Source organism: Vibrio spartinae (assembly GCF_024347135.1).
GTDB lineage: Bacteria > Pseudomonadota > Gammaproteobacteria > Enterobacterales > Vibrionaceae > Vibrio > Vibrio spartinae.
On the sequence record NZ_AP024907.1, the window covers coordinates 1265732 to 1323402 of the forward strand.

Here is a 57671-nt window from a genome sequence, read left to right on the forward strand (position 1 = left end):
TCACCGGCGTAAATACCTGCATCAATTAAATCACTGCCTTTTTTCAGCAGCGCATACTTGATTCTTGGGAGGGAACCATCAGCTTGACGCGGGTACATCAACTCACGTTCATCAAGACGACGGAAATCTTTTGATGTGATCGTAACGGGTAAGTTGAAGTAGTTGTAGATCATATCGTTTTGGTTGCTGTTGCCCAGATTGATGACTTCGTTGTGACCATCAAATCCTAAGTTATTCCGCATGTAATGTCCGTAGCCTTTCACATCGGTTCTGTTGTCATCAAGCGTCGATAACATATTGTAGTTAGCGCTTTGGTTACGAATCGAAGTGTTGTTGATCCAGTTCTGACCACCGATATGGTGGTTGGCGTAAAACCCGGCAGAGCGGTTACGTACCGCTAAGTTGTAGCGAATGGTATGACGTGGAATCACACTTGGCGTGGCACTGCCGTTGCGACCATAACCGCCTGCTTTGAAACCATTACCATCACCCAATCTGGTAAAGTCTTGGCTGTAACCGTTGTAAAAAGCCCAGCTATATTCAATGGTGACAGCGGCATCAGCATTGATGAGATCAAAACCGTCGTCACTATTAAACCAAGCACGTGAATGGCTGATGACATTGCCGGTATAAGATGATGAGGTTGGGTGCACCCCGAAACCATCGACGTTACCATTTGAGTGATGGTTTAACCCACGGTTATTGTATGCATCGACATTGAGGACGTAGTTGTTACTGCCGGCAACCAAGTACCAGCCAATGGCCATGCCATCATGAATCGCTAAGTTCTCAAAGCGGTTACCATTGCCTTTGTTGATCATAAATGCTTCAGATTGAGTGTGATGATCATCAATCGTGACTTGCACACCAACCACATCAAAGCCTTTAAATACGCAGTTATCCGCACGGACCATAAAGGCCGTATTGCGATAATTAGCCGGTTTGACATGCGAAAAGTTGAAGACAGGTCGCTCGGAACCATAGTTAATATAGCGGATATTGTCTTTAGTGATGTTATTCACGATTGCGCGAACACTTTGGTGTTGGGTGATATTCGAATTGTTTAAATAATAAGTACCGCCGCGGATATAGACCGTATCACCACCCGAAGCCGCCGCTTGTGCTGCCATAATGGTTTTTAATGGGGAAGAGAGTGTGCCGGAATTATGGTCAGAACCGTAAGGGGCAATATATAGGTTTTTAGCAAAACCCAGATTGCTCACGGCCATGAGCATAAATAGAGAGATGATTTTGAATTTCATAATTGATCCATGTGTTATTTGTTTCATATATAAAATATACGGATTGATACATAAGATCGATCAATTAAGAAACGATGTTTCAAATTTCTGAATCATGGTCACTGTTGCGTCAAAGATAGAATCACTTTTGGCGATGATTGAATTTATATATTCTCACATATCAGCATCGGGATATGACTTTCTCTGATTTCAGTGACAGGCTCCCCGAGCCGAGGAGCACCGCCTATTGCAACAAACGAAAATCGTTCTCACGACGATTGAACTGAGTTCACATCGCTGCAAAGAAAACCTCACATCTCATCAATAGTTAAATGAGAAAGCATTGCAATAACATATGGCTGTTGATATGTTATAACATACCAATTAATGATAATTTACTCATTCCGTATGAAAAAAATATTGCTCATCGTCGTGATTTGCATCATCGCTATCGCGCTTTATCAACATCGTCAGTCTCAGGATACGACTCAACTCACAATTTCTGGCCCGTTTGAATTTAACGGGACCGACCTTTCCAGAGACGGATTTCTTTACAGTCGTCTCGGCGTGACCGAGTCTTTAACCCGCATTCTCCCCGATGGGACGGTGCAACCCTTATTGGCCTCCGGCTGGACGCCATCAGATGATGGCCTGACATGGCGTTTTCGTATCCGTTCAGATGTTCACTTTCATGATGGCGTACCGCTTGATGCTGAAGCAGTACGGCAGAATTTAGAGGGTGCGCGTGCCAAGCCGGGCGTGATTCGGCAAGTACCGATTGAGTCGATTGCTGTGAACAATAATGAGTTAGTCATGACGCTATCTCGTCCTTACAGCCCGTTATTGAGTGTGCTCGCACATTACAGTTTGGGAATGGTTTCTCCGGTGACGCTGGGTCAGGAAACGGATAGAACAGCCGTCATTGGCACCGGCGCTTATCAGGTTTCAATGGCTCATCCGCCGCATAAAATCGAAGTTACGCAAAACCCGGATTACTGGGGTGAGCCTGCCCATACTCATTCGGTCAGTTATCTGGCGGGTCACCGCAGCGAAAGTCGGGCATTGTTAGTACGCAGTGGTCAGGCGGATATCGCTTATTCGATTGATCCGATTAGCCAAGAGGGATTAAGTGAATCGAAAAAAGTTACCGTGCATTCATTCGCGTTACCCCGAACGGTGTTACTGAAGCTGAATCTTGCTCATCCGCAATTACGTCATCGGGCCGTTCGACAGGCGATCAGTCTGGCGCTGGACCGTGAAGGGATGGCATCCACGGTGCTGCGTTTACCGGGGTCAGCCGCTTATCAGCTTTTTTCGCCGTCACAGTCAAACTGGCATGTCGATACCCTCAAACGTGAGCGCAATCTTCAGCAAGCTAAAACGCTGATGATGCAACAGGGCTGGTCTTATGATAACAAGGGTTGGTTAGTGCGTGATGGTCAGCCGTTCACGTTGACGCTCGTGACTTATGCCAATCGGCCTGAATTACCTGTTTTGGCAACCAGTATCCAGAACCAGTTGGCACTGCTGGGGATTCGGGTTGAGGTCAGTATTGATAACGCCAGTGCGATTCCGGCAAAGTATCATGATAATACGCTCGATATTGCACTCATTGCGCGGAACTTCGGTATGATGGGGAGCCCGTTGCCGATTCTTTATGATGACTTCTCTTCTCCGCGTGGCAGTGACTGGGGCCACATGAACTGGGATTCACCAGAAATCCGCACTCTCCTGACCCAACTTCTGGAGGAGTCCGACCCGCAGGTTGCCCGGCAACTGTCTCAGCAGGTCGCTCAAATCATGGCTGATGAGCTGCCCGTAATTCCGATTGCCTACAGTCATCAATTGATCGCGGTCAGTAAACGTATTTCGGGATTCTCCTTTGACCCGTATGAGATTGATTATCGTCTTAAGGAGATGAAAATTCATGATTAACCTATTACTGAGACGTTTCTGTCAGTTGATATTTGTCGGCTGGTCAGTCGGCACAGTGACGTTTGTGATGATGAAATTTTTGCCCGGAGATATGGCGTTTCGTATTGCTGCCGCCCGGTATGGCCATGATTATGTGAATTTAGCATCTGCCCAGCGTGTGGCGGCAGATCTGGGTCTGAATCGTCCGGTGTGGGAACAGTACGTCAGCTGGATGTGGGATTTAGCCCATTTTAATTTGGGACAATCGATGGTCAGCGGTGAGTCGGTGACCGAGAAAATTATGCACCATTTGGGTTATTCATTGTGGCTGGCCGTGGTTGCGCTGGGATTGTCGCTGTTGATTGCGTTTCCTATCGGTATCTACTGCGCGCGTCATGCCGGACAGTGGCATGACCGGGTCACGTTACTGATTTCAAGTTTCATGCGGGCGCAGCCGGTATTTTTGATCGGGTTGGTGCTGATCTTATGCTTCGCGTTGAAACTTGATTTGTTACCTGTGGCAGGTTTTGGTCGTTTTGAACATGTGTTACTGCCTGCTTTGGCACTGGCTTTGTCTCTGGCTGCCATGTCGAACCGGATGATTCGCAATACAGCGAAGCGAATTTTTGACGCGCCGTTTTACCATTTTGCACGGTTAAAAGGCCTGAGTGAGTCGCAGACTTATGTACATCATGGTCAGCGTAATATTACGTTACCACTGCTGGCATTTATCGGTGTGCAGGCCGTCGGGCTGGTGGAAGGGATTGTGATGATTGAATCCCTGTTCTCTTGGCCGGGCATTGGTCATGCGCTGTCTCATGCCATCTTCGGCCGGGATATTCCGGTGATTCAGGGAGCGGCATTGATGATGGGATTACTTTTTGTCGTGATTAATACCGGGGTGGATCTGGTTCAGTATCACTTTGATCCGCGCTATCGTCGCTCCGTTGCCGGAGGGATGGCATGAAACTCTATCGGACACAATGGATCGGTCTGTCGATCCTGACCCTCTTGTTGGTGTTTGTTGTGATCGAAAAGCTCTGGTTTAAGGGCGATATTGCCCGTCAGCAGCTTGCACTGACCTTTGTTGAACCCAACTGGCAGGAAATTCTTGGCACGGATCATTATGGGCGCAGTAATGCCGCCCGCCTTGCCGATGCGATTATGAACTCGTTGCTGATGGCCGGATTATGTGTGACCACGGCGTCATTGCTCGGGACGATTTCCGGCGTCTGGGCCGGATGGCAGAAAGGTTGGGTCGATCGTATTTTTTCGCTGTTGGTGAATATTGTCATGGCACTGCCGGGATTGGTTCTGGTGTTGCTGTTCGGGGCGATTTTTCCGGGCTCATTTTTCTTACTGTTTATGGCTATCTCAATCACCATGTGGGCGGATTATTTCCGGGTGATTCGTAGCCAGACACAAGCGGTTGTGTTGTCGGATGCATTTGAGTCCTCGCGTCTGTTCGGATTCGGTCGCTGGTATCTGTTTTATCGTCACATCTGGCCTGAAATCCGCAATGACGTCTATACCTTGTCCTGTTTTGGGGCAGGCAATGCCATTCTATCGTTGGCTGCGCTTGGCTTTTTGTATGTCGGGTTGCGTCCGCCACACGCAGAATTAGGCATGATGATGGTAGAACTGTTTCGTTACTATGATCAGGGGTTTTGGGTGCTGCTTCAGCCAATTGTGGTTGTTTCGCTGCTGATTTTCTCTTTCCACTTACTTGCACAGCGAGGTGCCCGGACATGACACCATTACTTGAAGTGCGGCAACTGTCCGTCTGGTTGGGAGAGCACTGTGTCGTCGGGCCGGTCTCGCTGACGCTGGCGCATGGCGAGTCGTTGACCATTCTCGGCGAAACCGGAGCCGGTAAGAGTTTGCTGCTGAAAGCGATTATCGGGGCATTACCGGCGTCATTTACCAGCCGCGGGGAAATCTGGTGGTCAGGACAGGCACTGCATACCATGTCGGCTGATGAACGGGAAAACTTATGGGGGCGGGTCTTCTCAATTCTGCCTCAGGAGCCTTCACTAGCGCTCGATCCATTGATGCCGCTGTCTCGTCAGGCGGAGGAAGTGCCGACACTGTTACGCAACTATGGTGCGCAAGCAAGCCGGGCACAGACATCACGATTGTTTGATTCTGTCGGACTGCGCGGCCATGAGCCGAAATATCCGGTTCAGTTGTCCGGTGGGATGGCGCAGCGTGGCGCTTATGTTTGTGCTGTTAGCGGTGGTGGCGAAATCCTGATTGCTGACGAGCCGACCAAAGGGCTTGATGATCATAACCGTGAACGTCTGGTGACAATGCTACAGCAGTATCGTCAGCAAGGGGCGTTGCTGACCGTCACCCATGATATCGAAGTCGCGGAACAACTCGGTGGTACCATCATTGTGATTCAGCAGGGCGATGTAGTCGAACAGGGGGATGCCGGCGCAGTCCTTGCGCAGCCACAACATGCGTATACGCGCCAGTTGATTAAAGCACACCCGCGTCACTGGGCAATGCTTAATCATCATCAGCCCGGTGAGGTGTTATTGCGGGTCCATCAGCTAACCATGGCGGTTGAGAATCGGGTTCTGTTTGACAATTTGTCTTTTGAACTCCGCGCCGGAGAAGTGTTGGGGATCCGCGGACCAAGCGGATGCGGTAAATCGACCTTGTGTCAGGCGGTTCTTGGTTTACGGGCACCACTGGCGGGGGAGATTGAATATCTGCAACCGCTGGGCGTCGGGCAAAAGCTCAAACTCTATCAGGATCCACCGAGTGCATTTGCTTCACATGTCAGTTTAGGCACTTTGGTTGATGATATTTGCCGTCGCTATCAGATTGCTGATGATGTGCCGCAAGCGTTGATGAAGCGGCTCCATTTGGACCCGAAACTATTGCAGCAATCAGCCAGTCAGGTCTCCGGTGGGGAATTACAACGGTTTGCGATCTTGCGGGTATTGCTGTTGAAACCCAAATTACTCATCGCGGATGAACCGACCACTCGGTTAGATCCATCCACGGCTCAGGCAACCCTGACGCTGATCTTAGAAGCAACCCGGGAGATTCATTGCGCGCTGTTACTGGTCAGTCATGAACACAATTTATTGCATAAAGTGTGTCATCGGGTCATTGAGTTGTCGGCGGAAGCGGCGGTCACCGGTGAAGAGGATGTCATGGCCGATCAACGTCTCACTGCCTCTGGCTAAACACGGCGGATGGTAACGTGCTGATACGGGCTTATCTGGCTGGTCGTTCATATCAACAGGCCCGAACATTGTTCGGGCCTGTTGGCTTTTCAGGGGGCTGGTGTTTCAGGCAAGGGATAACACCATGCGCCGATGATCTGTCGGTCGCTTACTGTCGGTAAGTCGAAAGGAACAGCTCGAAACGACTGATAGCAATTTCCAGATCTTCAACATGCGGTAGTGTGACGATACGGAAATGGTCGGGTTTCGGCCAATTGAAGCCGCTTCCCTGAACCAGCAGAACTTTTTCCTGAATCAGAAAATCGAGCACCATTTTCTGGTCGTCATGAATGTTGTACATCTTGGTATCAATTTTCGGGAATAAATACATCGCCCCTTTGGGTTTGACGCAGGAGACCCCCGGAATCTGATTGATCATCTCCCACGCGCGATCACGCTGTTCTAATAATCGCCCACCGGGCAAAATGAGTTCATTGATACTCTGATAACCGCCCAGTGCGGTCTGAATCGCATGTTGCATCGGCACATTGGCACACAACCGCATCGACGCCAGTATATCCAGCCCGGAAACGTAACCCGCAGCGAGATGTTTCGGGCCGGTCAGGAACATCCAGCCCCCTCTGAATCCACACACCCGATAAGCTTTTGACAGCCCATTGAATGTGGCCATGAGTACATCATCGGCGAGCGTTGAGATTGGCGTATGGGTTGCACCGTCGTATAAAATCTTGTCGTAAATCTCATCTGCAAAGATAATCAATTTATGCTGGCGGGCGATTTCGATAAATTCCAACAGAAAATCACGACTGTAAACAGCGCCTGTCGGATTATTCGGGTTGATCAGTACAATACCGCGAGTGTTCGGGGTGATTTTCTTTTTGATGTCTTCCAGATCGGGATACCAGTCTGATTCTTCATCGCACAGATAATGCACTGCTTTCCCGCCGGAGAGTGAGATCGAGGCCGTCCAAAGCGGGTAATCCGGTGCCGGTACCAACATCTCATCGCCATTGTTCAACAGCGCTTGCATTGACATGACGATCAGCTCAGAAGCACCGTTACCGATATACACATCTTCGATATCGAGAGCGCGTAATCCTTTTTTCTGATAGTGCTGAACCACGGCTTTTCGGGCAGAATAGATCCCTTTGGAGTCACAATAACCTTGCGATGTTGGCAGGTTACGGATCACATCAACAAGGATTTCATCAGGGGCATCAAACCCAAAAGGTGCCGGATTGCCGATATTGAGTTTTAGGATTTTATGTCCCTCTTCCTCCATCCGTTTAGCATGTTTGAGTACCGGACCCCGAATGTCGTAGCAGACATTATCAAGTTTTGATGACATCCCAATATTTTGCATGGCAGCTCCCCCGAAAATAATTGAATTTTTTTATTAAGTTACACTAAATCATGTTTTAAAAGAATAAAAATCTAAAATTATCTGCTTTCTGGGCTAGAGCTTCGGGAGCATCTGACATAAAATGCTCTACATCCTTTGACAGGAACAGATAAATCAATCAATAGAGTCGTTATTGATTCTCTCAGTTGAGGTCGCTTTGTCTTATTTTTACCAAGCAGTAAACCAACTCATTCACCAAATTCATCAGGCTTCCCCACAGGTAAGCCGATGCCGACAGGAACTTGATTTTCCTCCTCATTTTACGCTGCCTGACTGGCTTGCCGCGCAAACTTTATTCCCCCAATTTTATTGGCAAGATCGGGATTGTCAGGAAGAAGTGGTTGCGTTGGGGGCGTGTGTTACGTTTGCAGATCCCGCACCTGCCTATCACGTGATCACCGACTCTCAGCGTATTTGGGGCGGACGTTCCTTTGATGGTGGGACAACTAAAAATCCGCACTGTAAAGAAGCATTTTTCTTTCTGCCGCAAATCGAGTTAATTCGCGAAGGGCATGCATGGTTTTTATGTGCCAATTTGACTCAAGCGCGTGACACGACAATTGAGGCGTTACGACAACTTCAGCATGAGATTCCGACTTTACCGCCAATGGCAACTGAAGTGCTTTCGGTTGATCACGCGCCTCAGCGTCCTCAATGGTGCCAGTTAGTTGAGCAGGCGCTGTCTGCGATGATGCAGCAGCAGTTTGATAAAGTCGTCTTAGCGCGTCAGTCTACGTTTCAACTGACGCAGTCGATTCAGGCGGCACAGTTGTTAAAAGAAAGCCGGCGTCACAATGATCAGAGCTTCCATTTCTTGCTGGCGATTGACCCGCGGCATAGTTTTGTCGGCTCGACACCGGAGCGTCTTTATCAACGCCACGGGGAAGCGCTATTTACTGAAGCGCTCGCTGGCACCATCGGCAGAAGCGATGATCTCCAACAGGATCAGGCGTTATCCGATTGGTTGCTCCATGATGATAAGAACATGACGGAAAACCAGTATGTCGTGGATGACATTGTGGACCGTTTAGCTCCTTTGGCACGCTCTGTTGAGGTCGGTGCTGAAACAGCATTGGTGAAACTGCGTCGCGTGCAACATCTGAAACGCCATATTGCGGCGGTGCTCAAGCCGACCATCAATGGCGTCCAGTTACTGGGTGCATTACAGCCGACCGCAGCCGTCGCGGGTCTGCCAAGACAAGCCGCGAAAACATTTATTGAACGTTATGAGCCTTTCCCCAGAGGGTGGTATGCCGGTTCGATCGGGTATATCAGCCATCAACGTGCTGAATTCTGTGTTGCCATCCGCAGTGCGCTGGTCATGGATAAACAGGTCAAACTCTTTGCCGGGGCGGGGATTGTGAGCGGTTCGGTTGCTGAACATGAATGGTTAGAGTTGGATCGCAAGATGTCAACTTTACTCAGCCTGATTACAGAGATCTCTCCGGAGGAAGTGGTATCGTGAAATCTCAACAAGCGGTGATGAATCGCGTCTGGAGTCGGTTGATTCTGGAAGAATTGTCGCGTCTGGGTGTGCGTGATGTGTGTGTTGCACCGGGATCCCGTTCGACACCGCTGACACTCGAAGCCGATGCGCATCGGGGCCTGCGGCTCCATCGTCATTTTGACGAAAGAGGGTTGGGCTATCTGGCACTGGGACTGGCAAAAGCCAGTCATCACCCGGTTGCCGTGATTGTGACATCGGGCACGGCTGTAGCGAATCTGCTCCCGTGTGTGGTTGAAGCTAATTTGACCGGTGAAAAACTGGTTTTGTTAACCGCAGACCGTCCGGTGGATCTGATTGACTGCGGTGCGAATCAGGCTATTGAACAGCCGGGAATTTTTGCCGCGCATGTGGTTCAGGCGGTCAACTTACCCAGTCCGACAACGGCCATCGCGCCCAATTGGCTGCTCACCACGCTTGATCAGGCACTTTCTGTGCAAGCGCGCCGCGGTGGTCCGGTGCACATCAATTGTCCGTTTCCCGAACCCTTGTATATACCGGAGCAAGATGAAGTTATCGACGATGCGGTTTATCTGGCTGGGGTTCTGCCGTGGTTGGCGACGCGAGAGCCTTATATTATCAAGCAAAGCGAACCACCGTTATCGCTGCAGTCTGAACCGTCACTGTACCGTCAGCGCGGTGTGGTGATTATCGGCTCTCTGACGCTGGTTGAGGCGGAGCAGGCGAAAGCGTTCGCGCAGCAGTTGGGCTGGCCGGTGTTCTGTGATCCTCAGTCCGGTGTATCAAGCGACTGGGCATATTTCGATATCTGGCTTCACCATTCATCTGCCCGGCAGATCTTGTCTGAATGTGACGTGATCATTCAGTTTGGGGGGCAGCTGGTTTCCAAACGGCTGAATCAATGGTTGCAACAGCACGTCATGCAACACGGGAGCCGTTATCTGTTGGTTTCTCCGGATGAGAAACGCAACAACCCGTCACATCTGCCACAACAGCAGATTGTGACTCAGATTGAGACTTGGGTTGATGCTCAAGTCGCGCAGGCTCAAACCGTCGGGTCATCAGCGGGATGGGCGGATGAATTACTGCCGTTGATTGGCCGAATCCCGGCTGTGATACAGCAAGTGGCAGAGAGCACGGCATTCATTTCAGAGTTGGATGTCGGTCAGTCGGTGGCAACGCTTGCCCCCGCAGCCGATTTATTCTTCGGTAACAGTTTGATGGTGCGCTTGGTGGATATGTTCGGCAAGGTGGCGCATCAGAACGTTTATTCTAATCGGGGCGCGTCGGGGATTGATGGGCTGGTGGCAACGGCTGCTGGTGTTCAGCGAGCGCGGCAGCAACCGATGTTGTTACTGCTTGGCGATACATCACTCTTGTATGACCTCAATTCGCTCGCCTTGCTGACCAATACGCCTCAGCCTTTTGTGATTGTGGTGACCAATAACGACGGTGGGGCGATTTTTGACTTACTGCCCGTCCCACAACGACAGAAAACTGACTTGTATCAGATGCCACATGGTTATGATTTTCAACATGCAGCCGCCCAATTTGGGTTGCACTATGCCAACCCTGATCGTGTGAGCACATTGACGGACTGTGTCGCGCAGCATTTCGAGCACGGCAAGCACGGCTTGATTGTCGAACTCACTGTCCCTGCCGGTCAGGCGGCACAACACATTCAGCAGGTCATCCAGCATGTCTGTACTTTATAGTGTTTATAGCCCAGAGAGTGTTTATACCCCAAAGAGTGTTTATACCCCAGCGGAGACGGCTCTTCATCAGGATCGACCAGTGCTGGTTTTTTTACATGGTTTACTGGGCAGCCGTGACGACTGGTCGGAAACGCTGACTCATTTACGCGACTTCCCTTGTTTAACCATCGATTTGTGTGGGCATGGACACAGCCGTGAGCAACACTGTACCGATTTTGACGACTGCTGTGCGCAGATCGCCCGGACGATTGCGAGCCGTTTGCCACCAGCGCAGCCGCTGGTGCTGATTGGCTATTCGCTGGGAGGGCGATTAGCCATGTATGGTGCCGTTTACGGGGCTTGGTCGGCCTTGAATGTGACCACGTTGGTGATTGAAGGGGGCAACTTCGGACTGCATGATGAGTCCGCCCGTCAGGCTCGCTGGCAACAGGATCAGGTCTGGGCGAATCGCTTTGCATCTGAGCCGATTGCTGATGTTTTAATCAGTTGGTATCAGCAGCCGGTATTTTCTTCACTCAACGATGAGCAAAGACAAGATTTGATTACCCGACGGAGTGATAATCTTGGTACTAGCATCGCCGCGATGATGCGTGCGACCTCGTTGGCTTTGCAGCCGGATTTGCTACCGGCATTGAAAACACAGCCGATCCCCGTTCAGTATATCTGTGGGGAGCGCGATCAAAAATTCCGCCAACTCGCTCAATCCAGCGGGTTGCCAATACAGATTGTTTTGCAGGCAGGACATAATGTCCATCAGGAGCGACCCGAGGCGTTTGCCCAGTGTCTTCGAAAACAACTCGCTCATCAGAGATGACAGCTCAAACAAGATAGGTAGATTATGACAATTACTGTAGGTATCAGTGAAGAAGAACTTTATGCACCGGTAAACTGGACCGATTGCAGCGGTGAGTATCAAGATATTCACTATCATAAATCGGATGATGGGATTGCGAGAATTACCATTGCCCGACCACAGGTTCGCAATGCTTTCCGCCCCCAGACGGTTAAAGAGATGATGCAGGCGCTGGCTGATGCCCGCTATGATTCCGGTGTGGGTGTCATTGTGCTGACCGGACTGGGAGAAGATGCGTTCTGTTCTGGTGGTGATCAGAAAATCCGTGGTGATTATGGCGGCTATCGCGATGACGAAGGCACACACCATCTCAATGTACTAGACTTTCAACGTCAAATCCGGACTTGTCCGAAGCCGGTGATCGCTGCCGTGGCGGGTTGGGCTGTTGGCGGGGGGCATGTGCTGCATATGATGTGTGATTTAACCATTGCGGCTGATAATGCCAAGTTCGGTCAGACCGGTCCGAAAGTCGGATCTTTTGACGGCGGTTGGGGTGCCTCTTACATGTCACGGATTGTCGGCCAGAAAAAAGCCCGCGAAATCTGGTTCTTGTGCCGCTTTTATGATGCGCAGGAAGCTGTGGATATGGGGCTGGTGAATACCGTTGTGCCATTGGCGGATCTGGAAAAAGAAACCGTACGCTGGTGTCGGGAAGTGTTACAACACAGTCCGATGGCGCTGCGCTGTTTGAAAGCCGCCCTGAATGCCGACTGTGATGGTCAGGCCGGGTTACAAGAGCTGGCAGGCAATGCGACGATGATGTTTTACATGACTGAAGAAGGTCAGGAAGGTCGCAATGCATTTAACGAAAAACGGCGTCCTGATTTTCACAAGTTCCCTCGTAACCCGTAAGCTCGTAACCCGCAAGCTAAAAGCTTGGCAACGATGGAAATACAATGATTGAAATAAGATGTCTGGTGGGTTGAACCCTCAGGCATCGGGTCAAGAGGATCAGTGACAATGCGTAGTGCAAAACTGTACCGCTATCGATTACCGATGGATAGCGGTGTGATTCTTCGTAACGAGAAGCTTCTGGAACGAGAAGGCTTCATCGTCGAAATTCATGAGCAGAATCAGGTAGGCCGGGGGGAAATCGCGCCATTAATTGGATTCAGCCGGGAATCTTCCACGGAAGCGGGGGTTCAGCTTCAAGAACAATTGGCTCGCTGGTGTCGCGGTGAGGTGATTGATTATTCGTCGTTATATCCATCCGTGGCGTTTGGTTTGTCTGCCGCAGAGGCTGAGTTATCCGGTGAACTGCCACAAGCCGGTCATTATTTTGCGGCGCCCTTATGTATCGGTGACCCGGATGAATTGATCGAGCGTCTTCAGGAATTGCCCAAAAAAGTCGCCAAAGTTAAAGTGGGTTGGTATGAGCCGATCCGTGACGGACTGGTTGTGAATCTGTTGCTGGAAAGCATTCCTGATTTATCACTGCGCTTGGATGTCAACCGCGGCTGGACACCGGAGAAGGCGGCCAAGTTCGCCAGTAAAATTTCACATTCTTATCGGCAGCGAATTGCCTATATCGAAGAACCCTGTGCTGCGCCGAGCGATAGCATTGCGTTTGCGATTAATACCGGTATTGCGATTGCGTGGGATGAAACCTTACAGGAATCATTACATGCTCCCGATTTCAATCTGGAAGATTTGACCGGTGTCAAAGCACTGATCATCAAACCGACACTGATCGGTTCGATTGAACGCTGTCGTCACTTGGTCGAAAAAGCCAGAACTCTGGGAATGCAACCGGTAATCAGTTCCAGCATTGAGTCGAGCTTCGGTTTGTGTCAATTGGCACGACTGTCACGCTGGTTGATACCGGATGAGGTGCCGGGACTGGATACCATCGGTCTGTTTCAGCAACAGTTGGCCGTTGCGTGGCCGGGATGTGACTTACCCGTTGTTGCGTTAGAAAATCAGGAACTGATCTGGACGTCTTGATGATCAATCATGCCCCTGCCCAGCAAGCCCCGTGGCTGCGCTGGGCCGTTGAACGGCCGACCGCCATTGCGCTGAAAGTCGCGCAGCACACCTATACGTGGCAAGCGGTGGCGGAGAAGGTGGCGGCTATTGCTGCGGCGCTACAGTTGCAGGGCATTGCTGACGATGATGTCGTGACATTGGTCGGCAAGAATCATCCCGATGCGGTCTGGTTGTTTCTGGCGAGGTTACATGTCGGGGCGCTGAGCGCTTTGTTGCCGCCACAACCGATTGCCATGTTGCAGCGTAAACTGGAGACGATCTATCGTCCGGAGCAAACCATGTGGTTGTTCTGTGCCGACCCGAGTGAGGCCGCTGCATTGCAGACACAGTTGCCGGACTGTCGCATGGTTGGTCGTATCGTTGACTGTCAGCCAGCCACCGGTGTTGTTAAGCCCGCCAATTATCATCCTGAGCAGTTGAGCTCATTAATCTTTACTTCCGGTTCGACCGGGGATGCAAAGGCGGTTGCTCATACGTCTCGCCAGCATTTTGCCTCTGCGCAGGGATTGTTATCTCAGTTTCATTTCACCGTCAGTGATACTTGGTTACTGAGTCTGCCTGTTTATCATGTTTCCGGGTTATCGATCATTTACCGCTGGTTACAAGCGGGGGCTTGTCTGCGGATTGGGCGGATTGAAGATGGTGAGATGACGGATGTGACCCATGCTTCGCTGGTGCCGACCCAGTTACAGCGGTTGCTGGACCAGTCGATTCCTCATGTGCTGACACATGTACTGCTCGGCGGCAGTTATATTCCGCCGGAACTTGCCCGGCGAGCGGCTGCGCTCGGCATTGAGACATGGCTGGGGTATGGGATGACCGAAGCTGCGTCAACGGTCACCGCCAAACGTGTTGATGGGCGCGAGAGTTGTGGCAGCGTGCTGCCTTTGCGTCAGGTAAAAATTGACCACGACCGGATTTATATCAGCGGTGATACACTGGCTGGCGGTTATTATCGTCAGGGAACGCTGACACCACTGTGTGACGATTCAGGCTGGTTTGACAGCAAGGACATGGGGTATTGGCATGAACAAGAACTCCATATCACCGGTCGGGTTGATAATCTGTTCATCTCCGGCGGAGAAAATATCCATTGCGAAGAAATTGAAGCGGTTTTAGTTCGACATCCGCAGGTTGATATTGCAGTGGTGGTGCCTGTTGCTGATGCCACCTATGGGGCGCGTCCGGTCGCGGTGATTGGGTGTGAACCGGGCTGGCAATCGATGAGCGCGGACCTCAGAGAGTGGCTTGAGGGACGGTTGGAGACATTTAAATGGCCGGATGGTTATTACCAATTGCCTGAACATTTCTATACGAAAGGCCATACGCAAGGGATTAAAATCTCTCGTGCTGCGGTCAAAACGTGGCTGAGTGCCGAAATCAAGGGATGCCGCGATCCGGACAAGCAGTTATGAGTTAGTCCAAAACTGAATTTTGGTTTGATATGTCTTTTCGTCATAATTAACCCAGTTTAATTAACTAAAAGGCATACCCAATGAAAAAAGGGCTTATGATTGCGACCATTATCATTCAGCTTTTCGTGGCCGTGCTAAACAGCGGTGCAACCCGGTCACTGGCTGAGCTCACTGCATTTTTGTTGATTGTTGCTCTGTTTCTGGAACGCGCTCCCCGGCCATCATCCCGTCAAACGTCTTCGCTGTGAATCTGGCACCGTGTCCGCGTGTCATGATGCCAGTCGGTACGACTCACTGAGTGAGCATGATCCAGCTCAGTGATGACACCGAGATGAGTACCCATAAACCAACGCCGAAGAGTAACGGTCTTGGACCTGCCTGACGTAACTTACCCAATGACAGACTACAACCAATCAGAAACAGGCAAATGACTAATGTCTGTTTCGCCAGCGCGAAGATGCCATGATAGAGAGCGGAAAATTGAGGCAACTGGTCATGAAAAATAATCGCCGCACAGTAGAAGAAAATGAAATAAGGAATGGTGATTTTTCTTGATTCGCTGCGAAATAAAAAGGTACTGAGGAATGTCACCGGAATAATCCAGAGTGCGCGGGCCAGTTTTAACGTGGTTGCGGTTTTGAGTGCCGTCTCTCCATAAGCGGATGCTGCACCGACGACCGAAGACGTATCATGAATGGCAATGGCGGCCCACGTTCCGAATGCTTCCTGACTCATACTGAGCAGATGACCAATCACCGGGAAAATAAATAAAGCCAGTGAATTGAGGACAAAAACGGTTCCCAGTGCGAGGCCAGTCTGGTCATCATCTGCATTGATGGCTGGTGCAATGGCTGCAATGGCACTGCCGCCACAAATCGCTGTCCCTGAAGCAATCAGATAACCGGTTTTACGCACCAGTCCGACCCGGACACTGACAAACCAGCCGATCAGCAAGGTCGTGAACAAGCTGGCGACGATTAACCCCAAACCATGTGTCGTGACGGTCAGTGCCGTTTGCAGCGGAATACCGAATCCGAGACCGATAATCGAGTAAGCGAGGAGCTTTTTGGTGATTTTCGCTAAAGGAATACCCTGAGGAACCATGCCTAGAGTGGTCAGAAAAAAACCGATGACCAGTGCTGTGGGGGAGGTGATATAAGCGGTTGTACAAACCAATAATCCAATGAAGAACGGAATGTTTTTGAGCTGGCAAGCATTTTTGAGCGAGTCAGACTTGTTTAATGAAAAAGCATTACTGAACAAACGACTGAATAAAGGGGCCATGTCGATACCACGGTCAGAAAAGATGATGCCATTCTAACGAAAATAAACGATCAGTCAGTCTGAATGTTTTTAACTTTCATTCATTAAAATTGAACAACTACCGCCACGCCCCCCTTAATTCAGCAACGTATTGCCGTAACTGCGCACTGCTGGTGTCGGCAGCAACGATTGGCGGCGCCGCTTCCACTTCAATTCTGGCTCTGAAACGTTGGGGGATGCCACGACAGGCGCGGCCGCGATGACGGCTGAAATAACTGCCCCACATTCCTTTCAGTGCCAGCGGAATGACCGGGGCACTGGTGTGTTGAATAATGCGGTCCAAACCGCGCAGAAACGGTCCGATTTCACCGTCTGATGAGAGCCGTCCTTCGGGGAAGATACAGACCAGTTCTCCTTGCTGAAGTGCCTGTTCAATCTGGACAAACGCTTGGCGAATGGTTTTGCCGTGTGCAGCACAGATCGGGATAACCCCTGCACGATTCAACACGGGCCGAATCAGCGGCGAAGTGGTGTAATCGGCTTCCATCACGAAGCGGATCAATCGCGGTGAAGCGGCACTGAGAATCAGCGCATCCAGATATGTGACATGGTTACAGATAATCAGGGCGCCGCCTTGCGACGGAAGATGATGCAAATTGCGGTAATGCACGCGATAGCATAGCTTCGCCAGACATGCCAGCACGAAACGCAGTGTCTCAATTGGTCGCTTGCACAGTAAATAGACCGCGACGCCCAGATTGATCAGCGAGAGTAACAGAAACAGGTCGGGGATTGACCATTGCAGCAACGACAGGACGATAATGGCTAAAATCGCGCTGATGACCATAAACAGCGCGTTGTATATATTGAGGGCTGCAATCACCTGAGCACGTTGGTCCGGATGGGCGCGCTGTTGTAATAACGTGTACAAAGGGACGATAAACATCCCGCCGGAGACGCCCAGTAACAACAGGCTCACAAATAGCGGCCACAGTTCGGTGGTGGTGATAAAGGTCGCAAAGTCCATGGGTTGGGGGAGTGCGCCCGGCACACCGTCGGCCAACCCGTAGCCAAAGAGCGAGATCCCCAAGCAGGCCAGTGGCACAAGTCCGAGTTCAATGCGATGGCGCGAAAGACGATCACATAGTAAAGAGCCGAGGGCAATGCCTACGGAGAACAGCGTCAGTAGCCAAGAGACCGCACCTTCGTTACCGTGGAGGAAATAACGGGTGAAATTGGGAAATTGGGTCAGATAGGTCGCTCCCATAAACCAGAACCAACTGATGATCAGAATGGTCCGGTGGATCACGGGATCCTGCTTGGCAATGTGCAGTGTGTTACGTGTTTGTGAGATGGGGCGCCACCGAAAACGTTGCGTCGGCGCGGTTGCCGGTGCATTGGGAATATAGCAACTTGCCAGATAGCCACACAGGGCGACCACCAATACGGCACCCGCTGCGATGTATTCTGCACTCGGGGTTGAAGCGATGACACCGGCCAGTAAGGTCCCCAGCAAGATGGCTAAAAATGTCCCGGTTTCAACCAGCGCATTGCCGCTCATCAGTTCATCCGGTCTGAGTTGCTGTGGCAGTAAGGCATATTTGACCGGGCCGAATAAGGCTGATTGAGTCCCCATCAGAAAAAGCAGCAAGAGTAGAATAAGATAGCTGTGGGTGATGAATCCAACGGCAGCCAGACTCATGATCACCACTTCTAACATCTTAATTTTTCGGATCAGTTGGCTTTTTTCCAGTTGATCCGCAAGCACACCGGAAGATGCAGAAAATAAAAAGAAAGGCAGAATAAATAAACCGGCAGCGAGATTAATAAACAGGGTGCTTGAAATCGCCAGTTGCCCGGCACTGCTGAATGCAACAAATAGCAACAGGGTATTTTTAAACACATTGTCGTTAAATGCCCCGAAAAACTGGGTGATGAAATAGGGCAAAAAACGCCGGGAAGAGAGCAGTGATGAAGTCGTATGAGACATGGGAGCACATCCTTTTTACCCAGTGCGATTGAGTCAGCGCTATTCTGGCGGGTTTGGTTACCAAGCCTTTAGATAATGAGTCAATAGGTTATGAATCAGTTCATTGCCATCAATCGGTGATGAAGCAAAGAATTTATCATCGACACTCAGCAACGTGATGCCATGGACACCGGCCCACAATACGCGACTGGTGGTGGTAATTTCCTCTGCTGAACGTTGTGGCGCCAACTGTTGTAAGAGGGTTTCCAGTATATCCGTCATGTGATCGATTCTTTGGGTCTGCCATTCGGGCAAATCTTCGCCATTCATATTGTGTTCAAAAATCAGTTGCCAGCGGAAGGTATGGTCTTGGGCAAAGTCGTGATAGCAGTAGGCGAGCTGAAATAAGGCGTCCCGGTGATCGGTACTTTGGCTGACGGCTTGTCGGGCAGCTTCAATCAGCTCATCGAGTGTTTGGGCGACTGCATGTAATAGCAGGAGATTATAGTTGCCGAAAACATTGACGAGTGTACTGGGGACATACCCAATCATGGCGGCGACTTTGCGTAAGCTCAGCTCATGATAGGAGTGATCGGTAAGAAATTTTTTGACATGTTCTAATGTCAGCTGAATGAGCTCTTCTCGCGTGTGGTCGTTTCTTCTGGCCATGATCTGTAATCGTTAATGAACAACGTTCAATATATTATTGTTCCCTTGTCTGAGCGTCAATCAAAGCCTGCAATATTCTGATACATGTACAGTGTTTCTTTGGGGTGAGGGAGTGTCTATGATACTTCTGATCCCTTTTAATAAGACACAGGATAGACATGAAACGTTTTTTATCGTTAATGACCCTAATCATTGTTTCAGTGGCAGTGATGCCTGTTGCTGATGCCAAGAAATTCGGTGGTGGCCGCTCTTTGGGCAATAGCTTCAAAACGGCACCGGCATCCAAGCAACAGTACAGCAACACCAACACGCAGAATAATAAGGCAGGTCAGACCCAAAATGCCGGACGCAAAGGGCTGATGGGTGGACTCATGGGTGGTTTGCTGGCTGGTGGTCTGTTGGCGGCCTTCTTCGGTGGTGCTTTTGAAGGTATCCAGTTCATGGATATTCTGATTATCGGGTTAGTGGCGTATTTTATCTTCAAACTATTGCGCGGGATGCTGGCTGCCAAGCAGGGCAGTATGAATCAGCAGCAACCGGCATTTGGCGGGACCGCTCATCGCCAGTCTCATGTGCATAACTTCGAACAACCTGCTGATTCCATGGGTGGCAGTGGCTTTGGTACCAATGCTGCCAGCGATGTACCGCACCGTTATCCGCCAGCGTTCGATCGGGCTGGTTTTCTCAACGGTGCCCGTGAACACTATCGCATTTTGCAGGGCGCATGGAATCATAATGAGTTAGACATGATTCGTGAGTACGTTTCTGCAAGCTTGTTTGAAGATTTGAAAGCCGAGCGGGACAAACTGGTCGGTGAGCAACATACCGATGTGATGTATGTCGATGCTGAATTTGTCCGAGCTGACTACGATGCGAACCGTGCCCAGTTGAGCTTACAATTTTCAGGGCGTTACCGTGATGCTGTCGAAGGGACTGAAGAAGAGATCCAGGATATCTGGCATCTTGAACGGGACTTAACCGTACCGAATGCGCCTTGGCTGATTGTCGGTATTCAAGGCTGATCGTCGGTATTCAAGGCTAATTATCGGCCAGATAACTTGTTGATTGATAAAAATAAGTTGATTGATAGAAATAAGTTGATTGATGAAACAATGCCTCCGCAAGCGGAGGCATTGTTCTGTGTGTCAATTGAGTTCTTCGTGCTGGATCAGGCTGTACGATTCGTGACGATTAAATGAAGTGCAGGACATCATCGCTTGGCAGAACCCGGGCCAGTCGCGGGAAAATGGTTTCAAAAGCCATGTGGTGAAATTCTGCTGAGAATGAGCTACAAGCATTTTCGATGGTGAGCATGTCATATCCGAGCTCCCAACCGTGACGTAGCGTTGATTCCACGCCCATATTGGTGGCGATGCCAACGACAACAAGATGACGAATCCCACGTCTGCGGAGCTGCATATCCAGCTCTGTCCCGGTAAACGCGCCCCATTGCCGTTTGGTGATCCGTAAATCACCATCTTGAACCACGCCATCAGCCAGTGTCATCCAGTGTTCCATCGCGTCCGGTGCCGGTGTCGGTTCATCAACCACACCGGGCGGGTAATCCTGTTGGTCAGCCGACCAACCGACATTGACACCGACAACCGTTGCACCGTGCTGGCGAAAACGCGCTGCCAGAGATTGACACCTTGCCAATATGTCATCGGCGTGATGCGGATAGCGTTGCGGTGCGAGGATGCCATGTTGTAAATCGATCAGAATCAATGCGGTTTCATGCGGATTCAATGTCAGCATCATAGTTTCCTTGAATTGATGAGAATCAGAGATTACGCCCCCGCCTGCAATTCAGGTTGAGGTGTGATCTTGGATTGCTGATCCGCAGAAAAATTCCCATTCCGTTCAAATGAATCCAGTTGTGCCAGATAAGGTGTGATATCACCGAAGTGTTGACGCACCCAAGCGGGATTGTAATAGCAGTCCAGATAGCGTTCACCATCATCACACCACAGCGTGACAAGCGAGCCGGTTTCACCGTCACGTTGCATTTGCTGGGCGAGCTTGAGGGTCGCATAGAGGTTGGTCCCTGTTGACGGGCCAGCTTTGCGGCCGGTTTGCTTTTCCAGCCAGTAAATGGTTGCGATGCTGGCAGCATCAGGGACAGCCATCATGGTGTCGATGACGCCGGGAATAAAGCTCGGTTCAACTCTCGGGCGACCAATCCCTTCAATCCGGCTACTCTGTTGGCAAGTCAGCTGGGCATTATTGTGGACGAATGCGTCGTAAAAAACGGAGTTTTCACAATCCGCAACACACAGTTGAGTTGGATATTGGCGATAATGAATGTGGCGTCCCAGTGTGGCAGAGGTGCCGCCGGTACCGGCTGACATCACCAACCAGCTTGGCAGCGGAAAACGTTCTTGTGCCATCTGATCAAATATTGCATGAGCCACATTATCGCTGCCACGCCAGTCTGATGCCCGTTCTGCATAGGTGAACTGGTCGATATAGTGTCCATTGAGTGTCTCAGCCAGTTGTCGGGCTGCCGGATAAATATCACCAGCACGATCGACAAAGTGAGCCTGACCGCCATATTGTTCGATCAATTCAATTTTCTTACGCGCAGTGGTTCGTGGCATGACGGCATAGAAAGGCAGGCCCAGCATCCGGGCAAAATAGGCCTCAGAGATGGCCGTGCTGCCGGAAGAGGATTCAATAATGGGTGTGTCCGGTCCGATCAACCCATTGGTTAAAGCATACAAAAATAGTGAGCGGGCCAAGCGGTGTTTCAGTGACCCGGTCGGGTGGCAGCTTTCATCTTTGAGGTAAATGTCGATGTTCTGTAAACCGGGGACGGGCAGTTTGATGAGCGGTGTCTCCGGATGATGGGCTTCTTCGGCCATGATTTGATGAATTGCCTGCTTAATCCAACCATGATTACTGGACATATGAACACTTCCTATAAGCGGATAAGATGAACGAACGAGTAGAATAAAAATAACCGTATTCTCAGAGAAAAAGGTTTCATTTTTTACTGTTTATTGGCTAAATGAGAGAATATTTTTCTCTTATATTGAATTTTTGGAGTATGCAGATGGATAAAACCGATAAACATTTACTGCGACTGTTACAGCAGAATGCGGATTGGTCTTTGAATGAGCTTGCCGAGGCGGTTCATCTGACAACGACACCATGCTGGAAGCGGTTAAAGAAGCTGGAAGACATGGGCGTTATTCACAAGCGAGTCGCGTTGCTGGATCCGGAAAAGCTGGGGTTAAACTTCACGGCCTATGTGATGCTCAAAACCAGTAATCACTCGCATGAGTGGTATGTCCGTTTTGTTGAAATCGCCTCAGAGTTTCCTGAAGTGATGGAATTTTACCGGATGGCGGGGGAGTACGACTATATGATGAAAGTCGTGGTGAAAGATATGCGCTGCTTTGATGAATTTTATAAACAACTGGTCAATCGTGTCGAAGGGTTGAGTGATGTGACCTCAACCTTTGCGATGGAGTCACTGAAATATACCACGGAACTGCCCTTATCATGAATGGTCATGACAATGCTGCAAATACGGAGCGTAAACACGATAAATCACAACGGCCTGTCAGCATCGGGAAATTCGCGGACAGGCCATCTGCGTGAGAGCGGTCAGTTAACCAAACAGCGATTAACCAAAGAGCTATTAGCTATTAACCATTAACCAAATAACAATGTAATCAAGACAATGACGGCAAACAAGACCCCAATGTATTTCAAGAAGAGACTCACATTGTTACTCCCTCCCGGTGGGGGGTTATTACAACATCCCATACTAACCTCCGATGCTCATTGTGAAGACCTCTGTATCATAAAGCTTCCCCTTGGGGGAAAGTAAAGTCTGGCGTAATAAAATGTTTTATCTGGATAACCGGTGGTGATGGGGTTCAATTAAGCGTCATCTGATGGATCGTTGCCATCGGATTGCTTTGGACTGGTGTGATCAAGAAAGCGCATCACACCTTCTTGTACCGCACTGGCAACCAAATCACCTTGCTGATTGTAGATTTCGCCCCGCACCAAACCACGGCCATTGGTGGCACTCGGACTCTCAATCGCAAACAACAGCCACTCATCCATACTGAACGGGCGGTGATACCACATCGAGTGATCGATGGTTGCGACTTGAAATCCCGGTGTCATCATCGTGACTGCATGCGGCTGCAATGCTGTGATCAAAAAGCCCCAGTCAGAGGCGTAGGCGAGCAGATACTGATGGATCAATTGATCGTTCGGTAACTTGCCGTTGGCCCGGATCCACAGATACTGCTTGGGTTCGATTTTTTCCGGCTTGAACGGGTTCACCACATGCACCGGACGGATTTCAATCGGTTTCTCGCGACAAAACATTTTTTTGACGGCGTCAGAGAGGCGGTGGGAAATTTGGTTCATCAACTCAGTTTCAGACGCATAATTTTCCGGCCCGGCAACCTCTGGCATTGTATTTTGGTGCTCAAAGCCGGTGCCTTCACCGTGGTATGACGCGGTCAGATAAAAAATCGGTCGGCCATTTTGGATCGCTTTGACACGCCGAGTGCTGAAATTACGTCCGTCTCTGAGCTTTTCTATATCATAAACAATCGGTTTTTCCGGATCGCCCGGATGAAGAAAGTAGCTATGAAATGAATGAACCGTTCGCTCAGCATCGACGCTATAGCGGGCAGCAGAGAGTGCCTGACCGATCACTTGTCCGCCATAAACCTGCGGTAATCCGAGGTGTTCACTGTTGCCCCGGTAGAGCCCTTCCTCTAGTTTTTCTAATTGTAAAAGTTTAAGTAAATTATTGAGAGCTTTGCTCATACTACCTCACTATATTATTTACATACCGACGTTATTTACATACCGACGTTATTTACACATCGACATCAAACGCTGTCACAAATCGAAAATCAAGTTTTGTCTCATTGATATTTATCTCTATAATTATGGGCCTAACATGGAATGAATATAGATATAAAATTGGTAATGATGAAACATAATAATCAATGGTACCTTTTGTTGCCCCTTCTCTGTGTTTTTCTCAGCAGTGCGGGACAAGCACAAGCTCAACGCCATGAATCACGCATTCATCACATGACGGGTACATTACTCGGTGATTATCCATTACCGGAACATGTGTTCGTGGTGGTGACACTCAATGATCAAACGCAACACGATCAAGTGATTGCGAAATACCAGTTTCATGGTGATGGTTTAACATTGCCGATTGACTTTCAACTCGCTTATTCCGGGGCGAACATCCGGCACAATCATCGCTACCGCATTCAGGCGGAGATTGTTGAACGAGGTCATGTCCGGTATGTAGGCGAGGGGATGGCAGCAGAGCTTGCACCTGAACCGTCAGTCTATGATGGTCAGATCCAGATGACATTGGTGAAAAGCGCATCATCACATTGAGCCGGGTTGCCAGCGGTAGCAACGCAGTGAAATCTTGCCGTTGCTGCTGATTGGTATCCCTTCTGCGACTAATTCGGTACGTTGTCGTTCAAAATCCGGACCGGACAGAGAGATTTCTCCCTTACTGTTAATGACCCGAAACCAAGGGAGTGTCGAGCCTTTGGGCAGTTGCCCCAGTGCTTTACCGACATGGCGCGCGTAGCCCGGATAACCCGCCATTTTAGCCACATCGCCATAGGTGCTGACTTTACCGGGCGGAATTTGGTGAATCACGGTAAATACCTGAGCGAGAAACTGCTGTTTATCATCGGAGTGAGCCATCATTGAATCCGTCAGAAAAGTCTATGTCATACGTTGAGAACTTGAATTGATGCGTATCAGTGTATGATCAAAACGCCTGTCTGTCAGGTATTTGATGAGCATCATGCATTAAGCAGGCGAGGTTGTCATGGCACAAAACGAGCAAAGCTGATTAATCCCTGCGCACTCAGTTGGTCTCAGTCCACTTTTATCAGAAAGGGGCTTGCAATGCCGATCCCAATCCTTGATAATCACCTCGCTTTCGATGTTCACCATCAAAGCCCTTATCTATGGAGGCCCTGGTCCTCCCGCAACACTAATTCGTGAACTTGGTCAGGACCGGAAGGTAGCAGCCACAGCGAATGACGTGTGTGCCGGGATGTGGCTGGGGCTTCCACCCATCTGATGTATCCTTTTTAAATCAATATCTTAGATTATGTTTAGGTCCTAGAAAGTAATTGGTACTAAATTATGTTCTATCTTAGTCAATGCGACTCCGGTATCTGGTATTTCCGTTATCAAATTCCACCTCAGTATTGTTCTTATTTTAACGGGCGTGAAATCAAAAAATCTCTTCGCACTCGCTGCCGCCTTACGGCAAAATTGAGGTCTGCAACAGAGCCTTGCTTAATTCAACCAATGGCTTGAATCTATTTCCAACTGATTCCCCTTAATCACCTGATAGTTCGTTGCTGCCAGTCTTATCCGTCCTCGTTTCCTTTCAATAATATTGGGGACCATCACCCCCATTGTTTCCTGCAATTCGGCCAGTTGCTTTCTAGCTCGGTGGATCTGAATGTTGATGTGGGTCTCAGATATTCCCATGTCTTTTGTTAGCTGGTCTACAGAACGCCAGCCCTGTGAGGGTTCAGGTATGTTCTGTCTTAAATCCTCCGCTTTGTAGCGTGCGAGCAGAGCCGTGAGATAATGGTGGCTTCTGGTTTGGCAATCGATACATCGCTGGCTGTCCTTGATGGTGAGTTCGGTGAGCTCCTCGTCCTGACTGATATTGAAGATGTAGCGAAAATTGCTGTCTGGCTGTGCATCTAGATATTCAGTTTCCTGTTCTTCTGAGTGAGCTCCTTTGAACAACCGCCATGCTTTGTTTGAGAACTCAAGCTGCTCGCCGTCCTTCAGTACATAGCATTGGCTACTTGTTAAATGCTCGCATTGCCACTCTTGGTTCTCTTGGTCATAGATAACAACCAGCTCTGGGGATGTATCATCGGGCAAGAAGTGGTAGCGCTTTAAGTAAATTGGTTCTAGGTGATGTGATTCATTGTTATCGTGATATGCAGGAAGAAGTATATCTTTTGGGGGCTCTAGGCTCGCGATGACGAAAGGTTCTTTCTGAGCCGAGGAAAACCAGATCTGGTCTCCACGTTTAAGCTGGTAAGGGCAATGGGTTTCGAGTCGTTCTCCATTTACACGTACACCGTTTTTACTGAGATCTCGAATATACCAGTGCTTTTTAAACTCAATGATAGCATGAATACGGGAGACGTCCGGGAGATTAATTGTCGTGTCTACAGCGGAAGATAGTCGACCAATCTGATGAAAGGCTTTGAGGTAAATGGGGTGCTCGAGGCGAATGTTACTAAGATAAGCCATGTTTTTCTCCTGACTACTATGCGTAAGTTCACTTTAGTTGTTCGTAGAGTGTGTTGCTAAAGCGTGTAGCTATATGCGTAACTGAGTGTCTCTTCGAGGGTCAGCGCATCTAACTCATCCAACAGATTCTGGTACTCGGGACTTTTCCGGATGAGCTGCTCAAAGGCGCTTTCAAGTTCGCTGTTCAGTTGCTCTATAGTTAGTGCCGCTGTATTCCACTGGTTCTGTATTTTCAGCGTTGGGCATTGTTCCTCCGAAATAAACCAAACTGATGTCAGCGTCCAGCCAGTCTGATTAGCAAGTGGGGGAAAAATACATTTTGCGAGTTCTCGGAATTGGTGCTCCTTATCTCGGCTAATTTCTAGTGATGCGATAATGTTCAATGGTTGTTGGGAAGTCATCCTTGTTCTCCTGATTGCATTTGGTATTGAAAGTCTTGTACTACGGCGCTTTTTAGTTCGTCCAGAGAGTGAAAGCCAAGTATTTGCCATACATCGTTAGGGTTTTGTGTTGGGCTATCTGGATGTTTAACGGCGAAAAACCACTCCCAGAGTTGTTGCTCATTTATGGTTAGGTCTTGTATAGCCAGCGTTGGCGCCTGTCGCTTAAAAGCGATCCGTGCCTGATAGTCAGCGTAGCGGTTGTTCAGTTTCAGAATATCCAGTATATCGCCTTCTAATTGTGGGTCGATGCTTTCCAGCCAGGCCAAAAGTGATTGTTCGTTGACGAGAAGGTCAAAATTGCACTCGTCGATACCTTGTGAGGCTAGCCATGTGGCGAGGCGATCAAAATTCAGTGTTTGATCAATATAGGCAAATTGACGAAACGCTAGTTCAATCAGTGCGTTCTGTTGTTGGCTGCCAGTTAGCACGGGACGGTGTGACGAGGCCGTCCTCAAGGCTGATTTTCGACATAAAGCTTGCTGCTTAAGATCAAGAAAGCACCCATCAAGTTTGAGTTCGCGCACCAGTTCTTCCGGCGAGAGTGAGTGATCCGAGAGCTTTTTCTGGTAATCCAGGTGGGAGGTGAGCCTTTCCCATGTGTCTGTCCTTGCGAAGTGGTGGACTGGTTTGTTGTTGATAGCATCCTGTTTGCCATTAAAACCAGGGCTTGTATCAGTAAGTCCATTGAGGTGTTCAAGCAGCGCTACCGCATCCTGTTTTTTGATATTAACAGTATGCTGTTCGATAAAGATTTGAAGCAACAGCGACTTTTCTTCACTGAGTAGCGCGGTGGCCTGCTGCTTTAGTTGCTGATATGTCCGTTGGGGGTAATGGTGCTGCTTTAGCACCTCTGTCAACCTCGCTTCTTCATGAGGGGTGATAATCTGGTTCTGGGTAGCGGCGGCAAGTGTAGCCCGGATGTTGACCATTGGAACTGAGATCGCCGGATAGCCAAGTTCTGCTGGACCATGAACCAGTGCGACCTCATCATCATCCTCCAGTTCACCGGAGTGAAAGCGCTTGAATACTTCACCAAAGCCTTCCATTCCTAAGCTTGCAAGTTCTGCGGCCCTGAGAGCCCCCATACTTGCGCAGCCGTAGACGTTGATTCCAAGAGACAGGGCGTAGAGAATCTCTTTGTGCCATACCGCAGGCACGCTCTCGAAGTAGCCATCAATTAGAACGATGACCTTGGGCTTGTCGTGAGTGGCGAGATAGATATCTCCCTGTTTGGCCGGAGGCCGACAATCCGCATCAAGTAGGCGGTGTACCTCTTGTGCGGTGATCGTGGGGCCGCTGAATAGAATAATGCTCATAGCCACTCTTCCTTACGTGTCAGTGACGCTATTAGCGATGTCGCTCGTTGTCCGGGAATGTATCCTGTGGTTTCATCAATGCCTTCCAGCCCTGGTACAACGACTCTGGCAACGGGTATTTTATATTGGTTTTTTTCGAGGTTAACGACACCGACCTGAGTGATCCCAACTTGCCTCAACTTGCCTAGGACAAGCTTTATGTCATCGTCAAAACGTTGGTGGCTCCAAGAGGGGATATCGGCAAAGTTCCTCAGGGGCCCTGCATAACTTTCAGCAGAACGGACAGCAGTGCTTTCTTCACCACGTGAATGATAATCGTTCGCTTTAATGTCATCTCTAGAGCCGGAAATGAGGGTGAGGCGGGTTTGGGCTGCTTCAGTCAGTGCTCGCAAAAGAGCAATAGATTTACAAGGATGGGTGCCGGAGCCAAAAGCAGGATAGCGGGGGCTAGTGGTCGCGTTTTCTGAAATAATGCGACAGAAAAAACTCGGCAACTCAATGTCAGAAGTAATATCCCAAACTTGGATATAAACCCCCGCCTCTCGGTATTTGGCAAGGATGCTAAGGCAGTCTGAGTCGTCGATGGTGTCGAGGTTCAGCTGGCGAGCAATAGGACTATCGGCATATTTTTGTTCGAGCCTCCACAGTGTCAGCGCATCGCGCTCTATGACTTCGCAAAGCCCGTGTACGATTGCTTCGTCGAGCGTGTTTCCAGATGCCAGCCCATTTGAGCTCATGATAAATGCGCCGCTGCCGGTAGGAAGTGGCAGGGTATAGTTGCAGTGGACCACCTCATAAGGGATATGGATGGCTTGCTGAGTGAACAGTTCCTCTCCTTCTATCCAGAGCAGTTGGTTGTGGCTGGAAAAATGGCTAAAAGACAGCTTTGGTAACCTATCCACATCTATTACATGATGGTTTTCTGAAAGCTGAGCAAGATTTGATAACCTGAGCGGCAGGTCGATATTTTCTGCATGGTAGGTTTCAATCGCTTCCATAGCGCCTGATACCTTGGCGGAAATAACATCCAGCCCCTTTCCCTGAGCGACAGAAATAGCACATGATTCAGGGCGGCACACAGTAACAACAGGAATGCCAATGTTATCGAGGCCGGTAATATTGGCGATGCGCGTTATTCCCATGCTGGACAGCCAGGGTGATATGTTGTTGAACGTGGACTGTGGGGAGCACGAGCGATGTGTTCCCTTTTGGTGTGCTTTGCAGGCCATCGCTTGTCCTTTTGGTTTGAGGGAAGGAGTCACGCAACAGGCGTGACTCCTGGGTAAATTGCTTTCTCTCATTAAAGGAAGCTTTGCAGATTCGCTACCATACATACGGTACCGACAAGTCGGCTATCAGTTTGTACATCCTTGGGGTTTAATGCGCCAGCCTGGACACCGGCATTGCGGTAGTATCGAGCCAGTGACTGGGCGGTGAGGGTGTTGCTCTCGTTTTTGATCTTTCCCAAATGTGAAATGAGATCACTAATGTCAACAAAGGTGTGGCTGTGTACCTGGTTTTTAAGCTCAGTAATAGTCTGCTGTAGTTCATCCAGGTCGATGTCAGCACCTTTTTCAAAATCAAGTACTGGTAGCTGATTAATATCTTCTGCGCCTAGGTAGTGGATGTGATAGGGATAAAAATCGTTAGTGTCTTTGACCTGAAGCGGATTGAGATAAGAGACGATATAAAGATTTTCAGGTACGGGTTCTTTAAGCTGGTGGGTAGAGCAAGGGGGAATGTTGCTATTGACTTGCCTGTCGGGATCTCGGGTGAGTTTGCGAATGGGCGTATCCTTCTTTTCCAAAAGAGGGGGGTTGGCATTGAGTGGGGCACGTAGCCGGTTGAGTTGTAAAACGCGTAAATCGAGCAGATAACCAGGCTTAAGTTCGCAAGGATCGACATTCTCTGGGTAGCAGGCATTGTCTAGGTTCCATGGGATGACCTTGGTTAATATCGGGCCCATAAGGTTCATGGGCTGTAACCGGTCTATGCTTTTTTGGGGAGAGAAAAAGAAATGGTGGTCAGACTCGCTATAACACCATTCGATCAGCCTTGCGTTTTGCCCAGTATAATCCTCATAGTTAATGAGTGTCGCTTGTGTTCCATCTTCCCGGATTAGGTAGATATCTTGCGAGCGGAGAGTCAGCCGCCCATCTTCATCAATATATGGGGTCAGATCTTTCTGAAGCTCATCAGGTGATAAATCGTTCATCATATGTCCTTTTACTTATAAATAGCCTAACGCTTTCGCGTGTTCCAATGCCTTGACTACTGACTTCCGGCAACTCAGTTTTTCATGAATATCGCTGTTACAAATACTGCTTTTACAAATATCGCCTTCCCGATAAGTCGCTTCCTTGAGCGAAGTAACGATTGAAGCTGGAAGCGCGTGCTGACTGGAATCCAGCAAGGTTTCTATTACTTCGAACAATCGCTGACTCACTGCATCTGGAGAGGAGAAACCTGTAGCACCGGCAAGAAGAGCTAGCTCAATAAGCAGTCCTAGCCATTGCAAAGGAAATGGAAACTCCTTCGACAGTGCTTTCCATATCTGGTTGCTTTTATCGATTAGCGCCTGACAGTGTTGATAATCCCCTTTTTTATAGGCGAGCCAGGCTTTGTTGGCGCAGGCGATAGCAACGTAGTCATCCATTCCGGATTTTTCTGCGTATTCAATGGCCTGAACCAGATACTCTCCCGTTTCCTCTGTTTTTCCCAGCAAGCGATAAAGCACGGTAATGTACGCAAGACAGCGGGTTTTAAGCGTGGCATCCGCTTTTTCGTTGGCAATCTCTAGTGCGTCTATAAGGTGCTTTTCGGCTTCAGGGTACTGTTGACTGAATAAGCAGGTAAACCCCAGGCTAAATAAACAGTGGGTTTGCAGAGGGAAATTGTCGGTGTTAAGTGAGGCGAGGTAAGCATTGTTTGCAAGCGCTACCTGCTGGTGAGATAAGTCGTAACGCGTCTGTCGAAATTCAAACTGCAATTTGGCGTCGTAAAACTGTGCTTTTGACAGCGGGTCATGGAAATCATCGATATGTGGTTCGATTGCTTTTATCACGTCAAGCATCCCTTCCAGCTTATTACGCCAATAGAATACGTAAAGCTTGGCCATCTGTACAGATAGCCATGACATGTGCCAATCCGCACCGGTAACCGTACAACCTTCAAGTAGCTTTTCTGCCAGCTCATACGCCGCTAGCGCTTGTTCGTGCAGATGATGCGTTTCGAGCGACTTGCCGTACTTGACGTATAAACTGGCACCAGTTAGTACCTCTTCAGTTGTGCTTTCCCCACCATCTTTGTTTTCGCCGGTATTGATATTTTCCTTAATGGCTGCCAGATAATGTGCCCGTGCTTCATCATGCTGTGCTAGCCTCACTAGGTTGTCTCCCAGGCCAATACGGGCGGATAATCTTTGCTGATGGATGGTGTTGTCTGGGGATTCACTTTGAGAAAGAGAGAGTGCTTTTTCAAAGTAATGGATGGCATCTTCAACGATGGAAGAGGTGGCAGACTGGTCACCGGCTTTCAGGTAATAGGGAATAGCCTGGTCGGGTGAGCTTGTCTTGGACCATTGCGCACCAATAATCGCTGGCGAATACGCATTGCTTGGTCGCCCTTGTTCCATCGCAACCGCTACTTGCCGATGAATTGTTTTCTGCGTGGTTGCGCTCTCATAGACGGCATCGCGGATCAGGGCGTGCTTGAACTGGTATTTGTTCCCATCAACGCTACGCTGCTTGAATATAATGTTGGTGCGTTGAAGCTCCTCAAGGTCGGTTTGCAACTGGCTCGCGTCTTTTTCGGACGCCTCAAGGAGGAGATTTTCGCTAAATGTTCGCCCGATAGCCGCAGCAAGCTGAGCCGTATCTTTGGCAAAAACCAGGCTGTCGAGTTTTTGTTGCAATGACTCTCGCAAGTTCTCTGGAACATGAGATTCAGGCTCAGATACGACGAAGTCGATGAGGCCATTTATTTTTTCTACCAAGCCATTTTTTTGCGCATAGCCAACCAGTTCTTCGAGGAAGAGTGGATTACCGTCGCTGCGCAGAGTGAATAACTGTTCAACTCTTTCGCTCACCGGTTGATTGTCAAAGAGGTGCTGTATCAGCTCTCGGCAGTGACTATCAGGGAGGGATGAAAGTGTCGTCTCAAGATAGTCATCGCGGCTTGGCTTCACAGGTAGCGGTGATCTTGATGTACTTAACCAGATGGGATTGTTTGCTGAGTAAGTCGGGGTCTCAACAAAATAGCGGATAAAGTCAAGGGTTGTGGGATCGGCCCAATGGAGATCTTCACAAACAATCAGGCATGATATCCGGCCTGTTTCGCTTTCTGCATCGTTAGCTATCAGGCACAGGAGGTGAGCGAGGGACTGAAAAAGCAGTGCTTTTTGTTGTTTGAGGGAGATACCTGCAATCAGCTGCTGATATTCTTCCTCATCTTGCATGCTAAGCATTGCATAGGGTTGCAGCCATGCCCAGAGAATTGCAGAGCATCTTTCACGTTCAATAGAAGGTAATGGCAGCTTACTCAAAATGTGGGAAAGGCGTTGATCTGCCAGCTTTTCATTAAGCTGGTACAAAGTAGAAATCAAATTAAGCAACGGATACAAAGCGCTGGTTTGATATTCAGGTAGACACTGTAATGTAAACAGGTTTGTGTTCTTCGTTTCTTCCTTAAGTGCTAACAGAAGCCGAGACTTACCAATACCAGCTTCCCCATGAATATGAAAAAGTCGATAAGGGCAACTAGGGCGATCCAAAATCAAGAGTTCATCAAGAATTTGCTGTCGACCAAATATCTCTCCATACGTTTTTACATTGCGTAAGAAACCAAAAGCTTCAGATAATCGTTCCCCTTTGAGCAGATAATACTGCGGTGAAGAAGAATGGTTACTCTCTGCCTTCGGTTCAAACAGAAGCTGGTTGCTGAGCACATCCTTGAATTGGGCAGAACAGGCTATCTCATTCTTTTTTGCTTCTCTTGCCAGAAACATCGCATTGTTGGTAACGCGGCCTTCTGGAATAGCACCGTCAATACTCCGCATCGTTCCCGTTGTTATGCCGATTTTGAGTTCCAGTGAAATGTTGTGCCGTTCCAGCAATTGTTCCCGTTTATTGTGTAGGTTATTCCAAATGTCGAATGCTGCTCTCGCACAGAGCCTGCTGTCGTTGTCACTGGCGGTGGGATAACCAAAATAGAACAGATTGGTGTCACCGACAGAACCTACGTGTGTTGCGCCATAGCGGAGAGCAATATCGACACATTGATGATTTTGATCGGAGAGCAGCATCTCTGCGATGTCCTGATTTTCAGAGGCAGAATCAACCAAGGACGTTCGCTGCTGGGAAATAATGATACAAAGAACCGAAATCTGCCTTCGCTCTGTAAACCGCGAGTAGGTTGAAGAAACCGTATTTTCCTGTGTTAGCGACTCTTGGGGCCGCTGTTCGTTTCCAGAAGTGGCAGGGGGTGGGGAGGGCGGTACTAAGTCAGAGAAGTTGATTCTCCTGAAGTCTCGGTATAGTTCAACGGTATTACCAGGGCGTTCTAGCGGTTTTTTGTGGAGAATTCGTCGAAAGAAAGGTGCAGAATGATGCCCTGCCAATAGGCCGAGAGGAATATTGGCAGCGCTAAGTTGATGATAAAAAACTGAAGCAGCGCTACTCCCCTTGATGGTCGCCGTTCCGGTCAGGCATTCCATGAAAACCAGGCCCCAGACATATATATCGGTTTGAGGTAAAGAAGGCTCTCCTCTAAGTTGCTCTGGAGCGCTATATTTGGGAGTGCCAAGGGTTTCATGACTTAAGGTGAGAGTTTGAAACTCCTTATGGTTTGCTTCACTCTTTATTGTGCTAATGCCAAAGTCGAGTATTTTGACATGTTTCTTGGCACCGACGTCAAATAGCATAATATTAGCAGGTTTGATGTCTCGGTGGATGATACCCTGCTCATGGGCGTGTGCGAGCGCATCGAGAACACAGGCCATTATTTCGGCAGCCTCAGGAGGCGGGAGAGGTCCCTGACTTGCCAAGTAGTCCTTCAGTGTTATTCCGTCGATATATTCGTAAACGGCATAGAGAAGTGAATCGCCTTGTTGTCCTTTATCGACGAGGGACACGATATTGGGATGATTTAATCGCCGAACGAGATCACATTCGCGATTGAAGCGGGCAATACTCCTTTGCCTTTTTATTGTGGACTCAGCACCGGAAGGAGAAAGAAACTTAATCGCAACCACCTTTTGCGTGCTTGCTTGAACAGCTTTGTAAACCTGTCCGAAACCACCTTCTCCCACTTTTTCAATCAGTGTGTAGTTGGAGGAGACAAATGTCGTCTCTAATGTACCATTGGTTACTAGTTTAGAATTCATTCTAACACCCTGCGTCGAAAACGATGCGCAACCGACGCGCAACCAATTCATAACGCATCAATCTAGCCTTGAAATGAGTGACCGTCAATCGCGGAATATGGAGCGTTGTCTCGTAAAAATGAAAAAAAATGAAAAGAAGCAGGGAGTTTAAAAAAACTGTACTGTGATTTTGTGATCTCCATCAGCAATACTGGACACTTCATTAAGCGACATTTCGATTTTCAAAGTTAACTGGGCTTAGATACCCAAGAGTACTGTGTTTTCTTGTCCGATTATAATCAATCTCTATGTATTCAAAGATGGTCTGGCGCATCTCCTCTCTCGTCATGTTCGGTTCATATTGAATCGCTTCAACTTTCATTGAGTGAAAGAAACTTTCAACATACTCTGAACACCTTAGCTGTAAACATCCCCCTAAACTAGCAGTATACCATTTTAGTTAGAGTTCTTCGATTTTCGGAGATCATTTATCAAAAACAGCAGGCACTAAAACCCGGCTTATTCAGCGCATAAAAAAGTCAGAACATATCTGCTCTGACTTTACAAAAATCGCTAATTGACCATGAGTTATATGTATCACTAATCGTAATTACAGTTATCTCGGTATTCACTCACTCTAAGACTGCTATCAAAATTTTGTCCACATAAAAATTGATTATAGCGTTTATCTTTATCAATGAAGCGCTTCATCCATGCCACGCCATTTCGCCCTAAAATATCTTCGTTAGGGTACCCTGTATTGGCACAGAAATGACTGCCTAACGCAATTTCAAAAAATGCTTTTGGCGTGGTTCCCGGGATTTTGTTATAAAATCGAGAAGCATGTACGTCCACTGGCGCGACAGCATCGGCTTGGCACGCAATGATCATGGTTGGTGAAGTAATACTAGAAAAACGGTTTAATCCAAGATACCAAGGCGCTTGAGGGATCACCGCATCAATCTTTCTGTCGGTTGCCAGTTTGAGGGCACCGCCCCCGCCCATCGACCAGCCAATGACGCCGACTCGATTTGGATCCACTAATCCATAAATCGGAGAGGTTCGATCCTTACCTTTATCAATGACATAATCGATTGCTGCACTGAGCTGACCTGCTCGATTATCAGGTTGATCATAAATCGTATTTGTATCGATCGTAATCACAGTAAAGCCCCAAGATGCCAAACGCGGTCCCCACCATTTAATACTACTTTCGTAAGAAACATAGCCCGGAATGACCGCAATGATGCCTTGCTGTCCTCCCGATTCTGTCGAGTAATGAATCGTGCCCCCACCAAATCCTCTGGCGAGTCTAGAAACATTGATGGTTTTTACCGAATAAGGTCCTCTACTGGATTCTAACTGATCAACGCGAGGAACTGGGCCTCGTTCAAATCCATTTGAACAGTCTGAACACGGTACCGCAAAACTTGGCAATGAAAAAAATATCACTATGATTCCCAATGCTAGCTTACATTTTGTTAAAACATTCATAATCACTCCATTGTGTGTTTTGAGCCTTAACAATCACATTGGCACCGTCAATAATGCGCTCTGGTGCATATGTGTTCCTTTATAAAGCTAGAGGGGTTGTTCAATTTTTCAACAACTCAATGTTGGTATGTTTAGTTTATCTGCGTTTTATTTGATATCTGTTCAGAAACAAGGATTAACTATTAATATCACTATTGATAATAATAAGGCAGATAATCAGTGTGACACGTATGGCAAGGTATAGAAGAATTAGAAACCAATGATGAAAAGGACGTCTGATGCTTTGGTGTTGAAGCGTTGATACTCGCATGGGAGTATCATTTACCTCGATTGCTTCATAAATAGATGCGCGCCTTGTTCATCAGCGATTTTCTGGGACATATTGATATAATCGGCACCATCATTATCGGCTAAACCTCCCATCAGCGCATACATAGGGGATAAGTAACAAACCTCTTTTTTTTGCAGGGCAAGTTCTATTCCCTTTTCTAAAATACGCTTCGCTTCATCAAAACAGCCAAATCTACAATAAACTTCAGCCTTAATCAGTGAATAAAGCGAGTGGGCAATCTGATCGCCACTTGATGCCAGCCAATGACTGTAACCCTCCTCAACAAGCGTTAACGACAGCTCTTCATTGGGGGCTGTGTCGACGAAAGATAATGCCCACCCTTTAAATAGTAATGCAATCCCCCGATAGAATGGAAAGTTGTTCCAATCAGCAATCTCCAGCAATTGTTCAGCAAGAATGACGATGTTGTCAAAATCTTTCAGGTGATAAGCTGACCATATTTTCCCCTGTAAAACAATTGCATAACTAAAAGGGTCATTCTGAGTCAAGGTTTCAAACTGAGGGTTTTGAAAAAATTGAACATCCTCATCACGACAAGTTAATATGGAGGATAAACCACCAAAACAGCCCGCTAAAGCCAATGGATTGATACCCACTGCCAAGTAAACATTCTGATCTTCAATATGTTGAAAATATTGGAACGACGCTTTTGCATTACGAATGGCATCCTGATGTTTAGCGAGCCAAAATTGAGAATTTGATAAGCAACTATGGGCGAGTGATTTACAGCGGTCATTTTGGGATTGCTCAGCCAAAGAAAGCATTTCATTGGCCGTATTTTCAGACAGTTCAAAGTCCATCGCCATCAGTTGCCTTACCCATAAGCCACTTAAAGAAATGCAATGGCGGAATGGGCAACCCATTTGTTTCGCAAGAACAATACACCGCTGATAAGCTGCAACAGTGCTATGACTGACCCATCCTTTCGTCTGCCTTTCTATGATTGCCTGAAGTAGGTAAATCTCAAACAACAAATCTAATTGCTGTTCAGTTGCTGGTTGGCGCTTGTAGCATTCAAGCGCAGTATGAAGGTCTTTTTTAGCAGCGGCATATTCCCCTTTCTCAATGTATTGCCTTCCCACCATAAGCAATGCTTGAGCGACTTTTTGCCAAGCTTCAGCCTTCGTATAGTAATCAATCATTTGTCTTTGTGTTTCTTGTGTCGGTTTTGACGCACCAGACGCCAAATAATTAGCCATGCAAAGGTAAACTTTTCGCTTCTCTTGGTGGCTGATTTTCTGTTGGAGCACGTGCGTTAAAAAAGGATGATTTACATAAACAACCTGTTCTGGTGACAACCTGATCAATCTCATTTCGATCAGTTTGTCAATGACGCCTGATTGAGGGGTCGCTGCCGCACAAAGCTCCGTTAGCGTCAAATGATCAGTCACTAAAGCAATAAATGACATCACTCGGCTTAATTCTGCTGGAAGTGCATCAATTTTACTCTCTAAGTAAAGCGTCACTTCGAATGGGATTTTGTTGTGAGCGTATAACATCAACAGATGATAATAATGGGCAGGATTTCCTTTCGCACCATCTAAACTCAATGCCATCATATCAGAGGTAACATCGGAGGCTGGCAACTGCACCATATCGTCATATTCAAGCGGTTGTAATGTCATGTTGAACACGGGCATTCGGACGGTACTGAATGCATCTACATGTTGATTTGCAGCATTAGTCGGCAGATAAGCCGCACCGATCACTAAAGACTTACTCTCAGACTGTGTAATCATTTTAAGCAATGTGGCTAGTGTGGTTTCATCAATTAAATGGAAATTATCAAGTGACAAAAAAACTGGCCCTATCCGGCCGATGGCTTTTGCCAAGCTAATTGTGCCGGTATTGGAAAAGTCGTTATCCTTATCGGTTTGTGATTCACCGTTATCTGGCAAAAGATCTTTCAATGCGTTCAGTAACAATGCCTCGGGTGCCAGTGCGAGATGAAAATCCAGCCGAACCGTTTGCCAGCCCTGCTTTTCGGCCAAATTTGCGAGAACGTTCAGCATATGGCTTTTCCCTATCCCTTGCACGCCTTGAATCGCTAGAAGACAATGTTCATTTTTACGCATTGCGCCATCGATTACATATTGAAATAAATCTATTTCATGATGTCTTCCTTGGGTCTCCCCGAAAGAAGCTTGCCCTCCTTTTATCAGCATTTTGTAGCCAGATATGAAGGCTTGGTCACAGTAAGAAAAATATTGATCGCTGGCTTCGATTAATAAATCTGAGACCAGTATTGTGGCGTCATCAAGCTGCAAAGCAAAGTCTGACATCTCATGAATATAAGCTTCGTCAAGATGCCAATGACCTTCATCTTGGTTAGACAGAAGTTGCGTTGAAATGATTGCTGTGAAATGTTGAGTCGCTTGATGAGAAAGCCTTAAGAGAAATTGTTGAAGCGTCAAATACAATTTTTTTTCATCGTCGATACAAGGTAAGGCGACCACTAAGGTGTTACCGAAATGTTCAGTGGTCAACGGTGATAATTGGTCAATCCGAATTCGTATTTCATTTAATATTATTTTTGAATCGACTTGAACCCATAATGTTAAAGCAAGTCTTTGCTTAAATTTTTCTTTTTCTGACGCCAATGATGTTGTCTTGATTAATTCCTCAAGTGGGACAGAAAAAAACTTTGCAAGACGTGCAACGGTTCTTTTACTCAATGATTTTCCAAGTTCAGCTCGTTTGATTGTGGCAATTGATACACTGCAACCCTTCTGTTGACTGCATGCGTACTCCAACCCCTCCTGAGATAAAGCCAGTTTTTCTCTCAATAGCCTTAATTTATGACCATCAATAAAAATAGTGTCAGCCATTTTATTTACCCAGCATCATTTCCATATGATGAACTATCATAGTTCAAAGCGTTATACATTCAAGTGCATAGGTCTCATAAAATCATGATTTTCATTATGAAATAAAAAAATTGATACCAAATTATACTGACTGATTAACACATGATGCCGGTTTGATACAGAACTACTCTCAACCACGGGTTATTTTAATTATGTCGGTGCTATGAATTAAGTACATGTTTAACCGTGTTGCTGTCTGGATTTATCTATCCTCTTACACAAAATTATGGACATAGCATCTTCTAAATTTTATTCAAAATAACGATCTCAACTGGGAAATATGGAGAAAAATGATGGAAAATATGCGACTTGTAGACCAAGTAAAAGTTAAAGTAAAATGTAAACCAGAGCATAATAAAAATGCAAAAGAAATTAACGGATTCCTAAAAATTCAGCAAAATAAAGCTGGAGAAGTTGCTCAGAAAAAAATATTTGTAGCGACAGACAAAGAAGAAAATGCTACTGTTTTTTGTCGTTATACTACATTGCAACCTAAAGACACAGGCTATTATTATGTGGTGCAGGGTTCTGAAGATGATGATGGCACAGTATTATACATGGATGAAGAAACTACATCTGGTGTAGTGTACGCAAATAGAATGTCATTAAATGACGAATCTACAGCGCAAAAAACGATTCATTCCTGGAAAACTACCGAATCTAAAAAACATAATGCACAACGATTAAGCGCATTCCTAACTGGACATACTCCAGAGATGTTTGATGAAGCTCTTGCTGTTGCAAGAAAAGATCAACTGAAAATTAGTAAACAGAATGGTGAAAAAGAAATCTTTTGCAATGCAAAGAAAAACCGTGATGGGCTTACTGTTGATATTATAGAAGTTAAAGCAGATAATAAGGAATTAGAGAATGTTTAAATTAATATTTATCCATTAATTAAATAATAAAATTCTAACTATAATCTACAAAAGCAGCCTTATATTGGCTGCTTTTTTTAAAATAATGTTTATCTTATGATTTATATAATAACAAATAACTAAACCTTAACTTTATCTCGATATGGATAACTCAACCCACTTTGAGATAAACCATTTTCCACGAGCATGATTAAATACCCCATGGCACAACAGTTCGGATCCATTACCGGCACATTTTGTTTATACTTCGCAGTGAGCAATTCACTCAAAGGTGCTGAGAAACTGGTAAACCCGGTACAACCAAACATAATGCTGTCGGCACCATCTTGTTCAATAGCCCTGCAGGCCAGCTCGAATAACTCCGTGAGAATTATTTCTTCCGCATCTGGAGACGGTGCTTTCAATTCATTAACGCATTTATCCAAAGGCAAGATCGATGCAAGGTTTTCGGTGACGCCAAAAGCCCGCACATGTTCGTTCTGAAGATCAACAACATCACGGACAGTCAGAATCGAAACCTTTTGACTCAATAACATTGCAGTAAAAAAGTTTGGTCTGAAGCCACCGACAACGGGGATTTTGACTGCTTGTCTTGCAGCCTCAACCCCACACATATCCATATCCGTCACAAATACACCCTGATATCCGTCTTGTTCTGCCTGAATCACTTTATCTAAGACATACGGCGCATTGATTGTCAGATCAACCCGGGATTGAATAAATGGCGTGCCATGATCAATATGCTCTAAATCAATCGTCACCTTATCACTTCTGAACCGATTCACACTTTTTGAGATTTGCTCAGTAAACTCTGTGGTATTTACCGGAATAATAATTTTAAGTTTCATCTTCATCGACATATCAACCTCTCATCTTATGTTGAATTGGTGGGTGATAGTTACCAAAATAACCGAATCGTCTAAATATCTCTGAAAAATGCTCATGGAACCAAGGCTGATTAATTTGAGGGGCAGCATCTACAGTAAATATTGCCATCTCTTTGAGCCGGGGATCGTCTTGATCGGCTTTCCATGCATCAATGATTTCATCATTACTCATTAGTGAAGCATCACTGGACAGGCAGCAAATCAAATCAGGGGCCATTGCAACGGGCATACTTAAATCATCTGCCCACAAAATCATATTTTCATTTTGTGAAATGACGTAATATTTTTTACCGGAGTGATCTTGCTGATATTCTTGTGCAACCCAGTCAAAACCATTGCCGGTCATCGTGATAATGTTATTCAGTCTGCCTTTCATCACACACTGTGCGCCATCCAGCGTTTCTATCACATCAAAGCAGGAAAGCTGATCCTCAATACACTGTCTGATATGTTGACCGAGGGCTTTTGCTTTCAATAACATCCCCGGGACAACGGCATTGGTTTGCTTTAATTGACGTCCAGTCATTGCAAATGATGCAAGGGAGGCCCGGTCATCAAAACTTTTCGATTGACTGATAATCCCTCTCGTCATTGCGTCAACATCAGCACTCGATTTACAGCCAATCGCGATGACGCCGCCATCTTCTTTTAGATATTTTTCTGATGTGAGTACACAGGGTGAGACCGCTATCGGGCTTTCTAATGCCAAATTCGCAAACGTCGATAACTGTAAACAGGGGAAGGCCCGGCCGCCACCGTCACCGTTAATTATCGGAATCTTTCTGTCTGCGGCCACCAGTAAACTCATACCGTAGGCAATCGGTCCGGTTTCGACGGGTGACAATGTTGAAAATGTCGTGTTTTTGGTTTTCTCCAGATCATTAAATGCCGTGACGGGAGAAGAACGATATCCTTTCTGGAGAAACTTTTGTGGTGCCCCCATGGCAGCCAGTACCGGAAGCTGATCGGTATCTTGAACCTCATGGATATCAATGTACTGTACTTGAACATCAGATGTTGACGCGAAGAGCTTGTCAATTTCTTTGAGTAATTCTTCTCCATTTTTCTGCGCACCGCCACCACCACAAGCATAAAAATGCGCCCCCAAAATCACATCAGCCAAATCTGTCCGATTCAAGGTTTTTACTTTTGATACCATAAATAACGTCCTCTGTTGAAATGAACAGAAACATTAAACTGATGTCGAGATCAATTCAGTATCAAGGCAGTATCATTTGGTTATCTGCCGGATGCCCGGACTTGTGCCGGCGTAGACTGTACATCTGACATTCAGCAATTGGTGTCGCTGGTGTTGTGTTCCAGTGGGTATAAGGGGCTGTTCCGCCCCTTATACCAAGGTGACGCTTCATTAACTATGCGCTTGACGACTTTCTACTTTATTTGCCCCTGAGCCTTGATTAAATGCGACGGCTATCAGAATCAATAACAGGGCTACCCATGTATTCAGTCCCACATGCTTTCACAATGAGAGGATGCTCATCTTCGCATTTAGACAGAAGCAACAACGTGATACCAAAAGAGGCGGGGCCTTACCATCGTTTTATTCAAAAATAACAACGAATAAAGGTATAAAATCCGCTTTCTGACAGGCTACTCCCTTAGGAGTAGCTGAATACCAATCTTGTTTTATATCAAAAAATGACCGGATTGATTTCATTAGACTCTGGCGATAAGTGACGTATTACAGGCAGAGTATATTGATGCAGCAAAAGAAAAAATTGGTGGTCGTTGGGAATGGGATGGTCGGGCATCGATTGATTGAAGACCTGATAAACAGAGATGGTGCGGGTGCGGAGAATATCGAGATAACGGTTCTGAGTGAAGAACGGCGGCTTGCTTATGACCGTGTTCACTTGTCTTCTTACTTTGGAAATGACAGTTCAGATGCATTAACGTTGGTCTCACCGGGTTTTTATCGTGAGAATCACGTTCAGGTATTGTTGGGGGATCGGGCGGTAAAGATTGATTGTGAAAAGCAATTTGTCGTTGCTGAGAGCGGGAAACAAATTGCTTTTGACACGTTAATTCTTGCGACCGGATCCTATCCTTGGGTGCCGCCCATTCAAGGTGCTGATAACCCCGATTGTTTTGTTTATCGGACAATCGATGATCTCGATGCGATCAAAGCTTGTGCAGGCCACAGTAAAAAAGGTGCTGTGATTGGCGGGGGGCTGCTTGGCCTTGAAGCCGCAGGCGCATTAAAAGCATTGGGTGTTGAAACCCACGTCGTGGAGTTTGCGCCGGTGTTAATGGCGGAACAACTGGATAAACAGGGCGGCGAACTACTTCGGCAAAAAATAGCAAGGATTGGTGTTCAGGTTCATACCGGTAAAAATACACGCGAAATTGTCGATTCGGGCACGTCAGCGCGTCACACGCTCAATTTTGCTGATGGTACAGCGTTAGACGTTGATTTTATTGTCTTCTCAACCGGTATCAGGCCGCAAGACCGTGTGGCAAAAGAAGCCGGACTGGCCGTCGCGCCACGCGGTGGTGTCGTGATTAATGATCATTGCCAGACCTCAAACTCAAATATTTATGCGATTGGCGAATGTGCTTCATGGCAGGGACATTTCTTTGGACTCGTCGCCCCGGGTTATAAAATGGCGACTGTCGCCGTTGACCACTTATTGGGAGAAAAGAGTCAGTTTGAGGGCGCCGATATGAGTGCCAAATTGAAGTTATTGGGGGTCGATGTCGGGAGTATCGGTGATGCAAACGGTGATACTCCGGGCAGTAAAAGTTATGTGTATCTCAACGAGGCTGAGGGTATTTATAAACGTGTGATTGTATCGCATGATGAAAAATACTTACTGGGTGCGGTATTGGTGGGTGATACCGCTGATTATGACCATCTGCTACAACTCAAACTGAATCATATCGAATTGCCGAAGTATCCTGATACCTTAATTCTGCCTGCTTATGCCGGGGCCAAAAAGCCGGTTCTCGGCCCGGACTCTCTGCCGGATTCGGCTGTCATTTGCTCGTGTTTTGATGTGACGAAAGGTCAAATCGTCAAGGCGGTTGGCGAGGGCTGCCATACTTTGGCTGAAGTGAAGGCGGCCACAAATGCCGGTAATGGTTGTGGGGGATGTCTTCCGCTAGTCAGTTCAGTGCTCAATGTTGCGTTGAAAAAAGCGGGTGTGGCGGTGAACCATCATCTGTGTGAACATTTTGCATACTCACGGCAGGAGTTGTTCCACCTCATCAGAACACACGAAATCACAACGTTTGATGCATTAATCAAAACTTATGGTCGTGGCTATGGGTGTGAGATCTGTAAACCGACGGTGGGGTCTATTCTCGCGTCTTGTTGGGGGGAGCATATTTTAAACCCTCAATTGGTTGGGTTACATGACACCAACGACAACTTTCTCGGCAATATGCAAAAAGACGGCACCTATTCGGTCATTCCAAGAATGCCGGGAGGTGAAGTGACACCGCAGGGATTAGCAGCATTAGCAACGGTCGCTCAACAATATGGCCTTTATACGAAAATAACCGGTGCGCAGCGTATCGCATTATTCGGTGCGCAAAAAGATGATCTTCCGGCGATATGGCAAGGATTGATTGCAGCAGGGTTTGAAACTGGTCAGGCGTACGCAAAATCGTTACGGATGGTAAAAAGTTGTGTCGGTAGTACCTGGTGTCGTTTCGGTGTTAAAGACAGTCTTGGACTCGGGGTACGGATTGAAAATCGCTATAAGGGCATCCGGACGCCACATAAAATGAAAATGGGGGTTTCTGGCTGTACTCGGGAGTGCGCGGAAGCACAGGGAAAAGATCTCGGGATTATTGCCACCGATGCCGGCTGGAATATGTACGTCTGTGGTAACGGCGGTATGAAGCCGAGACACGCAGATTTGTTCGCAGCAGGTTTAGATGAGCCAACCTTATTCAAATATATTGACCGTTTTATGATGTTTTATATTCGGACCGCGGACAAACAACAGCGCACCTCTGTCTGGCTGGATAATCTTGAAGGTGGCATCGAATATCTGCAAGCGGTCATCATTGATGACAAACTGGGTATCAACCCACAACTCGAAGCTGATATCAGGCGACTGATTGAGAATTATCGTTGTGAATGGCAACAGACGCTTGATGATCCGCATTCATTAAAACGATTCTCTCATTTCATTAATAGTGATTTACGTGATGATAATGTTCAGTTTGTGTCACAACGTCAGCAACACCGCCCTGCAACTTATCTGGAGAAACATCCACAGATCAAGGGTGAAATTTTACATATTGAACGGGAGGTTGAGTCATGAGCCAATGGCAGCAACTGTGTAATGTAAATGATATTATTCCCGGGACTGGGGTCTGTGCTTTAGTCAATCAAACCCAAGTGGCGCTATTTCGTCCCTATACGGATGAACAGATATTTGCGGTTGATAATTATGATCCGATTGCACAAGCCAACGTATTATCCCGTGGCATTATATGTGAACACCATGCAGAGCTCTGGGTGGCAAGTCCGGTGAAAAAGCAGCGTTTTAACCTCAGCGATGGCCGCTGTTTGGAAGATGAACAATTTAATATTCGCGCTTATTCTGTCCGTGTTGTTGACCATACCATTGAGATAGTCGCAACCTGATATCAATCTGCATCAGATACAGCCTCTCGGATGCTGTATCTGATTGGCATTTCAATATAAATTTCTCTGCAATTTTTCTTCTCCCCCTCACACTGAATGTCGCTGTTATTTATTGTGCGTGACGAGTTCTCAGCGCTGAACATTATGCTGGTCAGTGAGTATGTTGCAAATCAGCCAAATCAGGTGAGTCGGCTGTATCTCCGGCCACTAAAAAATAACGAGGTGCTACGGATTTTTCGGACATATGATGCGTGATGAGCACGCGTACCCCTAAATAGTCATGATGCGGGATATTTACACCACACTAATCGCATGGTTATTTAACTTGCTGTTAAATATTGTTTTTATTTGTTTTTCATTCTACTTCTTTGGGAGTATGCCCCTCTTTTCTATTGATAAAGTCCCTATTTGATATTGATGTCGGTCAACAAGCACATCTGCGTAAATCGGTAAAAGTGAACACCTATTCATCAATATGAAGGACGTAAACATGTCTCATGCCAACTCTAACGCTTGTGATGTGAAATCGAAAATGCTCACGCAATGGCATCCGGAAGATCCTCAATTTTGGGCTGAAAGTGGCAAAAACATTGCGAATCGAAATTTATGGATATCCATTCCCTGCTTATTACTCTCATTTTGTGTGTGGATGCTATTTTCTGCCGTTGCGGTCAACCTCAATCAAGTCGGTTTTCATTTTTCAACGGACCAACTGTTTTTATTAACAGCCTTACCTGCTGTATCGGGGGCGATTGGCCGTATTCCTTATTCATTCATTGTCCCGGTTGTCGGCGGACGGAAGTGGACGGTATTCAGTACGTTAATTCTAACGATTCCATGCTTATGGCTGGCTTATGCCGTTGAGCATCCGGATACCCCATTCGAACAATTCGTCTTGATTGCTCTGCTCTGCGGTATCGCCGGTGCTAATTTTGCGTCAAGTATGGCGAATATCAGCTTTTTTTACCCGAAAGCGCAACAGGGGAAAGCGCTTGGATTAAACGGCGGGCTGGGCAACCTCGGTGTGAGTGTGATGCAGTTAGTTGTCCCGCTGGTGGTGTCGGTTGGTCTCTTCGGCGGTTTTTCTTCTGGTGTGATTCAGCCTTCCGGGAAGGTGCTTTATCTTGCCAATGCTGCGTTGATCTGGGTTCCTTTCCTGTGCCTGTTATCTTTGGTTGCATGGTTTGGGATGAATGATCTGAAAACTGCGCAAACATCAATCAAAGCACAATTACCCGTGTTGAAAGAGCCACACCTCTGGGGACTAAGTATCCTCTACTTGGCGACATTCGGGTCATTCATTGGGTTCTCTGCTGGTTTTTCCATGCTCTCTAAAACCCAGTTTCCGGCACATGACATCTTATCTTATATGTTCTTTGGTCCTTTGATTGGCGCGCTTGCCCGTCCTTTAGGGGGGACGCTTTCTGATCGGTTAGGCGGCATTCGGGTCACGCTCATCAACTTTATTGCCATGGGGTTATTAACGGGAGCGATTTTTTTCACACTGCCATCAGCCTCCAGTCAAGGCTCATTCTATCTGTTCTTTGCCATGTTCATGGGCTTATTTGCCGCGTCTGGATTAGGCAGTGGGTCTACTTTCCAAATGATTGCGGTGATTTTCCGCAAAATATCTACAGATAAAGCAACCTTGCAAGGTGCGGCGCCAGATGTTGCGCTCAGAAAAGCCTCTACCGATACGGCTGCCGCTTTGGGATTTATCTCAGCGATTGGCGCCATCGGTGGATTCTTTATTCCAAGAGGGTTTGGTCTTTCGCTGTCATTAACCGGTTCGCCTCTCACGGCGATGAAAGTCTTTTTGGTTTTTTATGTGTGTTGCGTGTTCATGACTTGGTTTGTTTATGGCCGGAATCTTGACCGATTAGCAACGAAAAAGACCGCAGCAAAAGTTTAATGACTCCCTATACCAATAAGCAATGACCAAACCGCAATGTGAGATAGCGTCAAGCTATCGAAAGCAAAGGAGAAAGCTCAATGAGTAAATTTCTGGACCGTTTCCGTTATTTTAAACAGCGAGGCGAAACTTTTTCAGATGGGCATGGGCAGTCATATGACGTCAATCGTGACTGGGAACATGCTTATCGCAATCGGTGGCAGCACGACAAGGTTGTCCGTTCAACTCACGGTGTCAATTGCACTGGATCGTGTAGTTGGCAGATTTTTGTGAAAAATGGGTTAGTAACATGGGAAATGCAGCAAACTGATTATCCCCGTACTCGCCCGGATATGCCCAATCATGAGCCGCGGGGGTGTCCGCGTGGCGCCAGTTATTCGTGGTATCTCTATAGTGCCAATCGGGTCAAGTATCCCATGATACGTCAAGAACTGTTAGAGCTATGGCGTCAGGCAAAAACGAAGCATGCTGATCCTGTCGATGCATGGGCATCGATTGTTGAAGATAAACAGCAAACTGAACTTTATAAGAAAGCCCGGGGTCGTGGCGGCATGATTCGTTCAACTTGGCAAGAGCTGAACGAATTGATCGCGGCAGCAAACGTTTACACCACCAAAACGCATGGGCCTGATCGAATTGTCGGGTTTTCTCCGATTCCTGCCATGTCGATGGTGTCCTATTCTTCCGGAGCGCGCTATTTATCATTGATTGGCGGAACCACCTTAAGTTTCTACGACTGGTATTGTGATTTACCGCCGGCATCTCCGATGACTTGGGGAGAGCAGACCGATGTACCGGAATCAGCGGATTGGTACAACTCAGGCTATATCATGGCATGGGGGTCGAATGTTCCTCAAACACGCACACCAGATGCACATTTCTTTACCGAGGTGCGTTACAAAGGGACAAAAACAGTTGCCGTGAGCCCGGATTATTCAGAAGTCGCCAAGTTGAGTGATGAATGGCTTCATCCGAAACAGGGCACAGATAGTGCACTGGCACTGGCAATGGGTCATGTGATTTTAACCGAGTGCCATCAGCAGCGAAAAGTTGAATATTTCCAAGAATATCTACGGCGTTATTCAGATATGCCTATGCTGGTGATGCTGGAAGAAACCCAGTCCGGTTCGTACACTGCCGGGCGCTTTTTACGCGCCGCAGATCTGGTCGATGATTTAGGGGAGCATAACAATCCAGAATGGAAAACTATCGCGATTGATAGCACGACCAACCAAATGGTTGTACCTCAGGGCTCGATTGGGTTTCGCTGGGGTGAAAAAGGGCGTTGGAATTTAGAATCCGTGGTTGGCGAACACCAACAAGAAACAACTTTGGCGCTGGGGATTCCCCATGTTGATGAATACGCCTGTGTTCAGTTTCCTTATTTCGGTGGTATTGAATCTGCACATTTTGACTCTGTGCCATTGTCCGACATTATTGAGCATTCCTTACCCGTTAAATCAGTCACATTAGCCAATGGCAAGATCGCCAAAGTCACGACGGTTTATGATCTCATGTTGGCAAACTATGGGGTTGATCGTGGGTTGGACGATGCGTCTAGCGCAACATCTTACGATGATGTGAAAGCCTACTCTCCTGCATGGGCTGAAGCGATTACGGGGGTTGAACGCCACCGTATTATTCAAATCGCACGAGAGTTTGCGCACAATGCAGAAAAAACGCGAGGCCGTTCGATGATCATTGTCGGTGCCGGAGTGAATCACTGGTATCACATGGATATGTCGTATCGGGCGATGATCAATATGCTGGTCTTTTGTGGCTGTGTTGGTCAAAGCGGTGGTGGCTGGTCTCACTATGTCGGACAAGAAAAACTGCGCCCGCAAACGGGATGGTTACCGCTTAGTTTTGCCTTAGACTGGCAACGCCCCCCACGCCAAATGAATACCACGTCCTATTTTTATAACCATTCGAGTCAATGGCGCTATGAAACCGTGCAAACCGATGCGCTATTGTCCCCATTGGCGAAAAAAGAGCGTTATAGCGCTCATCTCATTGATCTAAATATTAAAGCTGAACGAATGGGGTGGTTACCATCGGCCCCGCAACTCAATGTCAATCCATTAACCATTGCCAAAACAGCCAAGCAGCAAAATATGGATCCGGTGGATTATACAGTTGCAGCGTTAAAGAATGGCTCGATTCGGTTTGCCTGTGAGCAACCGGAGCAACATTATCCGCGCAACATGTTTATCTGGCGGAGTAACTTGTTAGGGTCATCAGGCAAAGGACATGAGTACATGTTGAAATACCTGTTAGGCACAGAGCATGGCATTCAAGGGAAAGATTTAGGCAGTTACGCCAAGACCAAACCCCAAGAGCTGGATTGGGAAGACCAATCGACGGAAGGAAAACTGGATTTAGTGGTGACCTTAGATTTTAGAATGTCGAGTACCTGTTTGTATTCCGATATCGTGTTACCGACAGCAACATGGTATGAAAAAAATGACATGAATACATCGGACATGCACCCATTCATTCATCCGTTTTCTCAGGCTGTTGACCCCGCATGGGAGGCAAAATCAGACTGGGATATTTATCGCGATATTGCCAAAAGTTTCTCGCAAGTTTGTCCGGGGCATTTGGGGGTTGAAACCGATATTGTCACATTAGCGAATCAACATGATAGTGACAGTGAAATTGCTCAGGCATTTGGCGGTAAAGACTGGCGTCATGGTGAATGTGAACTGATTCCGGGTAAAACTGCGCCCAAAATTATTCCGGTGGAGCGTGATTACCCCAACACTGCTGCCCGTTTCTCTTCCATTGGTCCGAAGCTTGAAGAATTAGGTAACGGTGGTAAAGGGATCTCTTGGAATACCGAATCAGAATTAGCGTTACTCAAACAATTAAATCAAGTCCATCCATCCGGGGCGACCAAAGGGCGACCCAAACTGGTGTCTGCGATTGATGCCGCAGAAATGATCCTCACGCTTGCTCCTGAAACCAATGGTGAAGTTGCGGTCAAAGCATGGCAGGCGTTAAGTCAGGTGACAGGGCGGGATCATACTCATTTAGCGCGGAGCAAAGCGGATGAAAAAATACGTTTTCGTGATATTCAGGCTCAGCCACGCAAGATCATTTCCAGCCCGACTTGGTCAGGTCTTGAAGATGAACATGTGTCATACAATGCGTGTTATACCAATGTACATGAGCTGATTCCGTGGCGAACACTGACCGGGCGTCAGCAACTCTATCAAGACCATCAATGGATGCGAGATTTTGGTGAAAGTCTGGTTGTATACCGGCCACCGATTGACACCCGTGCTGTGCAGCAAATCGAGCAGCGTCATCATAACGGTCAACCGGAGCTGGCTTTAAACTTCATTACACCGCACCAAAAATGGGGCATTCACTCAACTTATAGTGACAACTTACTCATGTTGACGCTTTCGCGGGGTGGCCCGATCGTGTGGCTCAGCGAAGTCGATGCGCAAACACTGAACATCCAAGACAATGATTGGATTGAAGCCTACAACGCCAATGGCGCATTAACTGCGCGAGCTGTTGTCAGTCAACGCGTGCCGCAAGGGATGGTGATGATGTATCACGCACAAGAGCGGCTCATTAACCTACCCGGTTCAGAAGTGACAGGGCAGCGTGGCGGTATTCATAACTCCGTGACACGTATCTGTCCTAAGCCAACCCATATGATTGGCGGATATGCCCAACAGGCATATGGATTTAATTACTACGGCACTGTCGGTTCTAACCGGGATGAATTTGTCGTGATTCGGCGGATGAATCGCGTCGATTGGTTGGATGATGAGCATTCACCACATCGTGTTCCCACCCAGCCAATCAATCAGCAGGAGAAATAGGGATGAAAATTCGTTCGCAAGTTGCCATGGTTCTCAACCTAGATAAATGCATTGGCTGTCATACCTGTTCTGTCACTTGTAAAAATGTCTGGACGAGTCGCGAGGGGGTAGAATATGCGTGGTTTAATAATGTAGAAACAAAACCGGGCGTGGGGTACCCAACGGACTGGGAAAATCAGGATCGCTGGAAAGGCGGGTGGATCCGCGGGATTAAAGGTCAGCTTACTCTGCGTCAAGGCAATAAAATCGGGGTGTTGTCGAAGTTATTCAACAATCCGCATATGCCGGAAATCGATGATTACTATGAACCGTTTACCTTTGATTATGAGCATCTGCAAAAGGCACCGAAACAACGTCATCAGCCCATTGCTCGTCCGCGATCGCTGATTACCGGGCAAAGAATGGAAAAAATCACTCAGGGTCCTAACTGGGAAGATACATTAGGCGGAGAGTTTGCAACACGTTCTAATGACTACAATTTTCATCACATACAAAAGCAGATGTATGGTGAATTTGAAAACACGTTCATGACCTATTTGCCGCGTTTATGTGAGCATTGTCTGAACCCTGCCTGTGTTGCCAGTTGTCCGAGCGGCACGATTTATAAACGAGAAGAGGATGGCATTGTCCTGATCGACCAAGAGAAGTGTCGCGGATGGCGGATGTGTATTAGTGGGTGTCCTTATAAGAAAATTTACTTCAACTGGAAAAGTGGTAAATCCGAAAAATGCATCTTCTGCTATCCCCGTATTGAGGCAGGAATGCCAACCGTTTGTTCGGAGTCTTGTGTCGGCAGAATCCGTTATTTAGGGGTCATGCTTTATGATGCTGATCGAATTCAAGAGGCAGCCAGTGTTGAACGTGAACATGATCTCTACTCAAGTCAGTTGAGTCTTTTCCTTGACCCGCATGATCCAGAAGTGATTCGTCAGGCGAAAGAGCAGGGAATCAGTCAAAGCGTGTTAGATGCGGCACAACAGTCTCCGGTATACAAAATGGCCGTGGAATGGCAGTTGGCGCTACCGTTACATCCCGAATACCGCACGTTACCCATGGTTTGGTATGTGCCGCCGCTATCGCCGATTCAATCCGCCGCAGATTCAGGATATCTGCCGCTGCGCAACGGGCTACCGGATATCGATATGCTGCGTATTCCTTTGCAATATTTAGCGAATTTGCTGACCGCGGGGGACATTCAACCGATACAACTGGCACTCAAACGCTTGATGGCGATGCGTCATTATAAGCGCAGCGAGACCGTCGATGGCATCATTGATACCACCGTGATTGAGGACGTTGGTTTGACTGAATTGCAAGTGGAAGAAATGTATCGTTATCTGGCGATTGCCAACTACGAAGATCGCTTTGTCGTACCGTCCGGTATGCGCCAAGAAGCGGATAATGCTTACGCAGAATCAAATGGTTGTGGTTTCAGTTTTGGTGACGGTTGTGGGGGTAGCGACAACCGCATTAATCTGTTCAATAGTCAGAGAATCGATGCAATAGATATAACCACGGGGGATAAATGATGCTGAGTTTACGAATCATTGCTCACTTATTGGATTACCCGCAAGAAATGTTGTGGTCTCAGTATAACGAGCTGATTTCATCGACAGATCAATGTACTGAATTAAACGCTAAGCAACAAAGTGAGTTAAAACAATGGATCCGCTCATATTGCGAGCAGCGATTATTTGATGTACAGGCGCAATATTGTGCGCTTTTTGACCGTGGCAGATCATTATCACTGCTGTTGTTTGAACATGTGCATGGCCAATCGCGCGAACGTGGTCAGGCGATGGTCGATCTGATGACACAATATCAGAACAAGGGGTTAGAACTCGATTCTAAAGAGCTACCCGATTACTTACCGATGTATCTTGAATACTTATCGATATTACCTTTAGACGATGCCGTTCAGGGGTTAGAGGATATTGCACCGATTTTGGCATTGCTGGCAGAAAGATTGCGGCAAAGAGAAAGTGACTACGCAGCATTGATGTCACTGTTGCTCTCTCTCAGTGCCGTCCGGTTGAATGTGTCCTCAATTGTGCAAAAAGTCACTCAAGAGGTGCGGGACGACACTGTCGAAGCACTCGATCAAGTGTGGGAAGAAGAGCAAGTCACATTTATGGACAACAGTTCGTGTTGTGACAGCAGCACTCAGCAACACCAACGACGTTTTGCGCATACCATTCAACCGCAATATCTCGATATCAGTAAACTGGGGGAGAAGCATAATGGACGTTCTTAATCAATTTTTATTTGATGTCTATCCTTATATCGCGGCTGTTGTGTTTTTACTCGGAAGCTGGCTGCGTTACGACTACGGCCAATATTCCTGGCGTGCCGGTTCGAGCCAACTAATGGACAACAAAGGGATGCGGCTTGCCTCAAATCTGTTCCATATCGGTATTCTCGGTGTCCTTGGTGGACATGCATTCGGGATGTTAACGCCGCATTGGGTCTATGAAGGTTTTCTGTCTATCGCATTGAAACAAAAACTCGCCATGTTTGGCGGGGGAACATTTGGGATAATGACACTGGTTGGTGGTGCATTGTTACTGAAACGTCGTTTGTACAATCCGAGAGTCAGAGCCACTTCATCATTTGCTGATATTTTTATTCTGGGGTTATTAGTTGTTCAAGTGTGTTTAGGATTGTTAACGATTCCATTTTCTGCACAACATATGGACGGTTCAGAAATGGTGAAGTTCATGGAATGGGCGCAAGCAATCGTCTATTTTCATGGCGGTGCAGCCGAGCATCTAAGTGATGTCGCATGGATATTTAAACTCCATATTGTGCTTGGCATGAGCTTATTTGTTGCGTTCCCGTTCTGCCGTCTGGTGCACATCTGGAGCGTGCCGATAGAGTATATCAGCCGCCGCTATCAAGTGGTCAGAGCCCGGCGCTGACCATGAATATACGATGGCTACATCGTTAGCCATCGATGTTATTGATCAATGCCTTGTTGATGAACCCAGACTGCTGCTTCAACACGAGAGCGCAATTGCAGTTTTTTCAGGATATGTTTGACATGCACTTTTACGGTTGTTTCTGCAATATTCAGTTTTCGCGCGATTAACTTATTAGGCAAACTTTGTGCCAGTAGTTTAAGCACATCCAACTCTCGTGCGGTTAACGTATCGATTTCTCTTTGCGATTGATGGGGAGAATTGCGCAGTTGTTTCGCCAACAGATTCGCAAGCTTGGGGCTCACGACTAACTCGCCGAGACAAATTTGTTCAATTGCGTGTAATAAATCCTCCGCTTCCATATCTTTTAATAAATAGCCATCTGCACCGGCTTGTATAGCTCGGATTAAGTCTTCCTCATAATTGGAAACCGTAAAAATGATGATACGACTGGTGATATTATTTTCGCGGAGTAATTTGAGCGTTTGGATCCCATCGATATCAGGCATATTAATATCAAGTAAAATTACATCCGGTTCGTCATCGAGAGCAAGTTTGACGGCTTGTTGACCATTATTACACTCTTTGACAACGTCTATTTGAGGATTCAATTGCAGAAGTTGCTTGAGTCCCTCCCGGAGCATCGGGTGATCATCCACTAGCATGACAGTTGCTGGTGATACAGTCGTTGAGTTGGTTGAATGCATATCGACTCCCTTAAATTATGGATAGAAATGAACTGCGATTGCTGTTCCCTGATCGGGAGTAGAATGAATCGTCAAGTGACCGGCAAGTGCTTTCACTCGATCCGCGATGATGGTTAAGCCGTAATGATTCGCCATTGCCTGTTGTTGTGGTTCGATACCGACACCATTATCTATAATCTCCAAGTGGCACATTTTATCTTTATTTTGAGTTAAGTTAATCGTGACTTCCGTTGCTTTTGAGTGTTTGTAAATATTACTCAATGCTTCACGGATAATCTGCAATATATGGATAAAGTGGTGTGGTGTAATACTGTTATCTTGCCACTGATTATTGAGCTGAATTGTAAATCCCATTTTTTCACTATATTCATCGATACTATTTTGAATGGCATTTGATAAATCTGAGTCATCGACTTTTAGTCTGAATGTAACCAGTAATTCTCTTAATTGATGGTAAGCCGAACGAATCTCTTTACTGATGTCTTCAAGTAACGTGTGTTGTGTCGGGGAGAAATTATCACTTTGCATCCGCAAAATCCCACTTTTTATTTTTAAAAAAGACAGCGATTGTGCGATAGAGTCGTGAAGCTCGCGCGCGATGGTATGGCGTTCTTCAATCACAAGGAGTTGATGTTTCCGCTGTTCCTGAACCAGTGTCGCAAGGTATTGTGTAAAGAGATCACAAAACGTTTCGATAAGTTTTTGTTTTTCTGATGGTAACGTGTCATAGGGGTAAACTGTCTTTAGGGTACCGTATTCATGATAGTCGTCACCAACAGGCCAGTTGTGTGTCGTCGAAGAACGATTGAGCGGCTCGCTTGTGGTTCTATGGTAATCCATTTGTTGGTCGATAAAATAACGCAGCTTATCGCTTGGACAGAATGTCACGCTTTGCAAATCTAGCAATAAAATTAACTCTTTAAATAAAGGTGATAGTGTGTCGATATTTAAATGATGACGGTTAAACCGTTGTCCGCTGCGATAGAGAAAATCCAGATAATCATTTTGCTGTTTTAATTCGGATGTTTTTTGGTGGACTATTTCTTCTAAGTCGTCGTACATCACTTTCAATTCAACGGACATGTCATTGAATGTTTCACCCAAGACTGCCATTTCATCCCGATAATGACGAGAATCGAACCGTTGTTCAAAGTCACCATGACGAATCGCATTGGCAATCGTCAGTAACTCTCGCCACGGGGTAAATAACCGCTTATGTAAACTTTTAAAGGCAAGGAAAAGAAAAATGATAGTCAGCGTGATAAATATATTCTGCGTTTGTGAAATGGTGGCAATTGTATGTTCGGTATGATTATCTATTTGTGAGATTAAAACGTTCAGTTGAATGATAAAAGATTGTACCGCGCGTAATTTTTCATCTTCGTCCTGAGAGTTCAATAGTGTTGGCTTTATTTTTGAGTACCAAAGTTGAACGATATCTAAATAGGGCTTTTCGAAATTTTCATGTTTGATAAAGCGCTTAAAAGAAGCAGCTTCTAACATATTTTCAAGGACCAATATATCCGCGGTAATGGCTGGTTGAAACGCATTGCTTAAGGCTAATAGTCGATAGCTTTGCATTCGTATCGCACCGACTTGATTAATCATATGCGCATTCCCTTGAATGCTCTCACTGGTATTGGCACTGATCAGCATGCCGGTAATCGAGAGTGATGCAAGGCACAGGATAATGATGCTGATCTTTTTTACAAAAGAGAACTGACGCCAAAACATAAGGTTTTTAATCGACATAGACACACAAATGTTAATCAAGCAGAGGGGATGATTGTATCATGCAAGATAAGGTCTATTGGTTAAAGTTATCTGCTGATATCACATTAATCTTCATTGAAGCTGATACGCCATGCGCAATGGCAATCCATGTGGCCGCGTAGTCAGTGTTCGCAAAGTCGCCGGCTGAATGCCAAAGGTGCATCAACTGTTTGGTATCACTGGCCGCATTTGCTGTGACTTGGTAGTGATCACCCGCTTTGACATTACCACAGAAAAAGCGTTTAGAATTTGTTGGCGATATAGCATCAATGGCTGGTGTTGCAAAATGGATGAGGATAAAAAGCCGGATCCTGTGACAGATCCGGCGGTTGGGGGATAATCTGACTGACCGAAACATCGTCCGGGGGTCAGATGGTTAATGATAACGTACCTTACTCGGCTGGTGGACCTGCTGGCTGATCAACCGATGGATAAGCATTTTCTAACAGATACTGGAAGCCTTCGGAGTACCAGCGACCTGCGTGTGGCGCATTATCCATGGCCCCAGTAGGGAGTGGTGCAGACGTGCTCATTTTGTCTGGGTCACACATTGCATCGTATTGCTTCGCTGGGTCATCCGGATCAGGCTGGAAGTCTGGTTCAGACATACCATCGGATTCACCCGGTGGTTTCACCCAAACGAAAGCATCAACGCCGGCATAAGGGTCAGCCCATGGTTTGTAGCCGATACCACTAGGTTGGTTACACCAGTTACCACGGTGATAACGACGGTCAATCCGTGATTCATCGACATAGGTGTTCTTATCCGATGAAGAACTGACATGTGTTGGTCGGTCAGGACCACCCCAGCCGTTGCGACCTGTATCAATCAACATCCCGATGGAGGTTGGTGCCCCTTTGGTGATCATCCGTTTACGGAATTCAATCGCATAGTCTTTCTCATCA

General features: G+C 47.1%; 46 protein-coding genes, 1 other RNA gene and 1 pseudogene (2 of these 48 running past the window's edge). 24 read left to right on the plus strand and 24 right to left on the minus strand.

Annotated elements, in window-relative coordinates; genetic code table 11:
* Positions 1-1262, minus strand: the 5' portion of a protein-coding gene (locus OCU60_RS05790; protein ID WP_205410506.1) for a right-handed parallel beta-helix repeat-containing protein. Its footprint begins 52 nt before the window's first position; the window shows 1262 of its 1314 coding nt (coding positions 1-1262); the start codon lies at positions 1260-1262; its stop codon lies beyond the left edge, outside the window.
* A gap of 387 nt (positions 1263-1649) precedes the next feature.
* Here OCU60_RS05790 and OCU60_RS05795 point away from each other — a divergent pair, with 387 nt between their 5' ends.
* The 4 genes from OCU60_RS05795 to OCU60_RS05810 are packed head-to-tail and all read left to right on the plus strand — an operon-like array spanning position 1650 to position 6355.
* Positions 1650-3176 (plus strand): ABC transporter substrate-binding protein, encoded by a 1527-nt coding sequence (locus tag OCU60_RS05795; RefSeq protein ID WP_074373676.1) that lies wholly within the window; start codon positions 1650-1652, stop codon positions 3174-3176.
* Positions 3169-4122, plus strand: a complete 954-nt coding sequence (locus OCU60_RS05800; RefSeq protein ID WP_074373677.1) for an ABC transporter permease — start codon at positions 3169-3171, stop codon at positions 4120-4122. Before OCU60_RS05795 ends, OCU60_RS05800 begins: the two co-directional genes overlap by 8 nt.
* Complete coding sequence (locus tag OCU60_RS05805; protein WP_074373678.1) at positions 4119-4907, plus strand: ABC transporter permease; 789 nt, start codon at positions 4119-4121, stop codon at positions 4905-4907. Before OCU60_RS05800 ends, OCU60_RS05805 begins: the two co-directional genes overlap by 4 nt.
* Positions 4904-6355 carry an ABC transporter ATP-binding protein gene (locus OCU60_RS05810; RefSeq protein WP_074373679.1) on the plus strand — a complete coding sequence of 484 codons (1452 nt, stop codon included), beginning with the start codon at positions 4904-4906 and terminating at the stop codon, positions 6353-6355. Before OCU60_RS05805 ends, OCU60_RS05810 begins: the two co-directional genes overlap by 4 nt.
* A gap of 148 nt (positions 6356-6503) precedes the next feature.
* On the opposite strand, the gene OCU60_RS05815 is transcribed toward OCU60_RS05810, so the two are convergent.
* The gene (locus tag OCU60_RS05815; RefSeq protein ID WP_074373680.1) at positions 6504-7718 is read right to left on the minus strand and encodes a pyridoxal phosphate-dependent aminotransferase; all 1215 of its coding nucleotides are present in this window, start codon (positions 7716-7718) and stop codon (positions 6504-6506) included.
* A gap of 196 nt (positions 7719-7914) precedes the next feature.
* Between OCU60_RS05815 and OCU60_RS05820 the strand changes: the two genes are divergently transcribed.
* The 7 genes from OCU60_RS05820 (at position 7915) to OCU60_RS05850 (ending at position 15439) form a co-directional block, all read left to right on the plus strand.
* A complete protein-coding gene (locus OCU60_RS05820) occupies positions 7915-9222 on the plus strand; it encodes an isochorismate synthase (RefSeq protein WP_074373951.1) in 1308 nt (435 codons plus the stop codon).
* The gene (menD, locus tag OCU60_RS05825) at positions 9219-10937 is read left to right on the plus strand and encodes a 2-succinyl-5-enolpyruvyl-6-hydroxy-3-cyclohexene-1-carboxylic-acid synthase (protein WP_095533318.1); all 1719 of its coding nucleotides are present in this window, start codon (positions 9219-9221) and stop codon (positions 10935-10937) included. The genes OCU60_RS05820 and menD overlap by 4 nt, the downstream gene beginning before the upstream one ends.
* Positions 10921-11751 (plus strand): 2-succinyl-6-hydroxy-2,4-cyclohexadiene-1-carboxylate synthase, encoded by an 831-nt coding sequence (menH, locus tag OCU60_RS05830; RefSeq protein WP_074373681.1) that lies wholly within the window; start codon positions 10921-10923, stop codon positions 11749-11751. Before menD ends, menH begins: the two co-directional genes overlap by 17 nt.
* Positions 11752-11775: 24 nt before the next feature.
* Positions 11776-12642 carry a 1,4-dihydroxy-2-naphthoyl-CoA synthase gene (gene menB / locus OCU60_RS05835; RefSeq protein ID WP_074373682.1) on the plus strand — a complete coding sequence of 289 codons (867 nt, stop codon included), beginning with the start codon at positions 11776-11778 and terminating at the stop codon, positions 12640-12642.
* 108 nt (positions 12643-12750) lie between these two features.
* Complete coding sequence (menC, locus tag OCU60_RS05840; RefSeq protein WP_074373683.1) at positions 12751-13734, plus strand: o-succinylbenzoate synthase; 984 nt, start codon at positions 12751-12753, stop codon at positions 13732-13734.
* Positions 13734-15191, plus strand: a complete 1458-nt coding sequence (gene menE / locus OCU60_RS05845) for an o-succinylbenzoate--CoA ligase (RefSeq protein WP_074373684.1) — start codon at positions 13734-13736, stop codon at positions 15189-15191. The genes menC and menE overlap by 1 nt, the downstream gene beginning before the upstream one ends.
* An 80-nt stretch (positions 15192-15271) precedes the next feature.
* Positions 15272-15439 carry a hypothetical protein gene (locus tag OCU60_RS05850; protein ID WP_162841954.1) on the plus strand — a complete coding sequence of 56 codons (168 nt, stop codon included), beginning with the start codon at positions 15272-15274 and terminating at the stop codon, positions 15437-15439.
* A 43-nt stretch (positions 15440-15482) separates the two neighbouring features.
* On the opposite strand, the gene OCU60_RS05855 is transcribed toward OCU60_RS05850, so the two are convergent.
* The 3 genes from OCU60_RS05855 to OCU60_RS05865 all read right to left on the minus strand — a co-directional run bounded on the left by OCU60_RS05855 (position 15483) and on the right by OCU60_RS05865 (position 19092).
* A complete protein-coding gene (locus OCU60_RS05855; RefSeq protein WP_083602691.1) occupies positions 15483-16475 on the minus strand; it encodes a YeiH family protein in 993 nt (330 codons plus the stop codon).
* A gap of 97 nt (positions 16476-16572) precedes the next feature.
* Entirely contained in the window at positions 16573-18444 is a 1872-nt protein-coding gene (locus tag OCU60_RS05860) for an MFS transporter (protein ID WP_074373685.1), read from the minus strand.
* Between the two features lie 57 nt (positions 18445-18501).
* Positions 18502-19092: a TetR/AcrR family transcriptional regulator gene (locus tag OCU60_RS05865; RefSeq protein ID WP_074373686.1), complete on the minus strand. Its 591-nt coding sequence runs from the start codon at positions 19090-19092 to the stop codon at positions 18502-18504.
* A gap of 158 nt (positions 19093-19250) precedes the next feature.
* Between OCU60_RS05865 and OCU60_RS05870 the strand changes: the two genes are divergently transcribed.
* The gene (locus OCU60_RS05870; protein WP_074373687.1) at positions 19251-20114 is read left to right on the plus strand and encodes a Tim44 domain-containing protein; all 864 of its coding nucleotides are present in this window, start codon (positions 19251-19253) and stop codon (positions 20112-20114) included.
* A 169-nt stretch (positions 20115-20283) separates the two neighbouring features.
* Here the strand turns inward: OCU60_RS05870 and OCU60_RS05875 are convergent, their stop codons facing one another.
* Positions 20284-20850 carry a hydrolase gene (locus OCU60_RS05875; protein WP_205410507.1) on the minus strand — a complete coding sequence of 189 codons (567 nt, stop codon included), beginning with the start codon at positions 20848-20850 and terminating at the stop codon, positions 20284-20286.
* 29 nt (positions 20851-20879) lie between these two features.
* On the minus strand, positions 20880-21998 hold the full coding sequence (locus tag OCU60_RS05880) for a PLP-dependent cysteine synthase family protein (protein WP_074373689.1): 1119 nt from the start codon (positions 21996-21998) through the stop codon (positions 20880-20882).
* 140 nt (positions 21999-22138) lie between these two features.
* On the opposite strand from OCU60_RS05880, the gene OCU60_RS05885 reads away from it, so the two are divergent.
* Entirely contained in the window at positions 22139-22600 is a 462-nt protein-coding gene (locus OCU60_RS05885; RefSeq protein WP_074373690.1) for an Lrp/AsnC family transcriptional regulator, read from the plus strand.
* A 380-nt stretch (positions 22601-22980) separates the two neighbouring features.
* Here OCU60_RS05885 and tesB read toward each other — a convergent pair whose 3' ends face one another.
* Positions 22981-23889, minus strand: a complete 909-nt coding sequence (tesB, locus tag OCU60_RS05890) for an acyl-CoA thioesterase II (protein WP_074373691.1) — start codon at positions 23887-23889, stop codon at positions 22981-22983.
* 165 nt (positions 23890-24054) lie between these two features.
* Here tesB and OCU60_RS05895 point away from each other — a divergent pair, with 165 nt between their 5' ends.
* Positions 24055-24486, plus strand: coding sequence for a YbaY family lipoprotein (locus OCU60_RS05895; protein WP_074373692.1), 432 nt, complete (start codon positions 24055-24057; stop codon positions 24484-24486).
* On the opposite strand, the gene OCU60_RS05900 is transcribed toward OCU60_RS05895, so the two are convergent.
* A complete protein-coding gene (locus OCU60_RS05900; protein WP_095533319.1) occupies positions 24478-24807 on the minus strand; it encodes an MGMT family protein in 330 nt (109 codons plus the stop codon). The two genes, OCU60_RS05895 and OCU60_RS05900, sit on opposite strands and share 9 nt — an antisense overlap.
* A gap of 276 nt (positions 24808-25083) precedes the next feature.
* Here OCU60_RS05900 and ffs point away from each other — a divergent pair.
* Both ffs and OCU60_RS22940 read left to right on the plus strand, forming a co-directional pair.
* An RNA gene (ffs, locus tag OCU60_RS05905) (signal recognition particle sRNA small type) lies at positions 25084-25180 on the plus strand.
* A 77-nt stretch (positions 25181-25257) separates the two neighbouring features.
* Positions 25258-25434 (plus strand): DUF6538 domain-containing protein, encoded by a 177-nt coding sequence (locus OCU60_RS22940; protein WP_306345733.1) that lies wholly within the window; start codon positions 25258-25260, stop codon positions 25432-25434.
* Here the strand turns inward: OCU60_RS22940 and OCU60_RS05910 are convergent.
* The 9 genes and pseudogenes from OCU60_RS05910 to OCU60_RS05950 all read right to left on the minus strand — a co-directional run bounded on the left by OCU60_RS05910 (position 25414) and on the right by OCU60_RS05950 (position 39191).
* A complete protein-coding gene (locus OCU60_RS05910; RefSeq protein WP_074373694.1) occupies positions 25414-26397 on the minus strand; it encodes an FHA domain-containing protein in 984 nt (327 codons plus the stop codon). The two genes, OCU60_RS22940 and OCU60_RS05910, sit on opposite strands and share 21 nt — an antisense overlap.
* 56 nt (positions 26398-26453) lie before the next feature.
* Complete coding sequence (locus tag OCU60_RS05915) at positions 26454-26798, minus strand: hypothetical protein (protein ID WP_074373695.1); 345 nt, start codon at positions 26796-26798, stop codon at positions 26454-26456.
* The gene (locus OCU60_RS05920) at positions 26795-28156 is read right to left on the minus strand and encodes a TfuA-like protein (protein ID WP_074373696.1); all 1362 of its coding nucleotides are present in this window, start codon (positions 28154-28156) and stop codon (positions 26795-26797) included. Before OCU60_RS05920 ends, OCU60_RS05915 begins: the two co-directional genes overlap by 4 nt.
* The gene (locus tag OCU60_RS05925) at positions 28153-29490 is read right to left on the minus strand and encodes a YcaO-like family protein (RefSeq protein ID WP_205410508.1); all 1338 of its coding nucleotides are present in this window, start codon (positions 29488-29490) and stop codon (positions 28153-28155) included. The genes OCU60_RS05920 and OCU60_RS05925 overlap by 4 nt, the downstream gene beginning before the upstream one ends.
* A complete protein-coding gene (locus OCU60_RS05930; RefSeq protein ID WP_139302128.1) occupies positions 29457-30374 on the minus strand; it encodes a hypothetical protein in 918 nt (305 codons plus the stop codon). Before OCU60_RS05930 ends, OCU60_RS05925 begins: the two co-directional genes overlap by 34 nt.
* Before the next feature lie 12 nt (positions 30375-30386).
* Positions 30387-34538, minus strand: coding sequence for a protein kinase domain-containing protein (locus OCU60_RS05935; RefSeq protein ID WP_074373699.1), 4152 nt, complete (start codon positions 34536-34538; stop codon positions 30387-30389).
* Positions 34539-34740: 202 nt separating this feature from the next.
* Positions 34741-34920: pseudogene (locus OCU60_RS05940) on the minus strand (IS3 family transposase); the annotation flags it as partial.
* A gap of 197 nt (positions 34921-35117) precedes the next feature.
* Positions 35118-36011, minus strand: coding sequence for an alpha/beta hydrolase family protein (locus OCU60_RS05945; protein WP_083602694.1), 894 nt, complete (start codon positions 36009-36011; stop codon positions 35118-35120).
* Between the two features lie 321 nt (positions 36012-36332).
* Complete coding sequence (locus tag OCU60_RS05950; RefSeq protein ID WP_074373700.1) at positions 36333-39191, minus strand: XRE family transcriptional regulator; 2859 nt, start codon at positions 39189-39191, stop codon at positions 36333-36335.
* A 329-nt stretch (positions 39192-39520) separates the two neighbouring features.
* Between OCU60_RS05950 and OCU60_RS05955 the strand changes: the two genes are divergently transcribed.
* Positions 39521-40108, plus strand: coding sequence for a hypothetical protein (locus OCU60_RS05955; RefSeq protein ID WP_139302129.1), 588 nt, complete (start codon positions 39521-39523; stop codon positions 40106-40108).
* Between the two features lie 119 nt (positions 40109-40227).
* Here the strand turns inward: OCU60_RS05955 and OCU60_RS05960 are convergent, their stop codons facing one another.
* Together OCU60_RS05960 and OCU60_RS05965 are read right to left on the minus strand one after the other, a co-directional pair.
* On the minus strand, positions 40228-40962 hold the full coding sequence (locus OCU60_RS05960) for an aspartate/glutamate racemase family protein (RefSeq protein ID WP_074373954.1): 735 nt from the start codon (positions 40960-40962) through the stop codon (positions 40228-40230).
* 7 nt (positions 40963-40969) lie between these two features.
* A complete protein-coding gene (locus tag OCU60_RS05965; RefSeq protein ID WP_074373702.1) occupies positions 40970-42154 on the minus strand; it encodes an S-methyl thiohydantoin desulfurase domain-containing protein in 1185 nt (394 codons plus the stop codon).
* Positions 42155-42716: 562 nt separating this feature from the next.
* On the opposite strand from OCU60_RS05965, the gene nirB reads away from it, so the two are divergent.
* From nirB to narI, 7 genes are all read left to right on the plus strand, one after another.
* A complete protein-coding gene (gene nirB / locus OCU60_RS05970) occupies positions 42717-45290 on the plus strand; it encodes a nitrite reductase large subunit NirB (protein WP_074373703.1) in 2574 nt (857 codons plus the stop codon).
* A complete protein-coding gene (gene nirD, locus OCU60_RS05975; protein ID WP_074373704.1) occupies positions 45287-45616 on the plus strand; it encodes a nitrite reductase small subunit NirD in 330 nt (109 codons plus the stop codon). Before nirB ends, nirD begins: the two co-directional genes overlap by 4 nt.
* A 490-nt stretch (positions 45617-46106) precedes the next feature.
* Entirely contained in the window at positions 46107-47528 is a 1422-nt protein-coding gene (locus OCU60_RS05980) for a NarK family nitrate/nitrite MFS transporter (RefSeq protein WP_074373705.1), read from the plus strand.
* Between the two features lie 80 nt (positions 47529-47608).
* Positions 47609-51367, plus strand: coding sequence for a nitrate reductase subunit alpha (locus tag OCU60_RS05985; protein WP_074373706.1), 3759 nt, complete (start codon positions 47609-47611; stop codon positions 51365-51367).
* A 2-nt stretch (positions 51368-51369) separates the two neighbouring features.
* Entirely contained in the window at positions 51370-52896 is a 1527-nt protein-coding gene (gene narH, locus OCU60_RS05990; protein ID WP_074373707.1) for a nitrate reductase subunit beta, read from the plus strand.
* Positions 52893-53621, plus strand: a complete 729-nt coding sequence (gene narJ / locus OCU60_RS05995) for a nitrate reductase molybdenum cofactor assembly chaperone (RefSeq protein WP_205410510.1) — start codon at positions 52893-52895, stop codon at positions 53619-53621. The genes narH and narJ overlap by 4 nt, the downstream gene beginning before the upstream one ends.
* Positions 53608-54285 (plus strand): respiratory nitrate reductase subunit gamma, encoded by a 678-nt coding sequence (narI, locus tag OCU60_RS06000; RefSeq protein ID WP_074373708.1) that lies wholly within the window; start codon positions 53608-53610, stop codon positions 54283-54285. The genes narJ and narI overlap by 14 nt, the downstream gene beginning before the upstream one ends.
* Positions 54286-54323: 38 nt before the next feature.
* On the opposite strand, the gene narL is transcribed toward narI, so the two are convergent.
* The 4 genes in view from narL to OCU60_RS06020 are tightly spaced (at most 55 nt apart) and all read right to left on the minus strand, a layout consistent with a single transcriptional unit that may run on beyond the window.
* Positions 54324-54992 (minus strand): two-component system response regulator NarL, encoded by a 669-nt coding sequence (gene narL, locus OCU60_RS06005; RefSeq protein WP_074373709.1) that lies wholly within the window; start codon positions 54990-54992, stop codon positions 54324-54326.
* A 15-nt stretch (positions 54993-55007) separates the two neighbouring features.
* A complete protein-coding gene (locus tag OCU60_RS06010; protein WP_074373710.1) occupies positions 55008-56744 on the minus strand; it encodes a histidine kinase in 1737 nt (578 codons plus the stop codon).
* Between the two features lie 55 nt (positions 56745-56799).
* A complete protein-coding gene (locus tag OCU60_RS06015; protein ID WP_074373711.1) occupies positions 56800-57123 on the minus strand; it encodes a hypothetical protein in 324 nt (107 codons plus the stop codon).
* Between the two features lie 34 nt (positions 57124-57157).
* Positions 57158-57671, minus strand: partial view of a glycoside hydrolase family 6 protein gene (locus OCU60_RS06020; RefSeq protein WP_074373712.1) — the 3' end only. 1700 nt of this gene lie beyond the right edge of the window; the window shows 514 of its 2214 coding nt (coding positions 1701-2214); the start codon falls outside the window, past its right edge — the gene reads right to left on this strand; the stop codon is at positions 57158-57160.

Excerpts from the sequence above, each read along its gene's own strand:
- OCU60_RS05910 (WP_074373694.1), bottom strand. The coding sequence starts at position 26,397 with ATGGCTTATCTTAGTAACATTCGCCTCGAGCACCCCATTTACCTCAAA.
- OCU60_RS05860 (WP_074373685.1), bottom strand. The coding sequence starts at position 18,444 with ATGTCTCATACGACTTCATCACTGCTCTCTTCCCGGCGTTTTTTGCCC.
- tesB (WP_074373691.1), bottom strand. The coding sequence starts at position 23,889 with ATGAGCAAAGCTCTCAATAATTTACTTAAACTTTTACAATTAGAAAAA.
- OCU60_RS05875 (WP_205410507.1), bottom strand. The coding sequence starts at position 20,850 with ATGATGCTGACATTGAATCCGCATGAAACCGCATTGATTCTGATCGAT.
- OCU60_RS05965 (WP_074373702.1), bottom strand. The coding sequence starts at position 42,154 with ATGGTATCAAAAGTAAAAACCTTGAATCGGACAGATTTGGCTGATGTG.
- OCU60_RS05805 (WP_074373678.1), top strand. The coding sequence starts at position 4,119 with ATGAAACTCTATCGGACACAATGGATCGGTCTGTCGATCCTGACCCTC.
- OCU60_RS05865 (WP_074373686.1), bottom strand. The coding sequence starts at position 19,092 with ATGGCCAGAAGAAACGACCACACGCGAGAAGAGCTCATTCAGCTGACA.
- narL (WP_074373709.1), bottom strand. The coding sequence starts at position 54,992 with ATGCATTCAACCAACTCAACGACTGTATCACCAGCAACTGTCATGCTA.
- OCU60_RS05950 (WP_074373700.1), bottom strand. The coding sequence starts at position 39,191 with ATGGCTGACACTATTTTTATTGATGGTCATAAATTAAGGCTATTGAGA.
- OCU60_RS06010 (WP_074373710.1), bottom strand. The coding sequence starts at position 56,744 with ATGTCGATTAAAAACCTTATGTTTTGGCGTCAGTTCTCTTTTGTAAAA.
- nirD (WP_074373704.1), top strand. The coding sequence starts at position 45,287 with ATGAGCCAATGGCAGCAACTGTGTAATGTAAATGATATTATTCCCGGG.
- OCU60_RS05980 (WP_074373705.1), top strand. The coding sequence starts at position 46,107 with ATGTCTCATGCCAACTCTAACGCTTGTGATGTGAAATCGAAAATGCTC.
- menC (WP_074373683.1), top strand. The coding sequence starts at position 12,751 with ATGCGTAGTGCAAAACTGTACCGCTATCGATTACCGATGGATAGCGGT.
- OCU60_RS05935 (WP_074373699.1), bottom strand. The coding sequence starts at position 34,538 with ATGAATTCTAAACTAGTAACCAATGGTACATTAGAGACGACATTTGTC.
- OCU60_RS06015 (WP_074373711.1), bottom strand. The coding sequence starts at position 57,123 with ATGTTTCGGTCAGTCAGATTATCCCCCAACCGCCGGATCTGTCACAGG.
- OCU60_RS05810 (WP_074373679.1), top strand. The coding sequence starts at position 4,904 with ATGACACCATTACTTGAAGTGCGGCAACTGTCCGTCTGGTTGGGAGAG.
- OCU60_RS05895 (WP_074373692.1), top strand. The coding sequence starts at position 24,055 with ATGATGAAACATAATAATCAATGGTACCTTTTGTTGCCCCTTCTCTGT.
- OCU60_RS05985 (WP_074373706.1), top strand. The coding sequence starts at position 47,609 with ATGAGTAAATTTCTGGACCGTTTCCGTTATTTTAAACAGCGAGGCGAA.
- narI (WP_074373708.1), top strand. The coding sequence starts at position 53,608 with ATGGACGTTCTTAATCAATTTTTATTTGATGTCTATCCTTATATCGCG.
- OCU60_RS05795 (WP_074373676.1), top strand. The coding sequence starts at position 1,650 with ATGAAAAAAATATTGCTCATCGTCGTGATTTGCATCATCGCTATCGCG.
- OCU60_RS05880 (WP_074373689.1), bottom strand. The coding sequence starts at position 21,998 with ATGTCCAGTAATCATGGTTGGATTAAGCAGGCAATTCATCAAATCATG.
- OCU60_RS05885 (WP_074373690.1), top strand. The coding sequence starts at position 22,139 with ATGCAGATGGATAAAACCGATAAACATTTACTGCGACTGTTACAGCAG.
- menE (WP_074373684.1), top strand. The coding sequence starts at position 13,734 with ATGATCAATCATGCCCCTGCCCAGCAAGCCCCGTGGCTGCGCTGGGCC.
- menH (WP_074373681.1), top strand. The coding sequence starts at position 10,921 with ATGTCTGTACTTTATAGTGTTTATAGCCCAGAGAGTGTTTATACCCCA.
- OCU60_RS05900 (WP_095533319.1), bottom strand. The coding sequence starts at position 24,807 with ATGGCTCACTCCGATGATAAACAGCAGTTTCTCGCTCAGGTATTTACC.
- OCU60_RS05850 (WP_162841954.1), top strand. The coding sequence starts at position 15,272 with ATGAAAAAAGGGCTTATGATTGCGACCATTATCATTCAGCTTTTCGTG.
- OCU60_RS05870 (WP_074373687.1), top strand. The coding sequence starts at position 19,251 with ATGAAACGTTTTTTATCGTTAATGACCCTAATCATTGTTTCAGTGGCA.
- OCU60_RS05915 (WP_074373695.1), bottom strand. The coding sequence starts at position 26,798 with ATGACTTCCCAACAACCATTGAACATTATCGCATCACTAGAAATTAGC.
- OCU60_RS05945 (WP_083602694.1), bottom strand. The coding sequence starts at position 36,011 with ATGAATGTTTTAACAAAATGTAAGCTAGCATTGGGAATCATAGTGATA.
- OCU60_RS22940 (WP_306345733.1), top strand. The coding sequence starts at position 25,258 with ATGTTCTATCTTAGTCAATGCGACTCCGGTATCTGGTATTTCCGTTAT.
- OCU60_RS05960 (WP_074373954.1), bottom strand. The coding sequence starts at position 40,962 with ATGAAGATGAAACTTAAAATTATTATTCCGGTAAATACCACAGAGTTT.
- OCU60_RS05855 (WP_083602691.1), bottom strand. The coding sequence starts at position 16,475 with ATGGCCCCTTTATTCAGTCGTTTGTTCAGTAATGCTTTTTCATTAAAC.
- OCU60_RS05930 (WP_139302128.1), bottom strand. The coding sequence starts at position 30,374 with ATGATGAACGATTTATCACCTGATGAGCTTCAGAAAGATCTGACCCCA.
- menB (WP_074373682.1), top strand. The coding sequence starts at position 11,776 with ATGACAATTACTGTAGGTATCAGTGAAGAAGAACTTTATGCACCGGTA.
- OCU60_RS05815 (WP_074373680.1), bottom strand. The coding sequence starts at position 7,718 with ATGCAAAATATTGGGATGTCATCAAAACTTGATAATGTCTGCTACGAC.
- narH (WP_074373707.1), top strand. The coding sequence starts at position 51,370 with ATGAAAATTCGTTCGCAAGTTGCCATGGTTCTCAACCTAGATAAATGC.
- OCU60_RS05920 (WP_074373696.1), bottom strand. The coding sequence starts at position 28,156 with ATGAGCATTATTCTATTCAGCGGCCCCACGATCACCGCACAAGAGGTA.
- OCU60_RS05955 (WP_139302129.1), top strand. The coding sequence starts at position 39,521 with ATGATGGAAAATATGCGACTTGTAGACCAAGTAAAAGTTAAAGTAAAA.
- narJ (WP_205410510.1), top strand. The coding sequence starts at position 52,893 with ATGATGCTGAGTTTACGAATCATTGCTCACTTATTGGATTACCCGCAA.
- nirB (WP_074373703.1), top strand. The coding sequence starts at position 42,717 with ATGCAGCAAAAGAAAAAATTGGTGGTCGTTGGGAATGGGATGGTCGGG.
- OCU60_RS05925 (WP_205410508.1), bottom strand. The coding sequence starts at position 29,490 with ATGTATGGTAGCGAATCTGCAAAGCTTCCTTTAATGAGAGAAAGCAAT.
- OCU60_RS05800 (WP_074373677.1), top strand. The coding sequence starts at position 3,169 with ATGATTAACCTATTACTGAGACGTTTCTGTCAGTTGATATTTGTCGGC.